This is a genomic window from Mucilaginibacter sp. CSA2-8R (assembly GCF_038806765.1).
Classification (GTDB): domain Bacteria; phylum Bacteroidota; class Bacteroidia; order Sphingobacteriales; family Sphingobacteriaceae; genus Mucilaginibacter.
The window spans coordinates 1,323,293-1,380,963 of record NZ_CP152389.1; the positions used below are offsets into that span (position 1 = coordinate 1,323,293).

43 protein-coding genes and 1 pseudogene (2 of these 44 running past the window's edge) are annotated in these 57,671 nt (G+C 43.8%); 29 read left to right on the top strand and 15 right to left on the bottom strand.

The features are described from left to right. The 15 genes from AAGR14_RS05770 to fucP all read left to right on the top strand — a co-directional run. Positions 1 to 1,228, top strand: partial view of a RagB/SusD family nutrient uptake outer membrane protein gene (locus AAGR14_RS05770; protein ID WP_342647643.1) — the 3' portion only. It extends 392 nt beyond the left edge of the window; 1,228 of the gene's 1,620 nt are visible here — the last part of the coding sequence; its start codon lies beyond the left edge, outside the window; its stop codon occupies positions 1,226 to 1,228. A 56-nt stretch (positions 1,229 to 1,284) separates the two neighbouring features. Then, positions 1,285 to 2,631 carry a BNR repeat-containing protein gene (locus tag AAGR14_RS05775; protein ID WP_342647644.1) on the top strand — a complete coding sequence of 449 codons (1,347 nt, stop codon included), beginning with the start codon at positions 1,285 to 1,287 and terminating at the stop codon, positions 2,629 to 2,631. After that, positions 2,632 to 3,846, top strand: a complete 1,215-nt coding sequence (locus AAGR14_RS05780; RefSeq protein WP_342647645.1) for a glycoside hydrolase family 88 protein — start codon at positions 2,632 to 2,634, stop codon at positions 3,844 to 3,846. It abuts the gene before it with no gap. A gap of 25 nt (positions 3,847 to 3,871) precedes the next feature. Next, entirely contained in the window at positions 3,872 to 4,822 is a 951-nt protein-coding gene (locus AAGR14_RS05785) for a family 43 glycosylhydrolase (protein ID WP_342647646.1), read from the top strand. Between the two features lie 11 nt (positions 4,823 to 4,833). Beyond that, the gene (locus AAGR14_RS05790) at positions 4,834 to 6,066 is read left to right on the top strand and encodes a DUF2264 domain-containing protein (protein WP_342647647.1); all 1,233 of its coding nucleotides are present in this window, start codon (positions 4,834 to 4,836) and stop codon (positions 6,064 to 6,066) included. Between the two features lie 17 nt (positions 6,067 to 6,083). Next, entirely contained in the window at positions 6,084 to 7,226 is a 1,143-nt protein-coding gene (locus AAGR14_RS05795) for a glycoside hydrolase family 43 protein (RefSeq protein ID WP_342647648.1), read from the top strand. 2 nt (positions 7,227 to 7,228) lie between these two features. Continuing rightward, positions 7,229 to 9,085 (top strand): glycoside hydrolase family 2 TIM barrel-domain containing protein, encoded by a 1,857-nt coding sequence (locus tag AAGR14_RS05800; protein WP_342647649.1) that lies wholly within the window; start codon positions 7,229 to 7,231, stop codon positions 9,083 to 9,085. Positions 9,086 to 9,090: 5 nt separating this feature from the next. Next, complete coding sequence (locus AAGR14_RS05805) at positions 9,091 to 10,965, top strand: beta-galactosidase family protein (protein ID WP_342647650.1); 1,875 nt, start codon at positions 9,091 to 9,093, stop codon at positions 10,963 to 10,965. A gap of 392 nt (positions 10,966 to 11,357) precedes the next feature. Further along, positions 11,358 to 12,521 (top strand): extracellular solute-binding protein, encoded by a 1,164-nt coding sequence (locus AAGR14_RS05810; protein ID WP_342647651.1) that lies wholly within the window; start codon positions 11,358 to 11,360, stop codon positions 12,519 to 12,521. After that, a complete protein-coding gene (locus tag AAGR14_RS05815) occupies positions 12,514 to 13,668 on the top strand; it encodes a CaiB/BaiF CoA-transferase family protein (protein WP_342647652.1) in 1,155 nt (384 codons plus the stop codon). Before AAGR14_RS05810 ends, AAGR14_RS05815 begins: the two co-directional genes overlap by 8 nt. Further along, entirely contained in the window at positions 13,665 to 14,804 is a 1,140-nt protein-coding gene (locus AAGR14_RS05820) for a CaiB/BaiF CoA-transferase family protein (RefSeq protein ID WP_342647653.1), read from the top strand. Before AAGR14_RS05815 ends, AAGR14_RS05820 begins: the two co-directional genes overlap by 4 nt. A gap of 1 nt (position 14,805) precedes the next feature. Next, entirely contained in the window at positions 14,806 to 16,044 is a 1,239-nt protein-coding gene (locus tag AAGR14_RS05825) for an extracellular solute-binding protein (protein WP_342647654.1), read from the top strand. Between the two features lie 32 nt (positions 16,045 to 16,076). After that, the gene (locus tag AAGR14_RS05830; protein WP_342647655.1) at positions 16,077 to 17,135 is read left to right on the top strand and encodes a Gfo/Idh/MocA family oxidoreductase; all 1,059 of its coding nucleotides are present in this window, start codon (positions 16,077 to 16,079) and stop codon (positions 17,133 to 17,135) included. 85 nt (positions 17,136 to 17,220) lie between these two features. Then, positions 17,221 to 17,667 (top strand): MaoC/PaaZ C-terminal domain-containing protein, encoded by a 447-nt coding sequence (locus AAGR14_RS05835; RefSeq protein ID WP_342647656.1) that lies wholly within the window; start codon positions 17,221 to 17,223, stop codon positions 17,665 to 17,667. Positions 17,668 to 17,670: 3 nt separating this feature from the next. Further along, positions 17,671 to 18,975, top strand: a complete 1,305-nt coding sequence (gene fucP, locus AAGR14_RS05840; protein ID WP_342647657.1) for an L-fucose:H+ symporter permease — start codon at positions 17,671 to 17,673, stop codon at positions 18,973 to 18,975. 428 nt (positions 18,976 to 19,403) lie between these two features. Here fucP and sucC read toward each other — a convergent pair. Then, a pseudogene (sucC, locus tag AAGR14_RS05845) lies at positions 19,404 to 20,597 on the bottom strand (ADP-forming succinate--CoA ligase subunit beta); the annotation flags it as partial. A gap of 204 nt (positions 20,598 to 20,801) precedes the next feature. On the opposite strand from sucC, the gene AAGR14_RS05850 reads away from it, so the two are divergent. From AAGR14_RS05850 to AAGR14_RS05865, 4 genes are all read left to right on the top strand, one after another. Next, positions 20,802 to 21,455, top strand: a complete 654-nt coding sequence (locus tag AAGR14_RS05850; RefSeq protein WP_342647658.1) for an ABC transporter ATP-binding protein — start codon at positions 20,802 to 20,804, stop codon at positions 21,453 to 21,455. Positions 21,456 to 21,459: 4 nt separating this feature from the next. Further along, positions 21,460 to 21,771 (top strand): hypothetical protein, encoded by a 312-nt coding sequence (locus tag AAGR14_RS05855; protein WP_342647659.1) that lies wholly within the window; start codon positions 21,460 to 21,462, stop codon positions 21,769 to 21,771. Next, the gene (locus AAGR14_RS05860; protein ID WP_342647660.1) at positions 21,758 to 22,357 is read left to right on the top strand and encodes an HAD hydrolase-like protein; all 600 of its coding nucleotides are present in this window, start codon (positions 21,758 to 21,760) and stop codon (positions 22,355 to 22,357) included. Before AAGR14_RS05855 ends, AAGR14_RS05860 begins: the two co-directional genes overlap by 14 nt. Before the next feature lie 71 nt (positions 22,358 to 22,428). Then, entirely contained in the window at positions 22,429 to 23,934 is a 1,506-nt protein-coding gene (locus AAGR14_RS05865) for a S41 family peptidase (RefSeq protein ID WP_342647661.1), read from the top strand. A 7-nt stretch (positions 23,935 to 23,941) separates the two neighbouring features. Here AAGR14_RS05865 and smc read toward each other — a convergent pair whose 3' ends face one another. The 9 genes from smc to lpdA form a co-directional block, all read right to left on the bottom strand. After that, positions 23,942 to 27,484 carry a chromosome segregation protein SMC gene (gene smc, locus AAGR14_RS05870; RefSeq protein ID WP_342647662.1) on the bottom strand — a complete coding sequence of 1,181 codons (3,543 nt, stop codon included), beginning with the start codon at positions 27,482 to 27,484 and terminating at the stop codon, positions 23,942 to 23,944. A 176-nt stretch (positions 27,485 to 27,660) separates the two neighbouring features. After that, a complete protein-coding gene (locus AAGR14_RS05875) occupies positions 27,661 to 28,446 on the bottom strand; it encodes a PhzF family phenazine biosynthesis protein (protein ID WP_342647663.1) in 786 nt (261 codons plus the stop codon). Next, positions 28,443 to 29,105, bottom strand: coding sequence for an ATP-binding cassette domain-containing protein (locus AAGR14_RS05880; protein WP_342647664.1), 663 nt, complete (start codon positions 29,103 to 29,105; stop codon positions 28,443 to 28,445). Before AAGR14_RS05880 ends, AAGR14_RS05875 begins: the two co-directional genes overlap by 4 nt. Positions 29,106 to 29,490: 385 nt before the next feature. Beyond that, complete coding sequence (locus AAGR14_RS05885; protein ID WP_342647665.1) at positions 29,491 to 30,681, bottom strand: hypothetical protein; 1,191 nt, start codon at positions 30,679 to 30,681, stop codon at positions 29,491 to 29,493. A 4-nt stretch (positions 30,682 to 30,685) separates the two neighbouring features. Continuing rightward, complete coding sequence (locus AAGR14_RS05890; RefSeq protein ID WP_342647666.1) at positions 30,686 to 31,636, bottom strand: pepsin/retropepsin-like aspartic protease family protein; 951 nt, start codon at positions 31,634 to 31,636, stop codon at positions 30,686 to 30,688. Positions 31,637 to 31,715: 79 nt separating this feature from the next. Further along, positions 31,716 to 32,417, bottom strand: a complete 702-nt coding sequence (gene nfi, locus AAGR14_RS05895; protein WP_342647667.1) for a deoxyribonuclease V — start codon at positions 32,415 to 32,417, stop codon at positions 31,716 to 31,718. A 57-nt stretch (positions 32,418 to 32,474) separates the two neighbouring features. Then, a complete protein-coding gene (locus AAGR14_RS05900; RefSeq protein WP_090466905.1) occupies positions 32,475 to 33,335 on the bottom strand; it encodes an RNA polymerase sigma factor RpoD/SigA in 861 nt (286 codons plus the stop codon). A 164-nt stretch (positions 33,336 to 33,499) separates the two neighbouring features. After that, positions 33,500 to 34,291 (bottom strand): MBL fold metallo-hydrolase, encoded by a 792-nt coding sequence (locus AAGR14_RS05905; RefSeq protein WP_342648678.1) that lies wholly within the window; start codon positions 34,289 to 34,291, stop codon positions 33,500 to 33,502. Positions 34,292 to 34,512: 221 nt separating this feature from the next. Continuing rightward, a complete protein-coding gene (gene lpdA, locus AAGR14_RS05910) occupies positions 34,513 to 35,904 on the bottom strand; it encodes a dihydrolipoyl dehydrogenase (protein ID WP_342647668.1) in 1,392 nt (463 codons plus the stop codon). 358 nt (positions 35,905 to 36,262) lie between these two features. Here lpdA and AAGR14_RS05915 point away from each other — a divergent pair, with 358 nt between their 5' ends. Together AAGR14_RS05915 and AAGR14_RS05920 are read left to right on the top strand one after the other, a co-directional pair. Then, positions 36,263 to 39,604, top strand: a complete 3,342-nt coding sequence (locus AAGR14_RS05915; RefSeq protein ID WP_342647669.1) for a carboxypeptidase regulatory-like domain-containing protein — start codon at positions 36,263 to 36,265, stop codon at positions 39,602 to 39,604. Positions 39,605 to 39,636: 32 nt separating this feature from the next. Further along, on the top strand, positions 39,637 to 40,158 hold the full coding sequence (locus tag AAGR14_RS05920) for a hypothetical protein (protein WP_342647670.1): 522 nt from the start codon (positions 39,637 to 39,639) through the stop codon (positions 40,156 to 40,158). A gap of 118 nt (positions 40,159 to 40,276) precedes the next feature. Here AAGR14_RS05920 and AAGR14_RS05925 read toward each other — a convergent pair whose 3' ends face one another. Then, positions 40,277 to 41,458, bottom strand: coding sequence for an AIR synthase related protein (locus AAGR14_RS05925; RefSeq protein ID WP_342647671.1), 1,182 nt, complete (start codon positions 41,456 to 41,458; stop codon positions 40,277 to 40,279). A 60-nt stretch (positions 41,459 to 41,518) separates the two neighbouring features. On the opposite strand from AAGR14_RS05925, the gene AAGR14_RS05930 reads away from it, so the two are divergent. After that, complete coding sequence (locus tag AAGR14_RS05930; protein ID WP_342647672.1) at positions 41,519 to 43,309, top strand: chloride channel protein; 1,791 nt, start codon at positions 41,519 to 41,521, stop codon at positions 43,307 to 43,309. An 80-nt stretch (positions 43,310 to 43,389) separates the two neighbouring features. Here AAGR14_RS05930 and AAGR14_RS05935 read toward each other — a convergent pair whose 3' ends face one another. Next, entirely contained in the window at positions 43,390 to 45,561 is a 2,172-nt protein-coding gene (locus tag AAGR14_RS05935) for a glutamine synthetase III (RefSeq protein WP_342647673.1), read from the bottom strand. A gap of 478 nt (positions 45,562 to 46,039) precedes the next feature. Between AAGR14_RS05935 and AAGR14_RS05940 the strand changes: the two genes are divergently transcribed. The 3 genes from AAGR14_RS05940 (at position 46,040) to AAGR14_RS05950 (ending at position 51,589) form a co-directional block, all read left to right on the top strand. Beyond that, complete coding sequence (locus AAGR14_RS05940) at positions 46,040 to 46,885, top strand: TonB family protein (RefSeq protein ID WP_342647674.1); 846 nt, start codon at positions 46,040 to 46,042, stop codon at positions 46,883 to 46,885. Positions 46,886 to 47,044: 159 nt separating this feature from the next. Further along, the gene (locus tag AAGR14_RS05945) at positions 47,045 to 49,663 is read left to right on the top strand and encodes a valine--tRNA ligase (protein WP_342647675.1); all 2,619 of its coding nucleotides are present in this window, start codon (positions 47,045 to 47,047) and stop codon (positions 49,661 to 49,663) included. A 102-nt stretch (positions 49,664 to 49,765) separates the two neighbouring features. Then, the gene (locus AAGR14_RS05950) at positions 49,766 to 51,589 is read left to right on the top strand and encodes an ATP-binding protein (RefSeq protein WP_342647676.1); all 1,824 of its coding nucleotides are present in this window, start codon (positions 49,766 to 49,768) and stop codon (positions 51,587 to 51,589) included. Here AAGR14_RS05950 and AAGR14_RS05955 read toward each other — a convergent pair. Beyond that, a complete protein-coding gene (locus tag AAGR14_RS05955) occupies positions 51,586 to 52,050 on the bottom strand; it encodes a type I restriction enzyme HsdR N-terminal domain-containing protein (protein WP_342647677.1) in 465 nt (154 codons plus the stop codon). The genes AAGR14_RS05950 and AAGR14_RS05955 overlap by 4 nt on opposite strands. 66 nt (positions 52,051 to 52,116) lie before the next feature. Between AAGR14_RS05955 and holA the strand changes: the two genes are divergently transcribed. After that, a complete protein-coding gene (gene holA / locus AAGR14_RS05960) occupies positions 52,117 to 53,139 on the top strand; it encodes a DNA polymerase III subunit delta (RefSeq protein WP_342647678.1) in 1,023 nt (340 codons plus the stop codon). A 54-nt stretch (positions 53,140 to 53,193) separates the two neighbouring features. On the opposite strand, the gene AAGR14_RS05965 is transcribed toward holA, so the two are convergent. Next, a complete protein-coding gene (locus tag AAGR14_RS05965; protein ID WP_342647679.1) occupies positions 53,194 to 53,385 on the bottom strand; it encodes a hypothetical protein in 192 nt (63 codons plus the stop codon). Positions 53,386 to 53,753: 368 nt separating this feature from the next. On the opposite strand from AAGR14_RS05965, the gene AAGR14_RS05970 reads away from it, so the two are divergent. The 3 genes from AAGR14_RS05970 to AAGR14_RS05980 all read left to right on the top strand — a co-directional run bounded on the left by AAGR14_RS05970 (position 53,754) and on the right by AAGR14_RS05980 (position 56,696). Beyond that, positions 53,754 to 55,022, top strand: coding sequence for a hypothetical protein (locus AAGR14_RS05970; protein ID WP_342647680.1), 1,269 nt, complete (start codon positions 53,754 to 53,756; stop codon positions 55,020 to 55,022). A gap of 186 nt (positions 55,023 to 55,208) precedes the next feature. Next, a complete protein-coding gene (locus AAGR14_RS05975; protein ID WP_342647681.1) occupies positions 55,209 to 55,613 on the top strand; it encodes an EVE domain-containing protein in 405 nt (134 codons plus the stop codon). A 99-nt stretch (positions 55,614 to 55,712) separates the two neighbouring features. Further along, positions 55,713 to 56,696 carry an aldo/keto reductase gene (locus AAGR14_RS05980; RefSeq protein WP_342647682.1) on the top strand — a complete coding sequence of 328 codons (984 nt, stop codon included), beginning with the start codon at positions 55,713 to 55,715 and terminating at the stop codon, positions 56,694 to 56,696. Between the two features lie 51 nt (positions 56,697 to 56,747). Here AAGR14_RS05980 and AAGR14_RS05985 read toward each other — a convergent pair whose 3' ends face one another. Then, positions 56,748 to 57,671 carry the 3' portion of a quinone-dependent dihydroorotate dehydrogenase gene (locus tag AAGR14_RS05985; RefSeq protein ID WP_342647683.1) on the bottom strand. The gene runs 120 nt beyond the window's last position, so the window shows 924 of its 1,044 coding nt (coding positions 121-1,044); its start codon lies off the right edge, out of view; it ends in the stop codon at positions 56,748 to 56,750.

Here is a 57,671-nt window from a genome sequence, read left to right on the forward strand (position 1 = left end):
AGTTGGCGCGGTGGGTAAGCGACTGGTTGAAGCAGAGGCCAAATTTTTCCGTGCTTATGCATATAACACATTGGCAACGCTTTACGGTCGTGTACCATTAATTACTAAGTCAATCACCGGGCCTAAAACCGATTTTACTCGTAATTCACTCGACGAAGTGAATACACAAATCGTTAACGACTTAACATTTGCTGCTTCAGGCCTACCTGATTTAAATGCGGTTGGCAATCGTGTAAATGCCGCTGGTAAACCAGTAAGCCGCGCTAACAAGTATATGGCTATGCAATTGTTGGCCGAAGTATATTTGCGTATGGGTAAAAACGATCTGGCAGAGCAAACGGCACAAAGCATCATCAGCAGCGGTAAATTTAACCTGATCCGCTCTCGTTACGGTGTACGTGCAGGTGGTGCCGGCGATTATTATTCTGATATGTTTGTTTATGGCAACCAACGCCGTTCGCAAGGTAACAGCGAAGCGATCTGGGTGTTGGAGCAAGAAAATCCGAACTCGGTGATTGGTGGCAACGTAGATGCTGCACAGCAGCGCCGTGTATTTGGTGCGGCCTATTATCAAATACCTGGTATGGCTTTGGCCGATTCTTTAGGCGGTCGTGGTATTGCCCGCTTAAGGCTGAGCAACTGGGTCCTGTATGGCTTGTATAAAGGTAATGATATTCGTAATTCACAATACAGTATCAAGCGTCGCTACTACTATAACGATCCGGCATACCCTGCTTTAATTGGTAAGCAGGTACCTTTTACCGGTGCAGATACTTTATTCCGTATTTGCCCAAGCACAACCAAATGGGGCGCTTTTGACCCTAATGATACCTTTGGTTATGCTATGATAAAAGATTTCATCATGATGCGTTTAGGCGAAACCTACTTATTACTTGCCGAGGCTCAGGTTAAACAAGGTAAATTAGCTGATGCCGCTAACTCCATCAACGTTTTACGTACCCGCGCCAATGCTGCCCAGGTAAGTGCTTCTGATATGAATTTAAACTTCATTTTAGACGAGCGTGCCCGCGAATTGGTAGCTGAAGAAAATCGCCGGATGACTTTAATGCGGACCGGAACTTTGGTTGAACGTTCTTTGAGATTAAACTCAAACGATGCGCAAAAACCAATTACCGGTCTAACCGCAACTAACTTATTACTGCCCATTCCCCTAACAGATATCCAAATAAACAAAGACGCTAAACTGGAGCAAAACCCAGGTTATTAGTGTAACGTTCAAGTGACAGGCCGAAATAGCCTGTCACTTTTTTATTATTTTACTCAATGAACTGCAATACTCCTTCATATCTGAAATATATTGTAAGCTTAGGTCTGCTCATCAATATATTTGAGCCTGTTTCAGCACAGCAAAAAGATATCAAGGTAAGTACTATCGCCCATAATGCCTGGGCTAATAATTCTGCCAATACCGTAATCTTTCGTAAAAACGCGCTGGTTACTTTTAAAGGAGTACAGTATGCTTCTTTTTATGACTCTGCACAGTATGTAGTGTTGGCCAAACGATTGGTTGGCTCATCAACCTGGCAAACACAACGCACCCCATACACCGGCGATGCTACGGATGCACATAAATCCATTAGTTTAATGATAGATGGTGGAGGCGTTGTGCATGTAGCCTGGGGGCAACACAACAATGCGTTAAATTACGCTAAAGGACTTAAACCCGGCTCGCTTGAGTTAGGACCGAAGCTGGGCATGACCGGTAACAAAGAAAATAAATTAAGTTATCCCGAATTTTATCGCCTGGCTAACGGCAATCTGATTTTTCTATATCGCGATGGCGGTTCGGGCAACGGTAACTTAATCATTAACCATTACAACATTCAAACCGGCAAGTGGAATCGCCTGCAGGATAACCTGATTGATGGCGAAGGGCAACGCAATGCTTACTGGCAACTGGCTACCGATAAAGCCGGTACCATACACCTGTCGTGGGTGTGGCGCGAAACGCCTGATGTAGCCAGCAATCATGATTTAGCCTATGCCTGCTCAAAAGACGGGGGCATCACTTGGCAAAAATCAACCGGCGAACTATATAAACTGCCTATTACAGCAGCAACCGCAGAATATGCCTGCAAAATTCCGCAAAAAAGCGAGCTAATTAACCAAACTTCGATGTTTGCCGATGACAAGGGCAATCCGTTTATTGCTACCTATTGGCGCGAGGAAAACAGCCAGATACCGCAATATCATTTGGTTTATAAAAGCGGAAACAAGTGGAAGGTAAGTAACCTGGCCTTCCGTAAGTCGGCCTTCTCATTGTCTGGTCAGGGTTCTAAAAGTATACCTATAGCCAGGCCGCAAATTATCGCCTGGCAAAATAAAGGCACTCTGGCGGCTGGCCTTATTTTCAGGGATGCCGAACGGGGCAGTAAAGTATCCATAGCCGTGTGCAACAACCTGCAACAAGCAGCATGGAAGGTAATTGATTTAACAGATTACAGTGTTGGTGCATGGGAACCAACTTTGGATACAGAGCTTTGGAAAGATAAGTACCTGCTTAACCTTTTTGTACAAAAAGTAACCCAGGTTGATGGCGAAGGCCTGGCGCACGAAAAGCCCGAGGCTGTACAAGTTTTGCAGTGGCAGCCTCAATCAAACAAAAAATAAATGACAACATACTTAAAAAAGACACTTTGGGCAGCAGCTCTTTTAACCGGTACTTTTGGTAAGCTAAGTGCTCAAAGCGTAAAAGGCTTGTTAGCCGATAAAAGTTTAGTTAAGCACGCGAATAACATTTTTAAAAGTGCCGGCCAGCAGTACCGTTACCTTGCAGGCCGCCTTCCGGCAAATCGTTTCCCCAAAACCTTTTACGCTAAAGCCGACAGCTTGGAAACCAGCGGCTCGGGCTGGTGGTGCAGTGGTTTTTATCCGGGTACGCTGTTGTATCTCTATAAACAAACACACGATGCTGCCACGCTCACTGAGGCCCAGCGTATGCTGAAACTGCTGGAAGTTGAGCAGCACAACAAAACCACGCACGATTTAGGTTTTATGATGTACTGTAGTTTTGGCAATGCATTGCAGATTGCGCCTAAGCCCGGGTACAAGCAAATTTTGCTTAACAGCGCCAAGTCGCTCTCAAGCCGGTTCGACGCTAAGGTAGGTGCCATCAAATCATGGGACTCAAAAAAGCAAGAATACCTGGTGATTATAGATAACATGATGAACCTGGAGTTACTCTTTTGGGCAACACGTGCTACAGGCGATTCCAGCTATTACAAAATAGCCGTTACTCATGCCAACACCACCATGAAAAATCATTTCCGGCCGGATTTTAGTTCATACCACGTCATTAACTACAATCCCGCAACCGGTGCTGTGCAGCAAAAACGTACCGCTCAGGGTTACGCCGATGAATCGGCCTGGGCACGTGGGCAAGCCTGGGGATTGTATGGTTACACCGTAATGTACCGCGAAACCAAAAACAAAAAATATCTTAATCAGGCTAATCGCATCGCGCAGTTCATCCTTAATCATCCTAACCTGCCAAAAGACAAAATTCCTTACTGGGATTTTAATGCGCCTAATATTCCTAATGCTTTAAGAGATGCATCAGCAGGGGCCGTCATGGCTTCGGCATTATTAGAGTTGTGCCGTTACGCTGACCCAAGCCAGGCTAAAATTTATTTTAATGCGGCGCAAACCATGCTTAAAACATTGTCGGCTCCGCCTTATCTGGCAGCGGCCAAAACCAACGGAGGTTTTATCTTGCAACATAGCGTAGGTCATATTCCGCAGGGTACCGAAGTGGATGTACCACTTACTTATGCCGATTATTATTACATTGAAGGTCTTGAACGTTATAAAAACTTTAGCCGTTAGCGGCAACAAAACACAAGCTTAAATTATGATCAAATCATTCTTGTTCTCCATCTGTTTAGTAGCAGGCCTTAGTGTTAAGGCTCAAAGCATTGATACGCTTAATGCTCCTGCTGCTGCGCTGCCCGGAGTGTATGCAGACCCCAACATTACTGCGTTTAATAAAAAGTTTTATATCTATCCTACTACCGATGGAACTGTAGGTTGGATGTCTACTTACTTTACCTGCTGGTCATCAGATAACATGGTCGACTGGAAAAACGAAGGTGTTATTTTAGATCTGCCCAAAGATTTAACTTGGGCTAAAGAACGGGCCTGGGCGCCGGCCATTGCCAAAAAGAACAATAAATATTATTTCTACTACTCAGCCGATGTAAACATTGGTGTAGCTGTAAGCGACAAGCCTACCGGCCCATTTAAAGACTCTATCGGTAAACCACTAATTAAACGCGGCAGTCTGCGTGGGCAGATGATTGACCCGATGGTGCTTGTAGATGATGATGGTAGCGCCTATATGTACTGGGGACAGGGCCAGTGCCACGCAGTAAAGTTAAATGATGATATGGTAAGCTGCGATACTGCTAAAATTATCAACTTTAAACCCGAAGGGTACAATGAAGGGCCTTTCGTTATTAAACGTAAAGGCATTTATTACCTGATGTGGTCTGAGTATGATACCCGCGATCCGCGCTATTCTATCGCGTATGCTACATCCAAATCGCCGTTAGGCCCATTCACCAAAGTGGTAAACCAGCCGGTACTTAAGGGCAAAGGTGTAGTAAAGGGTGCAGGTCATCACTCAGTTGTTAATGTACCAGGTACTGATAAATGGTTTATTGCCTATCACCGTTTCAAAATTCCGGGCGGGGATGGTTACAACCGCGAAACCTGTATTTCACCAATGTACTTTGATAAAGAAGGCCGGATTTTACCGGTGAACGTTTTTGAAAAGGTAAAACCAATTAAAATCAAAAAGTAAAGCCGTTGTAAATGACTAAGCCTAACGCTTTACTACTTTTATTGTTACTAAGTTTTTCGGTATCGGCCAAGGCTGCCGATAAGGCGCCAACTTTGAGCCGTAAGCAGTGGTTGGCGTATCTGGATAGGGTAGCCCGTCCTGTAATGCAAAACATTTCGCAAAACCAGCTCAAAGCTAACATGCCGGTGGTAACGTCAGGAGCTATTGATAACAAGGAGCAGCGCAGTAAGGTAGCTTATCTCGAAGCTTTTGGCCGTACGCTTTGCGGCATTGCACCTTGGTTGCAGTTAGAGGGCGGTAATCCATCCGAAGTTAAAATGCGCGACCAGTACCGCCAATGGGCATTGCAGGGTATTGCCAATGCCGTAAACCCCGGCGCTAAAGATTATTTGCAGTGGAACGGTGGGCAGCCATTGGTAGATGCTTCGTTTGTTGCGTTGGCTCTTGTGCGGGCGCCCTGGTTATGGGAGCATTTAAATAAGCCGGTACAGCAACAGATAGTAACTGCCTTGATGATAACACGAAATACTGTTCCGGTTTATTCGAACTGGATCTTGTTTTCGGGCGCAATTGAGGCTTTTTTTGATAAATACGATTTAGGCTACGACCCGGTACGTATCGAATTTGCTGTACGCGAATTTACGCAGCACTGGTACGTTGGCGACGGCTTATATGCCGACGGTATGAGCTTCCATCTGGATTATTATAATAGCATCGTTATTCATCCAAATTTGAATGCCATACTGGATGAGGTAAGCAGTAAACACAAGATTTACCAGCACGAGCGTGACAACGCTAAATTAATCAGTCAGCGGTATGCGCAGATTCTGGAAGGTATGATTAATGCCGATGGCAGTTATCCGGCTATAGGTCGCTCTATTGTTTATCGTGGCGGGGTTTTTCATCACTTGGCCGATATGGCTTATAGAAAACAACTTCCATCGTCTATCAGTCCGGCGCAAGTACGTGAAGCACTTGGTGCAGTAATTAAGAAAACGCTAAATGCACCTAATACTTTTAACAAAGACGGTTGGCTTAACATAGGGCTGTATGGTAACCAGCCTTCGCTGGCCGAGTTTTATATTACTACCGGTAGCCTGTACATCTGCACCGACATTTTTATGCCTTTAGGATTGCCGGAAACGGATGAGTTTTGGAGCGCACCGCCTGCACCCTGGACGTCAGTAAAAATATGGAGTGGGCAAGATGTACCGGCCGACCACGCTTTCGAATTAAAAAAATAACAACATGCTCCGTACTCATGAATGTAAGAAAAACTTTTTTAGTGATTATGCTCCTGACTGCCGGGTTAATTACTGGAGCCGTCTCCGTAAAGGCACAGGAGCCTAAACCGGGCACTGGTAAGTTAGTGCAGTTTACACCGGGTACCATTTGGCCAGATGATAAAGGAGTTCACATCAACGCCCATGGCGGCGGCTTACTATATAATAAAGGAACTTATTACTGGTACGGCGAACATAAGATTGAGGGTGGCGCCGGCAACCGGGCTATGGTTGGGGTGCACTGTTATTCGTCAAAAGATTTATATAACTGGAAAGATGAAGGCATTGCGCTGAATGTATCACCAGATACCACCAGCGATATTGCCAAAGGCTGTGTACTGGAACGCCCGAAAGTTATTTACAATAAGAAGACTAAAAAGTATGTCATGTGGTTTCACCTGGAGCTTTTAGGTCAGGGTTATAAAGCTGCCCGGGCCGGTGTGGCCACCAGTAATAAAGCCACAGGTCCGTACACTTTTATTAAAAGCTACAGGCCCAACGCCGGCAAAATGCCTTACTATCCAACCGGAACTTCGAATGAAGACAAGGTTGATTGCACAAAGCCTAAAAATAAAAGCGAGGGTTTCTTTTGCCGCGATGTGCCCGGTGGCCAAATGGCACGCGACATGAATGTGTTTGTAGACGATGATGGTAAGGCTTACCACATTTTTTCGGCAGAAGAGAATGCTACCCTAGATGTAGCCGAGTTAACCGACGATTACACTGGGCATACCGGCAAATTTTCGAGAGTTTATGCCGGTCACTCTACCGAAGCACCTGCGCTTTTTAAACGTAACGGTATCTATTATATGATAGGATCGGGTACTACAGGTTGGGCGCCTAACCCGGCACGTTGGTTTACAGCAAAAAATATTTATGGCCCGTGGACTTATCATGGTAACCCATGCGTAGGCGAGGGTGCGGAGATTACGTTTGGCGGTCAGAGTACTTACGTATTGCCGGTAGCTGGTAAAAAGGACGCATTCATTTTTATGGCCGATAAATGGACGCCCAAAAATGCAATTGACGGCAGGTATTTATGGCTACCCATAACCTTTAAAGGTGACGATATTGAATTGAAATGGATGAACGAGTGGACTTTAGACGTATTTAATAAGTAGTAATGAAGAAAATTTATTGGTTAGTATTATTGTTGGTGAGCCATCTGGCAGTTAATGCACAAGATAGCCTGATTACCGATATTGGTGCACGCAAAACAACCAGTTTAAATGGTAAATGGCAATACATTGTAGACCCCTACGAAACGGGATTTTATGATTACCGTTACAAAGAACTGAATCAGAAAAATGGGGATGCTTACTGGAATACCGACATCCAGAAAGACCGTACCGAGAAAAAAGAACATGGTTACATTGATAAGTACAGCATCGAAGTTCCGGGCGACTGGAACCACCAAAAACCCGAGTTTACTTTTTACGAAGGTACGATATGGTATAAAAAATCTTTTGATTACAAGCCGGTGCAGGGCAACCGCTATTTTGTTTACTTCGGTGCTGTAAACTATCGTGCCGATGTTTACCTCAACGGTAAAAAGTTAGGGATGCACAAAGGCGGTTTTACACCTTTTAACTTCGAAATACCTGCCGGGATACTAAAAGAGAAAGATAACTTTTTGGTAGTTAAGGTAGATAACAAGCGTTACGCCGACGAAGTACCTACCCTAAACACCGACTGGTGGAACTATGGCGGTATTACCCGTAATGTTTGCGTGGTAGAGTTGCCGCAGAGCTTTATCCAGGATTTTGTATTACAACTAAAAAGGCCTGTTGATGGGAAGGCCCCGGCCGCATCACCGGATGCCTCGGGTTGGGTTAAAATTAATAATCCTCGGGCTGGCGAAACTATTACAGTAGAAATTCCTGAACTGAAATTCAGGAAACAAATTCCTGCGTCGGGCGAAACTACCGCTTTAAACTTAAAGCTGCCTAAGCTGCAGTTATGGAGCAATGCGACGCCTAAACTGTACAAAGTAGTGGTATCTACCAAAACCAACCGGGTCGAAGACAAAATTGGTTTCCGTACTATTGAGGCCTTTGGCAAACAGGTATTGCTGAATGGTAAGCCGGTATTTATGCGCGGCATCAGTGTTCATGGCGAAATTCCGCAGGATGTACGCAGGGCTTATTCACAAGCAGATGCAATGCAGCTGCTTACCCAAGCCCGTAATTTGGGCTGCAACATGGTGCGCCTGGCGCATTATCCGCACGATGAAACGATGACACGTCTGGCCGATTCATTAGGCGTGTTGGTTTGGTCGGAAATACCGGTTTACTGGACCATTAACTTTGGCAGTACCGAAGTTTTAAATAAAGCTAAAGCACAGTTGGCCGAAATGATTTACCGCGACCATAACCGTGCAAGCATCATCATCTGGTCGGTAGGTAACGAAACACCTATCAGTCCAACGCGAACTGATTTTATGCACAGCCTGATTACCGAAGCTAAGCGCTTAGATAACACCCGTATGGTTTCGGCTGCACTGGAGGTAAATTATGCTTCGGGTAAAAATTTGAATTTAATTGACGATCCGCTGGGAGAATTTGTAGATTTGGTGGCATTCAACGAATATTTAGGTTGGTATGGCGGCCTGCCCGAACAGTGCCGCAAAACTAATTGGGGCACGCCTTACAATAAACCGTTGTTCATCAGCGAAACTGGTGCAGGCGCCAAAGGTGGTTTCCATGCCGACTCGCTTACCCGCTTTAGCGAAGAGTACCAGGAATGGTATTACAAAGAGCAGGTAGCTATGTTAAAACGTATGCCCGATAATTACGTAGGTATATCACCATGGGTACTAAATGATTTCCGTTCGCCTAAACGCAACAACCCGGTATACCAGGAAGGCTGGAACCGTAAAGGGTTGTACGATGATAAAGGCAACAAGAAAAAAGCCTTTTACATATTGCAGGCCTATTACGAGCAAATGAAAAAGTTACATGATCATCCAAAAAGCAAATAATTTACATGAAGAAGAAGTATATATATATAGCGCTTAGCTTGTTTTTATGTGCCAAAGCACCTGCTCAAACCCAACCTATTAATGGTTCGCACACCTTTGCTTTAGGCGATGAAGCATTTATGCTGGACGGAAAACCGTTTCAGATGATTTCGGGAGAGATGCATTACCCCCGCGTACCTCGTGCGGCCTGGCGCTCCCGCATGAAAATGGCCAAGGCCATGGGATTGAATACCATTGGTACCTATGTTTTTTGGAACGTTCATGAGCCTCAGAAAGGTAAGTTTAGCTTTAGCGGCGAAGATGATATTACCGAATTTGTGAACATTGCCAAACAAGAAGGCCTTTGGGTAGTATTGCGCCCAAGCCCTTATGTATGCGCCGAGTGGGAATTTGGCGGCTACCCTTACTGGTTACAAAACGAAAAAGGTTTGGTAGTGCGCAGCAAAGAAACGCAGTACCTTAAAGAGTACGAAGCTTACATCAAAGAAGTAGGCAAGCGTTTAGCGCCTTTGCAAATTAACCATGGTGGCAACATCCTGATGGTGCAGATTGAAAACGAGTATGGCTCGTACGGCAGTGATAAAGAGTACCTGGCCATTAACCAGCGCATGTTTAAAGAAGCTGGTTTTGACGGTTTGTTGTATACCTGTGATCCTGCAGCCGACCTGGTTGCCGGCCACCTGCCCGGCCTGATGCCCGCAGTAAACGGATTAGACGACCCAGCCAAAGTAAAAACACTGATTCGCGAAAATCATAATGGCAAAGGGCCGTTTTATATTGCAGAGTGGTACCCGGCCTGGTTTGACTGGTGGGGAACAACACACCATACTGTACCGGCTAAAGATTATGCCTCAAAATTAGACGGCGTTTTAGGTGCAGGTATCTCTATCAATATGTATATGTTTCATGGAGGTACTACTCGTGGTTTCATGAACGGTGCCAATTATAAAGAAACTACGGCGTTTGAGCCACAAATTAGCAGCTACGATTATGACGCACCATTGGATGAGGCAGGCAACGCTACGCCTAAATTCATGGCTTTCCGCGAGGTAATTGAAAAGCACCTGCCTGCTGGCAAAAAGCTGCCTGCGGTGCCTGCTGCCAAACCTACAGTAAGCGTCCCTGCATTTAAATTAACACAGCAAGCGGTATTGTTAAGCAATCTTCCGGCTGCGGTAAAAAATGCTACTCCGCTAACTTTCGAAGATTTGAACCAGGATTACGGTTATGTATTATACCGGACCAAATTGACTGGCGGAAAATCGGGACTATTAAAATTAACCGATTTGCGTGACTATGCCGTGGTGATGGTAAACGGTAAAATGATAGGTACGCTTGATCGCAGGTTAAAGCAAGACGGCATGGAAGTGAACCTGCCAAAAGGCGAAGTAACTCTGGATTTACTGGTAGAAAACATGGGCCGCATCAATTTCGGCAAGTTTTTGCTGCAAAATAAAAAAGGTATTACCGAAAACGTAAGTTTTGCTGGCAACGAACTGAAAGGCTGGCAGATGTATAGTTTGCCTTTTGCCGACACCAAAGCGCTTAAATTTACAGCCGCCACTGGCAAAAATAGTAACGAAAGCCCGGTGGTACGTAAAGGCAGCTTTACGCTAAGTAATGTGGCCGACACTTACTTCGACATGGAAAGCTGGGGTAAAGGTGTGGTTTGGGTAAACGGTCATAACCTTGGCAAGTACTGGGGTATTGGTCCGCAGCAAACCGTTTATGTACCTGCCGAATGGCTTAAAAAAGGTGCTAACGAAGTTGTAGTACTGGAATTATTAAAGCCTGAACAAACCGAGTTGCAAGGCATTCAAAAGCCGGTTTTAGATAAGTTAGGTAAACCAACTATCTTAAAAATATCGGCAGTAAAATAAGCATCATTGGTGCCGCCGGGCAAATTAAGCTAAGCTGAGTTTGCTTACGGTTGGAGATGACGATAAATTATATGTTATAAAAGAGTGGCCGTCCGGCAAGGATGAGCCACTCTTTTTTGTTTAAGCACAATATTATGCCTGCGTTTAAAGCAAACGGGTACAACAAAAACTTGGTTTCAATCACTAAATGCAATCAATTACCAGTTGCTTTACGCCTTACGCTGTTAAAGTGCTATGCTAAAATGGTACACTTCAATGCACAGATGATATAATAAAATTGTGTTCGGGTAAAATAGCTTTGCTAACGTACCATTGTAACCCATTGCCATTATAGCATACTATCCTGATTATACTTTTCGCCCGGATGATGTTTATAAGTCGCCATTACCTATATGTCTGAACAAATTATACTTAAGGGAATAACCTGGAACCATAGCCGGGGCTTTGTACCTATGACGGCCACTGCCCAGCGCTTTTCAGAATTAAATCCGAACGTTGAAATCGTGTGGGAAAAGCGTTCCCTGCAACAGTTTGCCGATCTTTCTATCGAACAGCTTGCGCAGCGTTATGACTTGCTGGTAATAGATCATCCCTGGGCTGGCTTTGCCGCCAACACCCGTACCATACTGCCGTTCGATGAATTTTTGCTTGCCGAATTTTTGAAAGATCAGGAAGTGAACACGGTGGGCGAATCATACACCAGCTACAACTTTCATGGTCAGCAATGGGCGTTACCTATTGACGCCGCCACGCCGGTAGCCTCCAGTCGTCCTGATTTATTAACCGCACACGGCACAGACAAACCATCAACCTATGATGAATTGATAGAACTCGCTCAACGCGGATTAGTGGCCTGCCCGCTGATTTCTATCGATTCATTGATGACCTTTTACACCTTTTGCTGCTCCTTGGGCGAAGACCCTTTTCAGAATGACAGCGAAGTTGTGAGCCGCGAAACAGGCGTACAAGCACTACAAATGTACCGCAACCTGGCCAAACTGGTTGATCAGGCTTGCTTTGGCTACAACCCCATAAAGGTATACGAGCGCATGACGCTTACTGATGATATTGCCTATTGTCCGTTTGCCTATGGATATTCTAACTATTCGCGTCAGGGCTACGCCCGTAGAGTGCTTCATTTTCATGATATGATAACGCTGGATGGTAAAACCAACCTTCGTTCAACTTTGGGCGGCACAGGTTTGGCTGTTTCATCAAAAGGCCAGCATATTGATGTGGCGATGAAGTACGCTGAATACGTAGCTTCACCAGCCTGCCAGCAAGGCTTATATACTGACAATGGCGGCCAGCCGGGGCATTTAAGTGCCTGGACCAATAAGCACACGAACAGTTACACAGCAAATTATTTCAGTAATACCCTGCCCGCTTTGCAACGCGCCTTCTTACGTCCGCGCTACAACGGTTCTATGTATTTTCAGGACCATGGCGGCGACATTGTACGTAATTACCTCATGAATGGTGGCAGCGAGGCCAAGGTGTTGAATCAACTGGATAGATTATACCAGCAATCGAAAGGACAAGCGCAACATGGTTAAGCCTTTAGATGGATTGGTGGTGCTGGAGTTCAGCCAGTTTATGGCCGGGCCGACAGCAGGTTTACGCCTGGCCGATTTGGGTGCGCGTGTCATCAAAATTGAACGCCCCGTTAAGGGTGAGGCTGGCCGGCAGATTGCCATACGCAATATCTTTGTAGATGGCTCGAGCCTGGTCTTTCATACCATCAATCGGAATAAAGAATCGTACGCGGCCGATTTAAAAGACCCGGAAGATTTAGAGCGTGTAAAAAAGCTGATAGCGCAGGCCGATGTGATGACACATAACTTTCGGCCCGGCGTAATGGAAAAAATTGGTCTGGATTACCAGACTGTACAAACAATAAATCCGCGTATTATATACGGTGTAGTTACCGGTTACGGTAGCGAAGGCCCGTGGGCCATACGCCCTGGTCAGGATTTGTTAATCCAGTCGCTATCGGGTTTAACTTATTTGACCGATACGCATGATGCCGGTCCGGTGCCGTTTGGCCTGGCGGTGGCCGATATTATGTGTGGAGCCCACTTTGTGCAAGGTGTTTTGGCGGCGCTCATCAAAAGAAATAAAACTAAAAAAAGTGTGCTGGTTGAAGTAAGCCTTCTCGAATCAGTGCTTGACCTGCAATTTGAAGTAATAACCACGCACCTTAACGATGGCCGCAAACTGCCGCAACGCAGTAAAAACAAAGGTGCAGGCCATGCTTACCTGAGTGCCCCATACGGTATTTATCGTACTGCCGATGCCTATCTGGCCTTAGCCATGGGCAATCTGCACAAAATTGGCGAGGCGCTGGATGTTGACTTGAGCGATTACTCCAGTCGCGAATCGTGGTTTGAGCAACGCGATGAAATTATGGATAAACTGGCTTTAAGGCTCGAAACGAAAACCACCGCCGAGTGGCTGGCTATCCTCGAACCTTTGGACATCTGGTGTTCTGAAATATTGACGTATGCTCAAAGCTTACATCATGAAGCTTTTGAAGCGATGGGAGTGAAGCAAAACGTGGTATTGCCCGATGGGCAGGAACTGAGTACCACCCGCTGCCCGATACGCATTGACCACAACCGGTTATATTCGCCTGTAGCCGCACCGCAGCCCGGTCAGCAAACCGAAATTATTAATCAGCAATTTAACTTAACCGGTGCATGAAGCCTTTAGAAGATTATTTGGTGGTTGATTTCAGCCAGTTTTTATCAGGGCCGTCTGCCGGTTTGCGCTTGGCTGATTTGGGTGCGCGTGTCATCAAAATTGAGCGGCCTGAAACAGGTGATATCTGCCGGCATTTGTACACTTCAAACGTCATCATGAATGGCGAGTCGTCGGTGTTTCATGCCATAAACCGGAATAAAGAAAGCTTTACGGTTGATTTAAAAAATGAGACCGACAAACAGCACGTTTGGGAGCTGATAAAAAAGGCCGATGTGGTGATGCATAATTACCGCCCAGGAGTGATGGAGCGGTTGGGCTTTGATTATGAGACAATCAAAAACGTAAACCCCGAGGTAATTTACGGAGAAATATCCGGTTACGGTGATGTTGGTCCCTGGAAGGATAAACCCGGCCAGGACCTGCTATTGCAGTCGCTTACAGGCCTAACCTGGTTAAGCGGTAACAACGGCGGCCCGGTGCCGATGGGCTTATCCATTATTGACATGCTGGCCGGTACACATCTGGCGCAGGGTATACTGGCCTGCCTGGTGCGGCGCAGTATTAAAAATGAAGGGGCACTGGTACAGGTAAGTATGATCGAGTCGGCTTATGATTTGCAGTTCGAGGCCGTAACCACCTACTACTACGATGGCTTGCTGCCGCAGCGTACCGAAAAAAATAATGCACATGCATACTTGGGGGCACCTTACGGTATTTACAAAACGGCCAACGGCTACATGGCCTTGGCTATGGGGTCTATTCCGCAGCTGGCACAACTGTTAAAATGCAACGCACTGTTGCCGTACACCGAAGTAGCGCAGGCTTTCCATCAGCGCGACGAAATTAAGGCTATCCTGGCCGACCATCTGCAATTGGATACTACCGAAAGCTGGCTATCAGTGTTGCAGCCTGCCGACATTTGGTGTGCCGAAGTAATGAACTGGGATATCCTGATGCAGCAGGAAGGCTTTAAAGCCCTGAACATGATACAGGAGGTGCAAATGCAAGACGGCTACCAGTATCAAACCACCCGTTGCCCGATACGTATTGATGGTGAGTTGCTTACCTCGAGTAAAGGGTCGCCGGCGCTGGGGCAGGATACTGATAAAATATTGCTGGAAATTAAAACTGAGTAGTATGAGCAGTGCCGACACCATCAGGATAGCCGTGAGGAAGTTTGGTCCGTTTGAGAGCACCCTGCAAAAGCTTTGGGATGCCTTTTGTGCAGAAACAGGCTGCACGCTCAAGGCCGAAATGGTGCCGATGGACCTGGAGTTGCTCTACGATACCATCATCAAAAATAAAGGTCTGCAAAACGGCGACTGGGATATTGCCCATGTAGTTACCGACTGGCTTTACGAAGCCTGGAACAGCGGCTTGCTCGAAAATTTGCAGCCGTATATTCAAAAAGATGCGCCTGAAGAATATCCTACCGCTTGGAGTAATTCATTATTGTCGGCCCAGCACTACCCTAACGGCGTGGCCGGGCTACCGTTTCACGACGGCCCCGAATGTTTAATTTACCGGAAAGATTTGTTTGATGATGTTGCCGAGCAAAAGGCCTATCAACAGCAATATGCCAAACCTTTGCAGGTACCGCAAACCTGGGAAGATTTTAAGACCATAGCCCGTTTTTTTAACCGGCCGGAGCAAGGTCTATACGGTACAGTGCTCGCCGGCTATCCGGATGGGCACAATACGGTTTTTGATTTTGTGTTGCAACTTTGGACTCGTGGCGGAGAACTGACTGATGCAGACGGAGAAGTTGATATAAATACCCGGCAAGCGGCTGAAGGGCTGCAATACTATCGCCAGCTATTTTCAGACACCAGTGCTGTGCATCCCGAATCGGCAGATTACGAATCGGTAGCCATGGGGATGGCCTTTGCCCGAGGCGAGGCGGCCATGATGGTCAACTGGTTTGGCTTTGCTTCCATGTGCGAGGTGATTGCCGAATCGACGGTAAAAGGTAAAGTGGATATTGCCAGGTTGCCTTGTCAGCCAGGTTCAGCTTCGGCATCGCTTAACGTGTACTGGTTGTACACCATAGGAGCAGGCAGTTGCCACAAACAGGTAGCTTTTGATTTTTTGCGCTTTGCTACTAACCGCAGCAGCGATAAATTGCTGACGTTGGAAGGTGGTATTGGCTGCCGTAAATCTACCTGGACAGATAGCGAAGTAAATACCATTATTCCTTATTACCATAAACTACAGGATTTACACGAGGTTGCTAAATCGCTGCCGCAAAAAAGTAACTGGGCGCAAATTGCCCATATTATAGACGAAGTAGTGCTGGCCGCCATCAATACTGATATCCCTGCAGAGCAATTGTTAACACAAGGCCAGCAAAAAATTAATGAACTGATAGTTCGCTAATACAACATATGCAAATTTCTTATCAACCCATAATGCCTCAAAATCCGCAACCTATCGTTATTATAGGTGCCGGCGGTATTGTGAGCGACGCCCATTTGCCGGCCTATAAAAAGGCTGGGTTTAACGTAGTTGGCATTACCAACCGTACCCGCGCCCGTGCAGAAAAACTGGCTGCCGAATGGGGCATACCAAATGCATACGATACCGTTGCCGACGCCGTAGCCAACGCACCCGCTAATGCGGTATACGATATCACCATTATGCCCGAAAAGTTTGTAGAAACTTTAGAGCAACTGCCCGACGGCTGTGGAGTACTCATCCAGAAACCGATGGGCGATTACTTTTGGCAAAGCAAAGAGATACTGGAGGTTTGCCGCCGTAAAAAATTAGCGGCAGCTATTAATTGCCAGCTGCGCTTTGCACCCTACGTAAGTGCCGCACGCGACATGATTGCGCAGGGCCTGATAGGGCAGTTGTACGATATGGAAGTACGTGTGACTTTAACCACGCCTTGGGAGCTGTTTCCGTTTGTGATGGTGCACCCACGGCTGGAAATTCAATACCACAGTATTCATTATATAGACTTAATGCGCTCGTTTTTAGGCGACCCGAAATCCGTAATGGCCAAAACGCTTAAACATCCGGCTAAGGAGCTGTCGTCTTCGAGGTCGACCATATTGTTTGATTATGGTGATACTATGCATGCCGTTATTAACACCAATCACGACCATGCCTTTGGTCCGCATAACCAGGAAAGCTTTATTAAGTGGGAGGGGACTAAGGGAGCGATTAAAGCGCGGATGGGCTTGCTGATGGATTACCCGCACGGTGTGCCCGATAAGTTTGAGTATTGCCTGCTGGAAGAAGGTAAAGCGCCTGAGTGGAAAGAAATAACACTGCAAGGTTCATGGTTTCCGGATGCTTTTATTGGTACCATGTCGAGCCTGATGCGCTACAAGGGCGGCGAAACGGATGTATTGCCTACCCACGTAGAAGATGTTATTAAAACTATGGCCGTGGTAGAAAGTGCCTATCAAAGCAGCGATAACGGTGGCGTGCTGATTGCTGATAAACTGAACGATTTACAGTAGAATAAGGCATAAAGCAGACTTTTATAAATCAGAAAACGATATATTCGAAGCTCGAAGCAGATATGAAGCTCGAAGCAGATATTATATGTATTTCAAATCCACTTTTTTTGAAGATTACAACATTGGCGACAAACGAGTAACTTTAGGGCGAACTATTACCGAAACCGACTTTGTAGTACATGCCGGCCACACCGGCGATTTTTTTCCGCACCATATGGATGCTGAATGGTGCGCCACGCAGCCGTTTAAACAACGCATTGCGCATGGTACCATGATTTTTAGTATTGGCATTGGGTTAACTGCTTCAGAAATTAACCCCGAAGCCATGTCTAAAGGATATGATAAACTGCGTTTTGTAAAGCCGGTTTTTATCAACGATACTATTCGCTCCGAAGTAACCATCTCCGAAAAAGCGGATAGCAAAAAGCCAGCGTATGGCACCGTGACCGAACACGTAGAAGTCATCAATCAAAAAGGAGAAGTAGTACTGGTATGCGACCACTTGCTGGTTGTTAAAAAAACAACTGTTTAACATATGGCTAACATTAGCACTGGCGCCGAAAGCGCTGTAATTAACGAATCAGACTTAAAAGGGAAAAACCTGATGGTGCCCTTCGCGCTTATCTGCTCCCTGTTTTTTTTGTGGGGAATGGTGCATAACACCGATGGTATCCTCATTCCGCATCTTAAAAAAGCTTGTCAGTTAAGTAACGCACAGTCCACCCTGGTAGACACCGCCGTATATGCAGCATACTTTTTAATGGCTATACCTGCAGGTATACTGCTCAGAAAGCTGGGTTATAAAAAAAGCATCTTGGTGGGGCTTTGTTTAGCTGCTATTGGTGCAGCGTTATTTATACCGGCTGCAAATGCACTTGCTTATACCGGATTTTTAGGCGCTTTGTTTATTATAGGCTGTGGCATTGCTATATTAGAAACAGCTGCCAATCCTTACGCAGCTGTACTTGGCGACCCGGCCAAAGCTACTACCCGTTTAAATTTGGCGGCAGCTTTTAACGGTGTAGCAGCCATGGTAGGCCCGTTAGTAGGTACGCTATTTATTCTTTCGGGTAAAAGCCTTACGCAAGCCCAACTTGATGCAATGCCATCTGCCGAACGCACTGCTTATCTGTTGCATGAAGCATCATCAGTAAAAGTGCCTTACGGCATACTTGCTGGTGTACTGGTTTTGGTAGCTATATTGTTTGGGTTAACCAAGCTGCCCGAAATTAAAAATGTAACCAAAGAAGAAACCGCGGGCGGTAGCTTTTTGGGTACTTTAAGGCATAAGCATTTAGCCTGGGGCGTTATTACTCAATTTTTTTACGTAGGAGCACAAACATGTGTAATTAGCTTTTTTATCAGGATGGCCATTCAGGGTGGAGGCTTTGATGAAAAAACCGCAGGTTTTTGGCTGGCGGTATACGGCGCATTTTTTGTAGGCGGCCGCTTTATTGGTACGTTCATCTTACAGTATATAAAAGCTCCCAAACTGCTTGCTATTTATGCTATTTCGGCTGCTGCGCTATGCGGTCTTGCTATTTTAATTCAGGGTGTATTTGTAGTCTATTGTCTGTGTGGTATAGGCTTCTTCATGTCTATTATGTTCCCAACCATATTTAGTTTAGGTATTGATGGCTTAGGTGAAGATACTGCACCCGCCTCGTCATTCATGATTATGTCGATAGTAGGCGGTGCCATACTGCCTTATATTATGGGTATGGTGATTGATTTTAGTCATGACAAGATACAGCCTGGCTATATCATACCGCTGCTTTGTTTTCTTGTAATTGTGTATTTCGGCTTAAGTGGTCACAAAATCAAAAAACATTTAGTGTAACAGAGCGCATTGCCGGCAAATTTTATAAGAAACGCCTCAAAACTTGAAAAGGCGACGACGATTTAGCCGGCAAATACTCGAGCGGAACTTTTGTGGCTGTACCTGCGGATAAATGTTTCTGGCGCTTATTAGCAACCTGCCTGAGAAAGCAACCTGTTGAGCTGGAGGCTTGGATTGATTTAGATGTGGCCAAATGGCTTACGTAACAAAATACGCTTGTAATTGACAGAGTCGTTAACACAATCTATAATTTATTGCATATAAGCAGAGGTAAGCTGATATTTGAAGCTGCGTTAGCAACATTATAGACATTGTTGAATGCTCAATGAAAAAGTCACCTTAAAAAATATTGAAATAACAAAAGCGCCTTGTAATTTGATTACAAGGCGCTTTTGTTATTTCAATAAACGTACTAAAACGTTTGTGTGTTATGCTAACACTTCTTTAACGCGTTCTGCAGCTTCTTTTAATAAGATAGCCGAGAATACTTTCAGACCTGAATTATCAATCAGTTCTTTTGCTTCTTTAGCATTAGTACCTTGTAAACGTACAATGATAGGCACAGGGATGTTACCAATTTCCTGGTAAGCATCAATTACACCCTGGGCAACACGGTCGCAACGTACTATACCACCAAAGATGTTAATTAAGATAGCTTTAACGTTAGGATCTTTTAAGATAATGTTAAAGGCAGCTTTAACCGTTTGTGCGTTGGCAGTACCGCCTACATCTAAAAAGTTAGCAGGCTCGCCACCGGCAATCTTGATAATATCCATGGTAGCCATAGCTAAACCGGCACCATTAACCATACAACCTACATTACCATCTAATTTAACATAGTTTAAGTTAGAGTGGCTGGCTTCAACCTCCATCGGGTCTTCCTCGTTAGTGTCGCGCAGGGCGGCATAATCCGGGTGGCGATAAAGCGCGTTATCATCCAGGTTCACCTTAGCATCAACAGCTAAAATTTTATTGTCTGATGTTTTTAGTACCGGGTTAATTTCAAACTGCGAAGAGTCGGTAGCATCGTAAGCTTTGTATAAAGCAGCGATAAACTTAACCATGTCTTTGAATGCATCGCCTGATAGGCCTAAATTAAAGGCTATTTTACGGGCCTGAAAGCCTTGCAAACCAACTTTAGGGTCAATCTCTTCTTTATGTATCAAGTGAGGAGTAGAGTGAGCTACTTCTTCAATGTCCATACCACCTTCGGTAGAGTACATGATGATATTACGGCCTTTAGCACGGTCAAGCAATACACTCATGTAAAACTCTTTAGTTTCGCTATCGCCTGGGTAATAAACGTCTTGTGCAACTAATACTTTGTGTACTTTTTTGCCTTCCGGACCGGTTTGAGGAGTAACCAGTTGCATGCCTAAAATAGCATCGGCTTTTTCTTTAACCTCATCAAGATTTTTAGCTAATTTAACGCCACCACCTTTACCACGGCCGCCGGCATGGATTTGGGCTTTAATAACTACCCAGCTCGAGCCGAAATCTTCTTTCATTTTTTGGGCAGCCTCAACAGCCTGTTCAACAGTGTCGGCTACAATGCCTTCCTGTACCCTTACGCCAAAACTTTTTAGTATGGCCTTACCCTGATATTCGTGAATATTCATGTCTTGTGAAGAATTTGCGGTAAATCTACAATTTCAGTTGTATTTAAAAAACCTGATTAGACTTTTTATATAAATACCGCAATCATGTACGTCCATTCGTGCCAAAGTATACCGGGATAATTAGCTGATAAAAAATTATCCGTCAATAAACGCCTATTGGTAAACGGCCCATTAGGCAAGGCTATGTTTTTTGTCTATTTTTGCTACATGCTGAAAGCACTCGGTATTCAGAAATACTATAATAAGCTCCATATTTTAAAAGGGGTTGACCTGGAAGTAAAACAGGGTGAAATTGTAACTATTGTTGGAGCATCCGGTGCGGGCAAAAGCTCGCTGCTTAACATCATTGGTACTTTAGATAAACCTGATGGCGGGCAGCTGTTTATGGATGAAGTTGAAATAAGCAAGCTGAGCAGCAAACAACTTAGCCATTTCCGCAATACGCAGATAGGTTTTATTTTCCAGTTTCATCACTTGCTGGCCGAGTTTGATGCTATTGAGAATGTATGTATCCCTGCTTTTATTGCCGGTACTGCTAAAGCCGACGCGCAAAAGCGTGCAGCCGAATTGCTGGATATGCTTGGTTTAAGTAGCCGCATGCATCACAAACCCAACCAGCTATCGGGCGGCGAGCAACAGCGTGTGGCCGTAGCAAGGGCTTTAATTAACAAACCGGCCTTGGTGTTAGCTGATGAACCATCAGGTAACCTGGACTCGGCAAATGCCCGTGATTTGCATGAATTGTTTATCAACCTGCGCAATAACTTTAATCAAACGTTTGTAATTGTTACGCACAACGAAGACCTGGCCGATTTATCAGACCGTAAGGTGGTGATGAAAGACGGGCTGATTGTGAATTAAATTTATGGCTTCCATTCTGATTACAGGGGCCAGCCTGGCCAAAGCCTACCGGCTCAAAAATACGTTACCTGCCGCTAATGTAATTTTAGGCGATTATTTAGATTTGCCCGAAGTAATGATTAAATCAGGGCAAATGATAAGGTTGCCAAATCCACATGCAGAATCTTATCCGCACCAAATGCTGGCACTTTGCCTGGATTGCGGTTTTGAAACAATTTACGTGCTGCACGCTGACGAAATGCGGGCACTTGCGCCCTCCACGCAATTGTTTAACGAGTATGGCATCACATTCCAAACCATTCATGATCAATTATAGCGATATCGATCCGCGCATTAATGCTTTTGTTTTTGAGCTGGATAACGTGTTGTTTCCGGAAAAAGATTATCTATACCAAGTGTATTACCTTTTTGCAGGATACCTGGAATACACCGAGTTGCTGGATGCAAAAGTGCTGGTTAGTTTAATGGTGAGCACTTACGAACAAAGCGGAGCCTCTGCCGTATTTGATACTTTGCAGGAGCGTTTTAAACTGGACGAAAAATACCGCTTTAACTTTGAGCACCTGCACACTGCTGCACAGGTGCCTTTAATGCTATTTATCTATCCCGAAATGCTAAAGTTGCTGCAGGATATTGTGGTTGACCGTAAGCAGATTTTTATTTTAACCAACGGTAACCCTCAACAACAACTCAATAAAATTAAACATACCGACTGGCAAGGGTTGGAAAAATATTTGACCTGTTATTTTGCCGAAGAAATTGCATCCAAACCTGAACCCGACGCCCTACACTTTATTATCGAAAAGCATCACCTGCAACGCCGGGAAATAATGATGATAGGCGCTTCTCAAAACGATGAGTTGTGCGCCGAGGCTGCCGGCGTTGACTATATTTCTGTATAGCAGAAACTATCTTCCACTATCGATAATTTATTGGTATATTGTCCGTTAAAGAAAAAATTATAGAAGATAGGATGAAGAGGATTGTTTACTTGTTTTTGCTGTTCGTTGTTGTTTTTGCATCATGTAAAAAAAATAACAGTACCGATACAGGGTCGGGCCCAACAGCATCGAATGATGATTTATTAAAAGATTCTGTTTATATGTATGCGCAGGAAGAGTATCTGTGGAATGATGCTTTACCTGCGGCAAGCGTTTTTAACCCAAGGCAGTATACTGGCAGCACTACCGTATCTGCGTTACAGGCCGAAGTTGACGCTTTATCTCAAATCAAAATTAACCCGTCAACCGGGAAACCGTACGAGTACGATATGCAGTATCCCGGCACGTCGAAGTATTCTTACGTTGACCAGGGGCAGGCAGCTACCTCTATTGGTGGTACCGGCGGCGACTTTGGCTTTTATGTGTTTTACCAAACCAGTTCTGACTTACGGATAAGATACGTTATTCCTAACTCGCCTGCAGCAACAGCGGGGTTAGTGCGTGGGTACAAAGTTACCGCCATTAACGGTACTACCAATTTGGCTTACTCGTCAAGCAGCGACCCGGTTATTACTTTTGTAGGTAATGCGCTGGCAGGAAACAGTATTACATTAACACTGCAAAAGCCAGACAACTCAACTTTCAATGTTACCATAAACAAAGGTACCTATACCATTAACCCAGTGATGAAGTATACCACTATTACTACAGCAAGTGGTAAAAAAATGGGTTACCTGGCTTTAAAGTCTTTTACTACATTAACTAACGCGCAAGCCAAAATTGATGAGGCCTTTAACAGCTTTATTGCCAATGGCATTACCGAAATGGTGGTTGACTTACGTTACAACGGTGGTGGTGCGGTTGAAACCTCACAATACATTGCCAACTACTTGGTGCCATCAGCCAAAAATGGTACGCTGATGTATACCGAAAACTTTAACAGCAAACTGCAAAACGATGTTTACCCCTTGCTGGCTCAAAAGTACAGGATTGATAAAGGCGATTTTAGCATAGCCAAAAACTCGTTCAATTTTGTTAAAAAGGGTTCGCTTAATTTAAACCGCGTTTTCTTTATTGTTACCGGTGGTACGGCGTCGGCCAGCGAGTTGTTGATCAACAACCTGAACCCGGTAATGAATGTGCAGATCATCGGGCAAACTTCATACGGCAAACCGGTAGGCTTCTTCGGTATACCTGTAGGCAGCCGTTCTGAGTATGATTTATATCTGGCCGAGTTTGAAAGCCGTAACTCAGCAGGTAAGGCCGATTTTTACCAGGGTATGGTACCAGGTGGTAATTTTGCCGGTGTGGTAGCTGCTGATGATTACACCAAAGACTTTGGCGATCCTACCGAAGGCCTTTTATCTCGTGCTGTAAACTTTATAGAAAAAGGAACCTTTGCCGTGCCCACCTATCAAACCAATAGTTTAAACGATACCCAGGCTAGCGACCGTGCCAAGGCTAACAGTATTTTGGACGAAAAGCTGCACGAATTTAAAGGCGCAATACATACCCGCGACTTACAAGCCATACATTAATACAAGCTTAGTCGGCCAGTTGGCGCAAGTCAACTGGCACTACGCGCGAAATACCTTGTTCAACCATAGTTACACCGTAAACAATATCGGTGCTGGCTATGGTTCTTTTATTATGCGACACGATGATAAATTGTGAGCCGGAAGAGAATTTGCGGATGATGTTATTGAACTTATCAATATTGGTATCATCGAGTGGAGCATCAACCTCATCAAATATACAGAAGGGGGCGGGTTTTAACAGGTAGAGTGAAAATAAGATAGCGGTAGCCGTAAGCGTTTTTTCGCCACCTGATAACTGGTTGATAGACAATGGTCGCTTACCTTTAGGCTTAGCTATTATATCGATGTCCGATTCCAATGGGTGATTCGGATTCGTCAGAATCAGATCGCATGAATCCTCTTCATTAAAAAGTGAGCGGAATACCTTGATGAAGTTTTCGCGTACCATGGTAAATGCCGCCATGAATTTCTCGCGGGCCGTGTCGTCAATTTCCTGGATGGTAGAAAGCAATGAGGCCTTAGCTTCCATCAAATCTTTTTTCTGCAACTGGATAAACTCGTATCGGTCATTCATTTCCTTAAACGCTTCGAGCGCCATGGGGTTAATGGCGCCAAAATCATCCAGTTGCTTTTTGAGTTTTTCGGTGCGTTCGCGTAAATCCTGTTCTTTTTCGTTGGCTGGTATTTCTGTTTCCAGCAAATCATTGATATCAATGTTAAACTCTACCGCCAGTCGCTCCTTTAAAGCATTTAATTCCAGTTTCAGGTCGTTACGCTTATCCTTTAATTCATTTTCAATTACGTCGGCTTGGTCTTTTTGCCGGCGCAATTGGCTAACCGCGTTTTCTGTTTCGGTAATCTGCCCTCGCAAGGCATAGTAGTCCTGCTCGGCAGCACGGGTGGCCTGTTCAAGTTCTTCACGCTGGCTATACATTTCCAGCAGTTCGTCGTCCGAAAAATCGGTTTGCTTTAAGGTTTCCAGTAAGGCAGCCTGCACTTTTTCCATCTCGGCAGTATTGTTATTCAGCCTAACCTCAAGGCTGTCCTGCTGCGTTTCGCGGTACTCCAGGTCTTTAATTAACCCTGAAACCTTATTTTGCTGCTGGTGAAAACGGATGTTCTCCTGGTTGAACGCATTGCTTTGTACCGTGGTGTACTCGTTAAGTTCATTAAAGGCCTGTTGCTTGTCCAGCAATAAGTCGCTCTGTATTTCTTTCTGAGTTCTTAATTCGGCTAATTGAGGTTGTAGCTGATGCTCCTGAGCCTGGATATCGCTTATTTTGCTGGCAATGTCTTCTTTGCGGTTGCGGCTGTTGGTTATAAAGGTTTCGTATTGTTCGCGCCGGGTAGTTACGGTAACCAACTCGGTATGGAGACGGTTAAGTTCCTGTTGCTTTTGCTGTATTTCGGCTGCCCGTCCTGACGACTTTAGCGCGGTAAGTTTACTTTGCAGCGTTTCAATCCCGGATTTGTAAGCAGCAATTTGTTGCTCAAACTGCCGTATATCTTTAGCCAGATTTTCGAGGTTTTTGGCCCGGCCTATCCGCTTGCCCTCAAACAAGCCTACCGACCCGCCAGCCATGCTAAATACCGACTTGCTGAACCTGCCGCTTTTGCCTAATAATACTACACCTTGTGGTACAGGCGTGCTATTCAAATCACTTTCATTGGTGTCATTTACCAGATACACATTGCGCAAAATATAATTACACAATGGCCGGTAACGTGTTTCGGTTTCTATAACCTGTAAGGCCGGTACCCAACCCTCGGGTGCTGCATTAGGCTCTATAGCAGGCAACGCCGCATAATGCTTTAAGATAAAGAACTGTGCCCTGCCTCTGGATGCATTACGCAACAGGTTAATGGCTTTAATGGCATTATCGTAATCTTCCACTACGAAATAGTTCATCAACGGCTCCAGATAGTTCTCAATGGCTACCCGGTATTCCTCGCGACAGAACAAAATATCGCTGAATAAAGTGATACTCTTAGCCCAATCGCCGTGTTTTTTTAAGAACCGAATTGATTCAGGAAAGCCTTCCAGGTTATCAACCAAACTTTTGGTCAGGTTGTACTCGTTTTGCTTGGCATCCAACTGGCGGCTATGTTGCGATAGCTGTTCGCGGGTATCGGCAATAAAGCCCTCTGTTTCTTTAATCTGGAGTTGCAACTGATTTTCAAACTCTACCGCCAGTTGGTGCTCGTCTTTGGCTGTTTCGGTACGGTATTCGAGCTCGGTTACCAACTGGTTAAAGTGCGATAACTCTACCTCGCGGCTGGCTGTATCTTCCATATTACGCTGGCTTTCCTGTTCCAGGGCCTGCTGTTGGATACGTAAAATGTCTAATTCTTTTTCGGTTTGATAAATCTGGTTCTGGAGCCGGTTGTTGATGCTGGTCAGCTCGTTGAGTTCGGTGCGCGCGTCCGTTTGTTCCGAGCGTAATTCGTCAACGGCCTGTTTTAGGTCGTCTACCTTATCACGAATAATTTCCAGGTTTTCTTCTTCCTGCATTTTCTCTTCGCTCAGCCGTTTAATGTAGTACAGCACATGGTTAAGCTGGTTACGGTCGCGTTCCAGCTCCTCGGTAAGGCGAGCTTCTTTATCGCGCTGAAACTTAAGCTGCTCGTTTTTGATTTTCTTTTCGCTCTCGTAAGCCCGTATTTTGGCCACAAACTCGTTAGTAGCTTTTTGCTGAACTGATAGGTTTTTCTCGCGTGTCAGGTTGTCCAGCTTTTGTTGCTGCAGGGCTGCCTCCAGGGTGTCAATCTTGGCAACTATGCCAAAACGTTCTTCGCGATGCTTTTGCTCCTGCTCCTCAATACGCAGCAGTGAGTCGCTGAATGATGCAATGCGGAATGAGGCCAGCATGATGCTGAGCGATTTGTATTGCTCTTTGAGCCGGTAATAGCGCTCCGTTTTTTTAGCCTGATTCTCGAGCGTTTTCAGGTTTTTTTCAATTTCAAAGAGTAAATCATGTACGCGCTCCAGGTCAGCTTCGGTATCTTTAAGCTTATTAAAGGTTTGCTTTTTGCGGACTTTGTATTTTGATATGCCGGATGCTTCTTCGAACAAATTACGGCGCGAACCCTCTTTGTTGGTAATAATCTCATCGATCATTTTAAGCTCGATGATCGAGTAGGAGTCTGAACCTATGCCGGTATCTAAAAAAAGGTCGGTAATGTCTTTAAGGCGGCACTGCACATCATTGAGGCGGTACTCGCTTTCGCCGGTACGGTAGAGTTTGCGGGTTAGGGTAACCTGCGAAAAATCGGTAGGCAAAATGTTTTTGGTATTATCAAAAGTAAGTGATACCTCGGCGAGGTTAGCAGGTTTGCGGCTTTTAGTACCGTTAAAGATGATGTTCTCCATCTTCTCCGACCGCAGTGCACGGGTGCTCTGCTCGCCCAATACCCAGCGGATAGAATCAACTACGTTGGATTTGCCGCAGCCATTAGGGCCTACAATGGCCGTAACCCCTTCGTTAAAGTTAATCGTAATTTTATCGCCAAAGCTCTTAAAGCCTTTAACCTCTAACTTTGTTAACTGCATTGATGCGCAATCGTATCCTAACTAATAGTTTAATCATCAAAGTAACGAAAAAACTAAGATTTTTGGTATAGATTAGGGCATCGATTTCAAAAAGTTGGTTGTACAACAACGGTTGACAGTTGCGTGTAAGTAAGCAGCTTACTAGTTTCATAACAACTCAGATGTTGCTATTTTTTCTAAATATAAATCTCCCCCTTTAAATAAGTCACTGCCTCGCCGCTCATCAAAACGCGGTCGCCTTTGTGCTCGCACCATAATTCGCCTTTGCGGGCAGAAAGCTGGTAGGCATGCAAGTGGGTTTTACCTAATTTTTCGGCCCAGTAAGGGATGAGGTTACAATGTGCCGAGCCGGTAACCGGATCTTCGGGAACACCTGCGGCTGGGGCAAAAAACCGGGACACAAAATCAACATCTTTACCTGGAGCAGTGATAATGATACCAACGGCGTCTACCTTGCTCAATAAAAAATGATTGGGCTGCATATCAATAATATCCTGCTCATTTTCATATACCAAAAAGTAGTCGCGCGAGCGTAATACGTGCACCGGCATTTTATTTTCCAATCCTTCTAACAATCCCTCAGGCATTTCGGCCGGGTAGGGAGGGCGTGATGGGAAGTCGAGCGTGTATAGATTGCCGTTTTTAGTCACTTTCAATGTCCCGGCCTTTTGGGTTTCAAAATGAATAGCTTCCTCGGTGTAACCTAATTCTGTAAAAATAATATGCGCGGTTGCCAAGGTAGCATGTCCGCATAAGTCTATTTCATACTCGGGTGTAAACCAGCGTAGGTGATAGCCACTGGTTGTTTTTACAAAAAATGCAGTTTCGGCCAGGTTATTTTCGATGGCGATTTTTTGCATAGTTTCGTCGGGCAGCCATTCGGCTAAAGGGCATACCGCTGCCGGGTTGCCGCCAAACAATTGGTTGGTAAAGGCATCAGCCTGATAGATAGGTATAGTCATTTGCGGGATTGATTATAGCTAAGATAGCCGTAAGTTATCAACTCTTCCGGGTGTTTTATCAATTTTGTAACGCCGTTTTGTAACAAATACACTTTGTCGCTTACATCCAGTATATTTTCATATTGGTGATCGGTTACAATAAATCCTTTATAAACAGAACGTTTACGTATAATGGCTTTTATCTCTTCGGCCTGTACCGGCGAGATATGTGTAAACGGCTCATCGAGTAAAATATAACTGGCTTTACTGTATAAAAGCATCAGCGTTTCGAGCTTGCGAAGTTCGCCGCCCGAAAGCTGGCTGGGTTTCTGATTTTTAAACTGCTGATAAACATCAAGCGCAGTAAACTCATCCCAGGCTTGATGGTCAACCAGCATGGGCGCCAGCTGGCAAATGGGTATTTGTTTGGGCAAATAATTTTGCTGCGGTAGGTAGGCAATGGTGTTATTGGTATATCCTGTTTCAATTACTTTATCGTCAGCATTGATATGCTTATAGCTGGGCATTACGGTACCAAATATGATTTTTAATAAACTGGATTTGCCGCTGCCATTACGGCCGAGCAATCCGGTAATACAGCCGGGCCGGCAATCCAGATAAACATCATGCAGTATTTTCCGGCCCTGATATTCTAACTGGACACTGTCTATTTTGAGCATGGTATGCAAGGTGAGAAATGAAGGCAAAGAGACGTTACGAGCGAGAAAGCTATAAGGTCGGCTGTAAACGTGATAGTGTACAATTTAATTACCCCGTGCCCGGCATTACGATAGTAGTCATAAACATAGCTGCTAAAATGATACCTGAAAAACACTGCACTTGCATATCCAAAAAGCTTGGTAAACAAGCTGAATAGTATGGCAGACAGGCCAAATATCATTAAAAACACTAGGGCAATAACGCTAAACAACAAATGGTACCACCAAAATGGCCGGTAAAATTGCAGCAGCAAATGGTATAAGTGAGACATAGCGTGACGGGTGAAAGCTGAGTATATACAACTTAAACCGGGGCGGCTTTATTGTACTTAATGCAACGCTTTATTTAATTAGGTATCCAAAGTACCGAGTTGCCAGTACCGTATTCGTTTTGTTCGCGTTGCTTGTTGCCGGGGTCTAATATCCATCTACCGCCTGCCACAAATTTATAACGGTATTTACCCGGTTTTAAACGCATGCTGATGTGCCATTCATTGCCTTCGTGGGCCATGGTATAACCTGTAGGGTTCCAGTTGTTAAAGTCGCCTGCCAGGCGCACTTCGGGGCTATTGTTATAGCCTTTAAGCACAAAGGTGTGGTTGGGCGCAACAGATACAAAAGAATTATGGTTGTCGTCGGTGACGGACGAGTGCGGATTAGCCGGATCTGTTAGCCATTGTCCATCAACCCAAAACTTATAGTCATAGTTGCCTTTAGGTAAAATAAGCGACGCTGCCCAGCCATTAGCTGTTTTTTTAAGCCGGGTACTGGTGGGGTTCCAATTGTTGAAGCTACCGGCCACAAAAACGTTTTGGGCGTTAGTATAGCCGTTAATTTTAAAGGTAACATTTTCGCCAAGACTTACTACTGATACGGGTTCGTTTTTGTATTTTGATTGGGTTGCGTTAGCTGGGTCTGTCATCCACCGGCCATCCTTCATAAAGCGGTATAGGTGGGTGCCCTCATGCAGATAAAGTTGCTTTTCCCAATGGTCGTTTTTAAAAGTCATCACCAGCTCGTTAGCGTTCCAGCCATTAAAGCTGCCGGCTACCGATATACGGCGTGCTGATGGATTGCCTGCCAGCTTAAAAGTATAGTTATAGCGAAAATAGATTGAGTTGTATTCGCCCCAGCCGTCTGCCTCTGTAAGATTGTTTTCCAAATCGCGTGTCCACCGGCCGTTGATGATGTATTTGTAAGCATAAACACCCGGTTCCAGTTTTACATCGCTTACCCAGCCGCTGTCGGTACGCGTCATCAAACCTTGTTGGGTAGTCCATTCGTTAAAACTGCCGGATAATTGTACGCGCCTTACATTGGTATTGCCCGGTAAAAAGAAACGTGTTAAACCCGATGGTAGCTCGCGCACGGTAACTTTAGAAAACTTGTTCACTCCATAAGCTACATCACCTGGGTAGCCCGGATCTGATTTGGCAACAGCGGACGATGCATAGCGCATAGCCTTACCGAACTGCAATTGCGGAACAATGCAAAACGTCAACAAGACTATAATGTATGGAGTAAGCCGCCTTAACATGAGGTTAGTGATTGTAAATGTACATTTCCAGTTCTTTTTTGACGAAGTTAATAGTGAAAATACCCCGGGTAAAAAAGTCATATCCTAAAACCGCATCTACCGAAAGCCCATAAGCCCTGCCTAAATGATTCAAGTCGGTTATGATAATCCTGTTGTTTCTGAACAGGTAGTTGCCAATCACCATCTGGTCAAAGTTGGCATATACCAGGGCTTTGCCGGTGCCACCCACACCCACAATGGCCGATTTGTTAATGGGCTGCATCACGCTCATCACTGCCTTCGGGCAATCTTTTGAAAGCAGATTACTTTCGGCACCGGTATCAAAAACAAACCAGGTAGTTTTGTCGGCAATGGACCCCTTTATAAACATTACATCGTTCATGTACTTGAAGTCTGTGCGCATATCCGGTGATTGAAAAGCCCGTTGGCCTGCAGGTATCTCACTTTTACTGTCCAGTTTGTGTAAGTACAGCACGTTATGGAAAAGATCAATGGTGATGGCCATTTTGCAAAATAGCTGCGTGCCTATAATACCCAATACTTTAATCTTCTTGGTGTTTTCAATGGCTGATAAATCACAAACATCGGCAGGAAGCCTTTTGTACTTTATATCTAAGCCTAATAAAAAGTTACTGACCTGGGTGCGAAAGGTGCCTGTCGATGCTCCGTTCACACCGGTGGCTTCCTGGTCGCCTACGTGTGGCATGTCTCTAAAGTAAGTGGCGTTGAGCACCAGGTAAGGCGCACCGGTATCAAGCACAAAGTTACCGGCAACCGAATCAACCTGAGCTTCTACCACAATCAGATTCCCTGCCCTTTTTATCGGAATGATCACCGTTTTTAAATCGTCAGCAAAAATGGGTTCGATAACGGGCGAAGCTGAATTTGCACGATGTTCTATAATAATGGCTGGCTTTGCACTTGCCTTGCTACCTAGCAAGAGTGAAAGCAGCATTAATATAAAGCATAGGTTGTGCATCCGGTTGAAATATACCTATAAGACCGGCCTATTGCGTAATTAGTTACACCGGCTCTTAAAAAAATGATAACTGAGCAGGGGAGGTGCCGGCAGCGTCAACGCGGATTTGGTTTACAAAAAGGTGAGCCTGCCGTGTAGGCTCGGGTATGCGGTAGCCTTTCAGGCACTTTTTAATAACCTCTACGCTTTGTTCTAATGTTATTTGATGCCCCGGCGATATATAGATGGGATTGCAGTTTTTTTTGCTGCGCAGCGCCATGCCAATCACTTCCTGCTTATCATACATGGGGCTTTGAGCGTTAACTGCGTTGGCGGGTTCTTCGTATTTGCCAAATAAGCGGCTTTTAGCGCTGCCAATAGTAGGCGTATTAGTAATTACTCCAAAATGTGAAGCTATACCCATACGCCTGCGGTGAGCAATGCCCTGTCCGTCGAGCACCAACAGGTCAGGTTTAGTTTCCAATTTTTCCCAAGTCTCTAACAAAGCCGGTACTTCGCGAAAAGCCAGGAGGCCTGATATGTATGGAAAGGTGGTTCGGCTTATAGCGGATGCATGGCCAATTATTTCCATTTCCGGATATTTGAACAATACAATACCGGCGTATACCACTTCCGAATATTTATTGAAAGATATATCTGAACCGGCAATAATGCGGATAGGTTTATCTAACGGCTTAATCTGTATTTGATGCCGTAGTTCTTGCTGGTAGGCAATGGCTTGCTCAGCATTCAGGCTTTCATATTCGGATGGCTGCATACCTTATAAAAGCAAAAAAGCCCCTGGTTGTTTACCAGGGGCTTCGTATCATTAAGGTTAACCTAAATAAGATTTTAAAATTTTGCTTCGCGATGTGTGGCGTAAGCGTTGTAAGGCTTTATCTTTAATCTGACGTACACGTTCGCGGGTCAGGTTAAATTTCTCGCCAATTTCCTCAAGCGAAAGCGGATGATTGGTGCCTAAGCCAAAGAACAAAACGATGATTTCGCGTTCGCGTTCTGTTAAGGTAGACAGCGAGCGTTTAATTTCTTCAGATAATGACTCGTTGATCAGTATCGAGTCGGTGTTAGGCTCCTGGTTTTCGAGTACGTCTAAAAGTGTATTTTCTTCGCCCTGTACAAACGGTGCATCCATAGAAACATGGCGGCCGGAGTTGCTTAAGGTATCGGATATTTTGTCAACAGTAGTTTCCAGAATATCAGCTAACTCTTCTGGTGAAGGCTCGCGCTCATACTCTTGCTCCAATTTAGAAAATGCCTTGCTGATTTTGCTTAATGAGCCTACCTGATTTAAAGGTAAACGCACAATACGTGATTGCTCGGCAATAGCCTGTAAGATAGACTGACGAATCCACCAAACGGCATATGAAATAAATTTGAAGCCTTTGGTTTCGTCAAAACGTTTGGCTGCTTTAATTAAACCCAGGTTACCTTCGTTAATTAAATCGCCAAGGGTTAGGCCTTGGTTTTGGTATTGTTTAGCTACGGATACCACAAAACGCAAGTTGGTTTTGGTTAAGCGTTCAAGTGCAGCTTGGTCGCCTTCGCGGATCTTTTGGGCTAATATTACTTCTTCTTCGGCAGTTATCAGGTCAACCTTGCCAATCTCGTGTAAATACTTGTCGAGCGACTGGGATTCACGGTTGGTAATGGACTGGGTTATTTTGAGTTGTCTCATCTAATTGTTACCTCGATTCTTGTGTTAGAATTGAACGTGCAAAGGTATTAAATTCTCATGAAAAATTGTCATTTAATTTGACATTCACAATTATATTATATATAAAAACCTATGCATATCTATCAATATTGTATCATAAGTCGTACCAACTTGTTGATATCGAATTAAATATCTGTCAACTTAAATACATCTTTTACACGTATACCTTTCTCTGTTTGTTGCAAGGTGCAACACTCGTTAACGGCATCATGCTCAAAAAATAGGATGTATTCCTGATCTAAGGCTTGCTGTAAAAAGGTTCGCTTTTCGTCCATAGCCTGTAGTGGAAATATATCATAAGCCGCTACATACGGTATGGGCAAATGCCCGGTGGTGGGTATCAGGTCGGCTATATAAAACACCAGCCGGTTTTTATAATGCAATAACGGCAGCATCATGGATTGGGTATGGCCAGATACGAAAAACACCTGCATATTGGCAGAGAAGTGTATGCCATTTTGTACCTCAACAAACTTTAAACGGCCACTTTCTTTGAGCGGCAGTAGGTTTTCAATTAAAAAGGATGCCTTTTCGCGATCGTTAGGGTTTTCGGTAGCCCAGTGCCAGTGCTTTTCATTAGTCCAGTAAGTAGCATTTGGAAAGGCGGGTTCTAATGTTTCGCCGTTTTTGATTACAGCTCCGCCAACATGATCAAGATGCAGGTGCGTTAAAAATACATCAGTTATATCGTCGGGAGTAAAGCCATGCAGAGCCAGCGAGCTTTGCAGTGTATCATTGCCATGCAAGTAGTAATAGCTTAAAAACTTTTCGCTTTGCTTATTGCCGATGCCAGTGTCAATCAGTATCAACCTGTCATCGTCTTTAACCAGCAGGCAGCGCATAGCCAGGCTGCAAAGGTTTTGCTCGTCGGCCGGGTTGGTTTTGCTCCAGATATTTTTAGGCACCACGCCAAACATGGCGCCACCATCCAGTTTAAACAGGCCGGTGTTGATTACAAAAAGCTCAGCCCCCCGGTCGTCGGAAGCCCCCCAACCCCCTGAAGGGGGAGCAGAAGATGAGGTGTTAGTTGTCATATTTAACAAATATAGAAGCCCTCTTGCTTGTCAACAAGAAGGCTTCTGCTAAATTTAAGATATCAATTTTGTTATCCAACTCGCCCTTTAGGGGGCAGGGGGGCTTACAGGTGAATCACTTCGTCGTAAGCAGCTGCTGCAGCTTCCATTACGGCTTCACTCATGGTAGGGTGAGGGTGTACCGATTTAATGATTTCATGACCCGTAGTTTCCAGTTTGCGTGCAGTTACAACCTCGGCAATCATTTCGGTAACGTTGTAGCCAATCATGTGTGCACCCAAGAACTCACCATATTTGGCATCAAAAATTACTTTTACAAAACCATCTTTAGCGCCGGCTGCACTTGCTTTACCTGATGCTGAAAATGGAAAGCGACCAATTTTTAATTCGTAACCAGCTTCGCGGGCTGCTTTTTCGGTGTAACCTACCGAAGCAATTTCTGGAGAGCAGTAGGTACAGCCCGGGATATTGTTATAATTCAACGGTTCAACGTGCTGACCGGCAATTTTTTCTACACATATAATGCCTTCGGCAGAAGCCACGTGAGCTAAAGCCTGACCTTTTACAATGTCGCCAATTGCATAAATACCTTCCACATTGGTGCGGTAATAGTCATCAACTAATACTTTGCCTTTGTCAAATTTAACACCGGCTTCTTCCAGGCCAATGCCTTCCAGGTTGGTCGCAATGCCTACTGCCGAAAGAACGATCTCAGCCTCCAGGGTTTCAACGCCTTTGGCCGTTTTAACGCTTACTTTACAAAGTTCGCCACTGGTATCAACAGACTCAACTGTAGAACCGGTCATGATATTGATACCTTGTTTTTTTAGCGTGCGGGCCAGTTGTTTTGAAACTTCTTCGTCTTCAACCGGAACAATGTTATCTAAATATTCTACTACGGTTACCTGGGTGCCCATAGCATTGTAGAAATAAGCAAACTCAATACCGATAGCGCCCGAGCCAACTACTACCATTGATTTGGGTTGGTTAGGCAACACCATAGCCTGGCGGTAGCCAATAATCTTTTTGCCGTCTTGCGGCAGGTTAGGTAACTCGCGTGAGCGGCCTCCAGTGGCCAGTATAATATGTTTTGCGGTATGCTCGGTTACGGTACCATCGGCAGCCTTAACTTCAACGGCTCCTTTGCCTTTAAGTTTACCGAAGCCCATAACCACATCAATTTTGTTTTTCTTCATCAAAAACTGCACACCTTTGCTCATGCCATCGGCAACGCCACGGCTGCGTTTAACTACTGAGGCAAAATCAGGCTCACCTTTAACATCTACGTTGATACCATAATCGGCAGCATGATTAATGTATTCAAACACCTGGGCGCTTTTTAATAAAGCTTTGGTGGGTATACAACCCCAGTTAAGGCAAATACCACCCAATGATTCTTTTTCAATGATGGCTGTTTTTAAACCCAGCTGAGACGCGCGTATAGCCGCTACATAACCACCAGGACCAGATCCGATAACAATTACATCGTAGTTCATTATGTTTTTCTTTTACAGTTCGGCGTCAAATCTAAATAAAAAGGCTGATACAATAAAGCATTGTAAAGTCATCAAAAATTGTAAGAATTAATTAAACGGATTGCTGATTTTGTAATGTTTTTTTGACACTTACTTAATACCCAATGGTTATTTAGTTCAATTTGCCGGTTATTGTTCAAAATTCAATAAAACAGGTAAGTATTTAGTTCTTATTTGAACATATCCACATAAAAATTGATAAATGTGAAAAAGTTCCAACATTTATTAACATTAACTTAACGTTGAAACAGAAGCTGTTGCCTATATTTGCCAGGAATTTACAACTATTAAAAGTTAATTAAACAAACAAAACAAAAGCATGAGAAAAAGTTTACTTCTCGCGATTCTTTTCTTGTTTGCTACCGTCGCTACCTTTGCACAGGTAACGTCCAGTAGTATGACAGGTACAGTTAAGGATGCTAAGGGGGCAGCGCTTCCAGGTGCTACCGTTAAGGCTACGCACTTGCCATCCGGTACTGTTTATTCAACATCTACCAACAAAGATGGTTTGTACAACCTTCCGGGTATGCGTGTTGGTGGTCCTTACCAGGTAGTGATCAGTTTTATTGGTCAAAACACGGCTACTTTCAATGAGATTACCTTACAGTTAGGTCAGCCGTTTATTTTAAATGCTAACCTTGCTGATTCTGGTTTACAACTGGCTGCAGTAAGTGTTTCTGGAGCTAAAACAAAAAAGATTACCACCGCACGTTTAGGTGCCAGTACCAACGTTAACCGTACGCAGTTAGCTACTTTGCCAACATTTTCGCGTAGCATCACTGATTTTACCCGTTTAACACCGCAGTCAACTGGTACAAGTTTTGCAGGCCGCGAAAGCCGGTTAAACAGTATTACAGTGGATGGTGCTAACCTGAACAACACTTTTGGTACTTCGTCAGACTTGTTACCTGGTGGTGGTGCTCAGCCAATTTCGATTGAGGCCTATGATGAGCTTTCCATCAACATTGCTCCGTTTGACGTTCGTCAGTCGGGTTTTACCGGTGCAGGTATTTATGCCACTACTAAAAGCGGTAACAATACTTTCCACGGTTCTGCTTACACATTTTACCGTAACCAATCTTATAACGGTACTCATGTTGGGGACGTTGACTTCAGCGCTCAGAACGCAAAATCTACCCAAAAAACTTATGGTTTTACTTTGGGTGGCCCAATCATCAAAAACAAATTATTCTTCTTTGGTAACTTTGAACACGAAGTATTTACCAATCCAGGTATTAACTATTCTCCAACAGGTGGTTCGGGCTTAGGTATTGTGTCGGCAACTCCAGTTGCTGATTTACAAGCGGTATCTGATTACCTTCGTAACAAATTTGGTTACGAAACAGGTGGTTATGACAACTTTGCGGCATTTCAGCCTAAAAATACAAAAGCGTTGTTAAGGTTAGATTATAACATTAACGATAAAAACAAATTAACTGTTAAATACAGCTATTTGAATGCTACCAGTGATAACCAGGTAAATGGCACAAGTACGCCAAACAACGCGTCTTACGGATACACCAACTCATCTGGTAACATTACTACCCGTGGTACAGGTGGTTTGCCTAACAGCAGATATAGCAACCGTTCTATAGCTTTTGAAAACTCGAACTACGGTTTCTTAAATAAAGTACATACTGGTACTGCCGAATTGAACAGCACAATCAATTCAAAAATGTCGAACCAGTTATTGTTAACCTTTAAAAAGTATAGCAATCCGCGTACTACCAAAGGTGCTACTTTCCCAACTATCGATATATTTAACGGTACAGGTGATAATTACATTACTGCAGGTTCTGATCCTTACACCAAGTACAATGATGTAATTGATAACACTACAACCTTGTACGATAACTTTACTTACTATGCCGGTAAGCACACATTAACCGGTGGTGTAAGCTATGAGTATCAGCGTGTAGGTAATGCCTTTATGCCAGGTGCTGCAGGTTCTTACATCTACAACTCGTTAAACGACTTTTTAAATGACCGTGCTCCAATCCAGTTTACTTATAACTATTCATTAGTACCTGGTCAGGATAAAGTTTTCTCTGCAAACTTAAAAGTAGGTACACTTAGCTTATACGCTCAGGATGAGTACAACGTAACCAGTAACTTCAAATTAACTTATGGTATACGGGCAGATAAACCAATGTACCTGGAAAACCCAATAGAAAACCCTCAGTTAACTGCACTGCAGTTTCCTGATCCTAACTCTAATACCGGTGGTTTAAAAACTTACAACTCTGGTCAGTGGCCTAAGTCTACGTGGTTATTCTCGCCAAGAGTAGGTTTCCGTGCCAGCTTGCTTGAAAACAATTCATTAGTATTGCGTGGTGGTATGGGTATTTTCACTGGTCGCGTACCTTATGTGTTCTTAACCAACAACCCAAGCAATAGCGGTATGTATAACTTTGGTGGTGTAGCAACTGCTGCCCAGTTGGCTAACATCAAGTTAAATGCCGACCCAAGTGTGTACGCTAATTTGTTCCCGCAATCAGCAGGTACTACTTACCAGTCATCAAGCGTTGTTATTGACCGTAACTACAAGTTTCCGCAAGTTTTCAGAGCTGACTTAGCCTTAGAGAAAAATTTAGGCAACGGCTTTAACGCTACTTTTGAGGCTTTATACACCAAAGATATCAACGCTACCCGTATGCGTAACCTTAACTTGAAAACACCAAATGGTGTACTTGTTGAAGGCGATAATACTCGTGTACGTTACGTAGGTACAGGTACTAACGGTGCTGTAACCGTTCAGGACCGTAACATTTATCCAAACAGCCCGGCTTTATCAGTTATTGCTTTAGAGAATACTAATAAAGGTTATTCGGCAGCATTAACTGCTCAGCTTTCTAAAACCTTTACTAATGGTTTCTTTGCATCAGCAGCGTATACTTACACTGTATCGAAAGAAGCTTTCGCAACTGCAGGTACTACTGCAGCCAGCGTTTGGGCTACTACTGCTAACGTGGGTACTACTAATGATGTGGAGTTGTCTAATTCGGCCAACTTTGTTCCTCACCGCGTAGTAGCATCTGCTTCTTACAAAATTAATTACCTTAATCATGGTGCAACCTCATTCGGCTTATTCTTCCAGGGACAAGCTCAGGGTACTCCGTCAAGCTATGTAGTTAACGGCGACTTAAATGGCGACGGTAACGCATCATCAGATTTAATTTATGTACCTAAAAGTGCAAGCGAGTTAAACTTTACGCAATACACAGCAACTGTTAACGGTGTGTCTTACATTTACACTCCACAACAGCAGGCTGCCGCTTTCGACCAGTTTATTAACAACTCACCATACCTTAAAAACCGCAGAGGTAAGTATGCCGAACGTAATGCTGCATTCTTACCATGGTACACTCGTGTAGATGCCGACGTTAAACAAGAGTTTTACATCAATTCTGGCGGTCAGCGTCATACTTTACAAATCAGCGCTACTTTAATTAACTTACCAAACTTGTTAAACAGCACCTGGGGCGTTCAGAAAGCGTTTACCACAACCAGCCCAATCAGTTACCTGAGTACTGATGCTAATGGTGTGCCTGCTTATAACATGCGTCAGTTGAATGGTCAGTTGGTAACTACGCCATTCCAAAACGTTTATACAACCGGTACCACCTGGAGCTTATTATTAGGTGCCAGATATACATTCTAATAGTTGTTGTAAGATTTGTTAAAACGATTGAAATGAAAAAACTAAATAAAATTATAACGCTTGCTTTAACTGCAATCCTGACCTTAACTATGTTTTCATGTAAAAAGGATACAGATGTTGCAGGTACAGAAGCAAAATTGCCTGCATTGCAATTAAGCAGCTTAGGTACACAACAAACAGGTCCTTTTGCAAGCACACAAACAATACAATTAATGTTTGGTGCAACTACCACTAATACAGCTACAGGTGCCTTTCGTATCGAAATTTTGAACGGTACGTCAGCATCTTCTGCGGTGTTAAGAACCATCAATTTTGCCAGCTGGAGAGGTAATGATACGCCTGCTGCCGGTACAACGGCTACAAACCATTCTATCACTTATAACTTGTTACCTACCACATATCAAAACACTAATGTATATGGTGGTAGTATCTTACTTAAATTAAGTGCTTTGAATTTAACTTCCGGAAGTACCTATTCTATCAGAGCAACTGCTTTTGCAGCAAATGGTACTTCTTCAAGTCTTACTCAAACCTCATTTTTAAAAATGCAGTAATTAAGTAATACTGATTAATACTAAAAGGTTCGGCCATTTGGCCGGACCTTTTTTGTTGACAAAAAACAAAGCCCGGCTATCAGATTAGTCGGGCTTTACCTATAAATTTTAATTGGTATTAATAATATACAAACTCCCCAAATCCCGATTTTACAGTGACCTGCTTTGCCGAAGCCGGCTCAACGCGACCGATGATTTGGGCATCGATACCGAAGCTTTGCGAAATTTTAATCAGGTCGGCTGCAATGGTTTCGGGCACGTACAATTCCATGCGGTGGCCCATATTAAATACCTTATACATTTCTTGCCAGCTGGTGCCCGACTCCTGGTGTATCAACTTAAACAGCGGCGGAACCGGGAAGAGATTGTCTTTAATCACATGCACGTCTTCCACAAAGTGTAGTACTTTGGTTTGGGCGCCGCCACTGCAATGCACCATGCCGTGTATCTGGCTACGGTAGTTGTCTAAAATGGTTTTAATTACCGGCGCGTAGGTGCGGGTAGGAGAGAGCACCAGTTGGCCGGCAGTGATGGTTTGGCCGTTGCCAATGTCAACTAAATCGGTCAGGTTTTTACTGCCCGAAAATACCAGGCTTTCGGGTACAGCCGGGTCAAAGCTTTCCGGAAAGTTTTGCGCGATCGTTTTGTTAAATACATCATGACGGGCCGAGGTTAAGCCGTTAGAGCCCATACCCCCGTTGTATTCATGCTCATAACTGGCCTGTCCGTACGAGGTTAAACCTACAATTACGTTACCGGCCTGTATGCGGTGATTGGAAATTACATCGTCGCGTTTTAATCGGCAAGTAACGGTAGAGTCTACAATAATGGTACGAACGAGGTCGCCTACGTCGGCTGTTTCGCCACCGGTAGAATAGATGCCGATGCCATGGCTGCGTAGTTCTTCCAGTATTTCTTCGGTGCCGTTAATAATCGCGGCAATCACCTCGCCAGGAATCAGGTTTTTATTACGGCCAATGGTTGATGACAGTAAAATATTATCAGTAGCGCCCACGCAAAGCAGGTCGTCCAGGTTCATGATGATGGCATCCTGAGCAATACCCCGCCAAACCGACAGGTCGCCGGTTTGCTTCCAGTAAATGTAAGCCAGTGACGATTTAGTGCCTGCACCGTCGGCATGCATAATATTACAGTAAGCCGGGTCGTTACTTAATATATCAGGTATTATTTTACAAAAGGCCTTTGGATAGAGGCCCTTATCAATATTTTTAATAGCCTGGTGAACATCATCTTTGGAGGCCGATACGCCCCGCTGATCATATCTTTGCTCAGAAATCATGTTCAAATATACGGGTTAACGTAGTAAAATCGTTACTTTGCTGTACATCTGCCTTCCGTTATGCTTAAAAGTCTGTTATTAGCTATCAACAACTGGCGTGCGAATCAAAACTCGCAGCGCAATTTTTTAATTTACTGTAGCGTGCTGGTTGGCCTGGTTGGCGGATTTGCGGCTGTTGCTCTTAAGTACATGGTACATTTAATGGAAGAGCTTAGCCGACATATTGCGGCCAGCGTACCTTACCATTACAGCTTTTTGTTTTTGCCCGCATTGGGCTTGCTGTTAACCGTGGCCTATCAGCATTTAATAAACCGCGATGCAATACAGAAGGGGATAGGAAGCATTTTGGTGAATATCAAAAAAAACAAGTCAAATATACCTTATAACAATGCCTACTCACATCTCATCAGCAGCTCATTAACAGTAGGTTTTGGTGGCTCATCTGGTTTGGAGGCTCCTATTGTTTGTACCGGGGCAGCATTAGGTTCTAACGTAGGCCGGTTTTTTAAGCTAAGCAATTACGAAAAAACAGTGTTGCTGGCGGCCGGGGCGGCAGCAGGTATTGCAGCTGTATTTAACAGCCCTATTGCCGGCGTGCTGTTTGCCTTAGAAATACTGATTGGCGAAATTACAATACCCACATTTATTCCATTGCTGATTGCATCAGCAACTGGGGTGGTAGTGGGTAAGCTGTTGCACTCAGGGCAGCTATTTCATTTAGTAACAGAGGGTTGGCTGGTACAGGCCCTGCCGTTTTATATTGTATTGGGCGTATTAAGTGGATTAATTGCCGTATACATCACTAAAGTTGCCGAAAACCTGGAGAAAGGCATTTTTATGAAGTATAACCGCTATACCAGGGCCATTGCAGGAGGTTTGCTTTTAGGAATACTGATCTTGCTTTTTCCGCCGTTGTTCGGCGAAGGCTACCATTATTTGCAGGCTATATTGAATGGTAATATGGAAATGCTGAAAGAAGAGTCGTTATATGCCGACTGGCTGTCAGAGCCTTTAGTAATGCTGTTGTTTATTGCAGCGTTAGTATTAATAAAAATTGTAGCTACAGGCATTACTTTGGGAGTAGGTGGTAACGGCGGCACCTTTGCACCTACTATGTTTACCGGCGCTTTTTTAGGTTTATTGTTAGCGTATGGTGTTAATCAAACAGGGCTAATCCATTTAAACACCAGTAACTTTATTGCGGTGGGCATGGCCGGTGCTTTGAGCGGTGTGCTGCATGCTCCGCTTACGGCTATCTTCTTGATTGCCGAAATTACAGGCGGTTATTTGTTATTCATCCCGCTGATGGTGGTATCAGCCATATCTTATATTATTGCTAGGGTGTTTAGTACTCACAACATGTACTGGCAGGCGCTGATTCACGAAAAAGAAATATATCCCGATCAGGATTACAGTATGCTGAATGATATTCAACTAGATACCTTAATTAACCGCGATTATACAGCTTTACGCAAGGATATGCCCATACAAGAGTTGTATAACATCCTGGCTGGCAGTAATGCCAATATTTTCGCGGTGTTGAATGCCGATGGTTACCTGGATGGTGTGATTTGGATGGATGAGATACGCAAGCACATATTTAAAGACAATTCAACGCAAGGCGTAATTGGCGACTTTATGGTAAGTCCGCCAGCTATTATTAGCTACAACCAACCTGTAAGTAGCGTAATGAATGTTTTTGACCACCTTAATGTATGGCAGCTACCTGTAGTGAAAGACCGTAAGTTTGTGGGCTTTATATCTAAATCGGGCTTGCTTAATCAATACCGGCAGGTATTTATCCAGCAGCATAAATCAAACGACATATTTGCCCGACCCGACAGTCATTAATAAACTTAATTAACCCTTACAAACGAAGAACGCTCTTGTACTGCAGTACAAGAGCGTTCTTCGTTTGTAAATATACGCTGCTATTTCAAAAACAATAATTCTCTGAACTTAGGCAGCGGCCAAACGGCATCATCAACCAGTTGTTCCAGTTTGTCAACGTGGTAACGGATAGGGTCAAAATAAGCTTTTACCTTTTCGTCGTAAGCGATAGCGCGTTCGCGAGCATCCTCAACTTTATTGGCGGTTCTGCGCTCATCTACCATTAGCTCGGTATTGGTTTTGATGAAATTGATATGCTCAGCCAGTTTTTTAATAATATCTAACTGTGCGGCGTACACGGTTTCGTCTAATCCAATCTCTTTTAAACCTCTTACGTTTTCAACCAGCTTGCTTTGGTAGTTGATGGCAGCCGGTATAATTAAACTGTTTACCAGTTCGCCAATTACGCGGGCTTCAATCTGTAATTTCTTGTAAAAATCTTCCAATAATACCTCATGGCGGGCATGTGCCTCGCGGCGACTAAATACGCCGGTACTTTCAAAAACGCTTTCGGCTTTTTCAGTTACCAGGGCATCCAGCGCTTTAGGGGTAGTTTTGATATTAGCCAAATTGCGCGACTCGGCCATCTGCTCCCATTCTTCGCTATAGCCATTACCCTCAAAGCGTATGGCTTTTGATTCTTTAATGTAGCGTTTAATTACGGTAAGCAAGGCAACGTCTTTCTTTTCGCCTTTTTTTATCAGCTTATCAACATCTACCTTAAACTTCTTCAGCTGGTCGGCCACAATCAGGTTAAGGATCGTCATCGGGCTGGCAGAGTTGGCCGAAGAGCCTACCGCACGCAGTTCAAACTTGTTACCTGTAAAGGCAAAAGGCGAGGTGCGGTTACGGTCTGTATTGTCTTGTAAAATTTGCGGTATCTTAGGGATGCCCTGCCATAATAAGGCTTCTTCTTTAGCTTTTTTGCTGATGCGTGATGTTTCAATTTCGTCTAACACGTCGCTCAACTGGCTTCCTAAAAATATAGAAATAATAGCTGGTGGCGCTTCGTTAGCACCTAAACGGTGGTCATTGTTTACTGAGGCGATAGAAGCGCGCAGCAGGTCGGCGTGTTCATATACGGCTTTAATGGTGTTCACAAAAAACGTAAGGAACATCAAATTGCTCTTCGGCGTTTTACCTGGCGACAACAAGTTTTTACCTGTGTTGGTAATCATCGACCAGTTATTGTGCTTACCCGAGCCGTTAACACCGGCGTAAGGTTTTTCGTGCAGCAGCACCTTAAAGTTATGACGCTTGCCAACCCTGTCCATAATGTCCATTAGTAGTTGGTTATGGTCTATAGCCAGGTTAATTTCTTCGTAAATAGGCGCACATTCAAACTGCGACGGGGCTACTTCGTTATGGCGGGTTTTTAACGGGATGCCCAGTTGTAGTGCTTCCAGTTCAAAATCCTGCATAAAGGCATATACCCGGGTAGGGATAGAGCCGAAGTAGTGATCTTCTAATTGCTGGTTTTTGGCAGATAAATGGCCGAACAATGTACGGCCGGTTAAATACATATCCGGACGGGCATTAAATAAGGCCAGATCAACCAAAAAGTATTCTTGCTCAATGCCTAATGAGGCATTTACTTTTTCAACGCTTTTATCAAAGTATTGGCAAACATCTACAGCCGCTTTGTCAAGCGCGTTTAATGCCTTTAATAAAGGTACTTTATAATCTAAGGCTTCGCCGGTGTAAGATACAAATACGGTGGGTATACATAAGGTGCGGCCCATAATAAAGGCCGGAGAAGATGGATCCCAGGCGGTATAACCGCGAGCCTCGAAGGTATTGCGTATGCCGCCGTTAGGGAAGCTCGATGCATCGGGCTCTTGTTGTGCCAAAGCATCGCCGCTAAATTTTTCGATGGCGCCATCTAATGTGGGCTCAAAAAAAGCGTCATGCTTTTCGGCAGTAGTGCCGGTAAGCGGCTGAAACCAATGGGTATAATGAGTAGCGCCTTTGCCTATGGCCCAGGCTTTCATGGCCGAGGCTACCTGATCGGCCATATCGCGCTGAACCGGTTCGCCATGGTCTATAGAGCTGATGATGCTTTGATAGGCTTCTTTAGAAAGAAACTCGCGCATTTTCTTTTTATCGAAAACATTAACGCCGTAATACTCAGATACCTTGGCTGTTGGTGCCTTAAACTCTGGTATTGTACGTGTAAGGACAGTTTGAAGGGCTTGAAAACGGATATTTGACATTTGTTTATAGGTGTATATGGTTTTCGGTGTGCAAATATAGAGCAATGTGGCTTAAAAGTTGACCATTTACATGTAATTTATACATATAGGTTGGCAAAAACAGATACAATGTATGATCCCTCTCATGAATTTCGCCTCAAAAGGAGTCTTGGTACTTCAATATAGTTTCAATTTCACGACCATCTTCTTAAACTTTGATCTAATGATTAATTAGTTATTGCAGAATAAAATTCTGTATTTTGATTTATTTAAACACAATATTCTGTTTTTAGTCTATTTTTAAGCGTTTTATTTATAAGTAGCCACTTTTTAAGCCTCAATAAAATAAGCATATTGTAGATATTTCGGCAAAAAATCAAATAATCTGTTAAAGTATTTAAAATGCACATTGATCTGAATTGATATTTTGCTAAAAATGAAATTTATCAGAATTTTATATAGTTTAAGTGTTTATATTTAAAATATAATTTTGATAAATATGATTAATACAAAATTTAATTTGTACGATATTGAGTGGCTTGATATTGTATTTGCAGACCGTAACAAGAACTATGGTGCATATGATTTGCGTGCTCATTATGGTACTAACATGATGCGTGCCTTAGCTATCACGGTATTAGGTTTTTCCGTTGCTGTGGTATCAGTTAACATTGCATTGAAACACAAGCCGCCCGTTGACCCAACCGTTGTTATAGACTATAATTCTACGAAATATATAGAGCCTCCTAAAACCGAGCAACCTAAAGAAGCCGTGTTGCGGAAACACCCAGCAGGCAATCCGAATAAACAGATTGTAGCAGCGCCAAAGGTTAACGTGGTATCGCAACGGTTTATACCCCCCGTGGTTACTAATGAGCCAGTGTTAACCGATGTTAAGCCCATTGACATGGATAAGGCAATTTCTAACATTGATAATAATACAGGTACCAAAGGTGTAATTAATAGCACGGCACCTGTAGGACCTGTAACTACAGGCGACCCAAAAGGCACGCCTGATGGCATACCGACGAACGACCCTGTTGATATTGGCGGCCTGGACGTCATGCCCGAACCTTACGGGGGGGCAGCTGCATGGAGCAAATTTTTGCAAAAGAACCTCCGTTATCCTGAAACTGACCTGCAGGGCCGCGTGATTATCAGCTTTATTATTGAAAGAGACGGTAAGCTTACCGATTTGAATATAGTAAAAGGGGTAGACAATCTGTTGGACCGCGAAGCCTTGCGCGTTTTAAAACTGGCACCAGCCTGGAAACCCGGACAGCAAAACGGTAAACCGGTAAGGGTAAAATATACTATTCCCATTGTGTTCCAGATGAATGATTAATACTTAACGGGTTTGTTTTTTGTTTTTTTGTTATTTGTTTAGCGCACCTTACGGGGTTGCGCTATTTTTTTGGTGGTGTAGTAAGCCTGTAATCTCTTCCACCAAATCCATAAACAGATTTAGCTGACTTATTAACGCAAAACATTATTTTTGTGAGCTATGAGTATTTCAAAAACCTATCAGTTTAATGAAGTTGAAGATAAATGGTACAGCTACTGGTTACAGCACCAATTTTTTAAATCGGTGCCAGACGAGCGCGAACCATACACTATAGTTATACCGCCCCCCAACGTGACCGGTGTTTTACACATGGGCCACATGTTAAATAATACCATTCAGGATGTACTGATACGCCGTGCCCGCATGAAAGGCAAAAATGCCTGCTGGGTACCGGGTACAGATCACGCCAGTATTGCTACCGAGGCAAAAGTGGTAGCTATGTTAAAAGAGCGTGGTATCAGCAAGCATGACCTTACCCGCGATGAATTTTTGAAATACGCCTGGGAATGGAAGGATAAATATGGCGGCATAATCTTAGAGCAGCTTAAAAAGTTAGGTGCGTCGTGCGATTGGGACCGTACCCGGTTTACTATGGAACCCGAACTTTCAGAAGCTGTTATTGATACCTTTGTTCATCTGTATAAAAAAGGTCTGATTTACCGCGGTATCCGTATGGTTAACTGGGACCCTAAAGGCCTCACTGCCGTATCTGACGAGGAAGTTATCCGTAAAGAGGTACAACAGAAACTTTATTACATCAAGTACCAATTTGCCGAAGGCGATGGTTACCTTACCATTGCTACCACCCGTCCGGAAACTATTATGGCCGACTGTGCCGTGTGCATTAACCCTAACGATGAGCGTTACACACACCTGCATGGCAAAAAAGTATTAGTGCCGCTTATTAACCGCGAAATACCGGTGATACTGGACGAATACGTAACCATGGATTTTGGTACCGGTTGTTTAAAGGTTACCCCGGCGCACGATCTAAATGATTATGAACTTGGGCAAAAACACAACCTGCCGGTAATTGACATTTTGAACGATGACGGCTCACTGAATGATAAAGCCGAAATACTGATAGGAGAAGATCGTTTTGCTGCACGTAAAAAAATTGCGGTTTTACTGCAGGAGGCGGATGCTTTAGAAAAGGTAGAAGAATACAAATCGCAAATAGGGTTTTCGGAACGTACCGATGCGGCAATTGAGCCTAAGCTGTCTATGCAATGGTTTTGCAAAATGCAGGAGATGGCTAAACCAGCGCTTGATTACGTGCTCGAAGGTGATATCAAGCTCATTCCTGATAAGTTTATTAATACCTACCGCCACTGGATGGAAAACGTAAAAGACTGGAATATTAGTCGGCAGCTTTGGTGGGGGCAGCGTATACCGGCCTGGTATAATGATAAGGGGCAGTGGGTTGTTGCTAAAACCGAGTCAGAAGCTCAAGCGGCATTCGAAGCTCAAGGTCAGTCGGCTAGTGGCCTGCGCCAGGACGAAGATGTGCTTGATACCTGGTTTTCTTCATGGTTATGGCCAATTTCAGTTTTTGACGGCTTTAAAGACCCTGAAAACGCCGATATCAATTATTATTATCCTACCAATGATTTGGTAACTGCTCCCGAAATACTCTTCTTTTGGGTAGCCCGTATGATTATGGCCGGTCACGAATTTAGAGGCCAGGTGCCTTTTAAAAATGTGTACTTGACCGGTATAGTGCGTGATAAGTTAGGCCGCAAAATGTCTAAATCATTAGGCAACTCGCCTGACCCGATTGACCTGATCGGAAAGTACGGTGCAGATGGCGTACGTGTAGGGATGTTGCTTTGCTCGCCTGCCGGTAACGACCTGATGTTTGACGAGAGCTACTGCGAACAAGGCCGTAATTTTGCTAACAAAGTTTGGAATGCCTTTAGGCTGGTAAAAGGTTGGGAGGTTAGTGTTAGTTTAGAAAATGCGAATGCGACAGCCATAAGTTGGTTTAAAGGCCGTTTTAATCAGGCTTTAGCCGAAATTGAAGATTTGTTTGCGCAATATCGTTTATCAGAAGCGGTAATGGCCGTTTATAAGCTGGTGTGGGACGATTTTTGCGCCTGGTATCTCGAAATGGTAAAGCCACCTTATCAGCAGCCTATTGATAAAGCAACTTACGAGGTAACCATCAGTTACTTTGAAGATATTTTAAAATTATTGCATCCCTTTATGCCGTTTATCACCGAAGAATTATGGCATGACGAACTGTTTGGTGAGCGCGATGCGCTGGATTGTTGTATAGTAGCTCAACTGCCGGTTGTTGCCGAAGTTAACACTGTGCTTCTTAACCAATGCGAAAATATTAAGCAGGTGATTACCGAGGTGCGTAACACAAGAAACAGCAAGCAAATATCGCCTAAAGAAAGTTTAGAATTACTTATTAAACAAAATTCATCAGATCAATATGAGGCATTTTTGCCTATATTGAGCAAGTTGGGTAATTTAAGCCACATTAAGTTCGTTGATGATAAAGTACTGGGTGCTGCAAACTTTATGGTATCTACGGATGAGTTTTTTATACCGTTGAGTAGTAATATCGATGTTGACGCAGAGCGTTTGCGCTTACAGAAAGACAAGGAATATCTTCTTGGATTTCTGCAAGCGGTTGATAAGAAGCTATCCAACGAAAAATTTGTAAATAATGCCAAGCCTGAAGTGATAGCGAATGAGCGGAAGAAGAAAGCAGATGCTGAGGCAAAACTTAAAATAACAGAAGATAATTTAGAACTTTTGGCAAACTAATTGAACATAAGGGGTGCAATCATTTAATAAAATTATAGCACCCTTTTAAATGTTTCAGTTTTTATGGGCTATGAGTTTAAACATTTCTTATAGTACCAGTTAATGAGTAAGCCGGGGTTTAACAACCTTTCTTTAAAAGAGATATTGTCTGGTGAGCAGTCGTTGCTCACACAGGCACGCATACGCCTTTTATATTATGGCATGTGCCTTATCTTTATTTCGCTGGTAGCGCTTATTGTAAGCGTAATTTTTACCAAGCAGTATACCCTTTTAGGTATTGCTATAAGCGGCACCATTACGCTAGGTATTATATTTAAGTTCTTGACCTGGAAGGCAAATTGGGAGTTTGTTACCCACACCTTGCTGTCTTTAGGAACGCTGATGAATTGGTTCGACCTTTTGATTATCTTTCAAAAGGTCGATGTTATTACCATACAGGTGGTACTCATCATTATTGTGTTCAGCTTTTATATGCTTGGACAAAAATGGGGGATGATTTACTCTGCAGTCAATCTTCTTCCGGTTTTGTTCTTTATGTTTTATGCTTATACCAATGTCTACAATATTGGTATCACAGCCGAGCATCTTGATCAGTCTACCATTATCGTTTCGGTAATATCCAATTTTATCGTAATGGTGTTTATTCATAACCACTTTTACACGGCGTTTCAAAATAATCTGCTCGAGCTTAAACGCAACAGCGAAGAGCAAACCAAGCTCAATATTAACCTTGAAAAGGCCATCGAGAAAGCCGAAAAATCAACGCAGGCCAAATCGGAGTTTTTATCTACCATGTCGCACGAGATCCGTACGCCGCTCAACGCAGTAATTGGTATGAGTAACCTGCTCATGATGAGCAACCCGCGTACAGACCAAAAAGAGAATCTTGAAATTCTGCGGTTTTCGGCTAGTAATTTATTGGCTATTGTTAACGATGTACTCGATTTTAACAAGATAGAATCGGGTAAGGTAGTGTTTGAAAATATAAGGTTTGATTTAACCGAGCTGATGAACAACATCTGCGGGGGGCAAATTATTAAAGCCAACGAGAAAGGGCTCGACTTTAAATTGATGATTGATGAAAAACTCACTCACAAAACTGTAATTGGGGACCCTACCCGCATTGCTCAAATTATTTTTAACCTGGTGAGCAACGCCATTAAGTTTACCACTGATGGTTATGTAAAAGTAAATGTGACCTGCGAAGAGGATCACAACAATTACATGAACGTGCGCTTTTCGGTAAAAGACTCGGGTATTGGTATACAGGGCGACAGCCTCAAAGCCATATTTGAGCCTTTCACCCAGGAATCGGTTACTACCACACGCCAATACGGCGGCACGGGTTTAGGATTGGCTATTGTAAAGCGGTTGTTAGAGTTAAAAGGGGTGCAAATGCAGGTAAACAGTAAGCCTGGGCTTGGGTCCGAGTTTTGGTTTTACCTCAATATGCCTGTGGTAAAACTAGAGTCAGCAGTAGCCGAGCCTGCGTTAATACCAAAAGTTGAAGCCGATAACGAAAGTCAGTTAAAAAGCCTTCATATTTTAGTGGCCGAAGACAACATGATTAACACCATGTTGATGAAAAAATTCTTTTCTAAATGGGCTATTGAAGCTTCATTTGCCGAGAACGGTAAAATAGCCGTCGAGATGGTGCAGCAAGGGAATTATGACATCGTATTAATGGATTTACAGATGCCTGTGCTTAATGGTTTCGATGCTGCAGTGCAGATTCGCAAACTGGAAGATAAGCAAAAAGCAAATATACCTATTGTAGCGCTTACCGCGTCTGCCCTTACCGACATCCGCGAACGGGTTTTTGATGCCGGCATGAACGATTATTTATCTAAGCCCTTTAAGCCTGAGGAGCTTAAAGAAAAAGTGTTAACGTTGGTTAACCAAAAAAAAGTTGTAACTAATGCCTAATGCTGCACTGCGGTGTATTCTGGCAGTCCTTCAATAAACTGATAGCTGGATTTTTCAAAATCAATAACACAGTAGTAATGCTGCAACCCGTTGCTTACGGCTAATAGTGGTATGCGATGGGTGATATTATATAGTGCAATCTGATCAAACGCCTTTTGCGTAATAGCCACGCCCGGTGCCTTGCATTCAACCATCAGCGATTTTTCCCCATGTTGATTAAAGATAACAATGTCACTCCGTTTAGCCATGCCGTTAACCTTTAAACCGCCCTCCAGTTTGATGAGTGTTTTGGGGTAACCCTTCATCTGCATCAGGTACTGTACAAAATGCTGACGAACCCATTCTTCGGGGGTTAATAATAATTGCTTTTTTCGGAGCACATCAAAAATGTATAGCTGCCCGTTTTGTTCTGTTAATTTAAAAGGATAGGGAGGAAGATTTAAAGGCTGCAGCAAATCCATAAAGCAATTTAACGGTTGCAGGCAAATTCTAACCGGGTAAATTTTGTAAATTGCGCCTGTTTAAAGATGACTGCCAACGATATTATCAAAGATATAAAAAACCGCAAGTATAAGCCTATCTATTTACTGCATGGCGAAGAGCCATACTTTATTGACCTCATCAGCAGCCAAATTGAAGATAGCGTACTGTCTGATGCAGAAAAAGGCTTTAATCAAACGGTATGGTACGGCAAAGACACAGACATCATGACAGTGTTAAACGCAGCTAAGCGTTACCCTATGATGGCCGATTACCAAGTGGTGATTGTGAAAGAAGCGCAGGACATGAAATGGGGTAAGGAGGATGCTGATAAAAAGGGGATTAACCCGGTGCTAAGCTATTTCGAAAATCCGTTAAATACCACTATACTGGTTTTTTGCTATAAGTATGGCAAGTTTGATAAGCGCAAAAAAGCTTACAAAGCCATCGACAAAAAAGGGCTGGTGTTTGAGTCGGCCACTTTATACGATAATAAGGTGCCGGCCTGGATTGAATCTTACGGTGCAGGTAAAAATTACAAAATAAATGCTCAGGCTGCTGCTATGCTGTGCGAATATTTAGGTAATGATTTATCAAAAATTGCCAATGAGCTTGATAAATTGATGCTTAACATTCCGGTGGGGCAGGAAATCACTTTAAAAGAAATTCAGGATAATATTGGCATTAGTAAAGAATATAATGTTTTTGAACTGCAATCGGCCCTAATCAGGCGCGAAGTGTTGAAGGCTAACCAAATCATCAATTACTTTGAAGCTAATCCTAAAGCAAATCCTATTGTACTGATTTTAGGCAACCTGAATAATTTTTTTAGTAAGGTGTTGCTTTATCATTATGTAAAGGGTAGGACACCTCAGGACGCCGCCCGTGAATTAGGTGTGAATCCTTATTTTATTAAAGATTACGAAACGGCCAGCCGCACATTCGATTTTTATAAATGTATGCAGATTATAGGTTGGCTGCGCGAATACGATTTAAAAAGTAAAGGCATGAATTCAACTGCCTCACATGGTGAGTTGTTAAAAGAACTTGTTTTTAAAATATTGCATTAACGCAGGTATCTGAGTCTGCAATCATCATAGTGCAGACTCAAATACCCAAGCACTTTATTCGCCGGTATCAGGCTGAAAATCCTCGTCAAATTCAAGCTCGTCTTCATTAAACTGCTTTACTTCTCCCGATTTCAATTCTACTTCAACCTGTGCGCCATCGTTAACCTGGTTAATGTTGACAGTGCCTTTCTCATCAGTAGCACTAATTACTACCTGATCGCCGTATTCAAAAAGTCCGTTTTTCATGCGTATTTCTCTATGCCTGTATTTGCTTAGATAACCAGATATTTTATTAAAGGTTTAGCAAGATTGAATGGTTGCACAATACTTAATAAGAAAATTAATTAATGTGCAATAAAAGTTTTTATAGTCTCATGAAAACTGGCACGCGTAATAAGTGAACTTTTTATCGAAAAGTTTGAACTTTTCAACGAAAGCCACGTACAAGTGTATAGTAAAGCACACAAGGGTGCCTACTTTTGTAAAAAACATAATTAACTTTTGATAGAAATTTATATCTAACTGGAGAAAATATCCTCAACAGAAATTTTTTTTGACTTTTTGCAACACGATTGTTACATTTAAGCCCCTAACGAATTTAAACTATTAATTTAATGCAGAGAATAACGTTTTTTCTATTGCTGGTTTTTTTAGTAAGTTGTAAAAAAGCGGAGATCAGTAGTCCATCTGACAGCGACAGCAGTTTACCGGCGCATATAGAAAGTACAGTAAATGTTTCACAGAGTATGCCTGCCATGTTACCCAAGCACTTAGCCATGGGGGTCGAAAATTCGGCCGGACAAAGCTCGCAGATGATTAACGAAGCCGAATATCGTTATACGTACTTGGCCGGAGACATTATGTCGGGTGGATGGGCTTCTTGGAATTTTCCTTCCGGACAATTTGCCCGCAATTTTTTACAACAAACCCAGCAAATGGGTAAAACCCCGGTTTTTACTTACTATAACATCGTTCCGGCCCGCGGCCTTAACCAGGATCCGGCTTTCGCCAACATGAATGATAGCGAGGTAATGCGTAAGTATTTTGAAGACTGGAAGTTCATTTTACAGATTTGTAAAGAATTTGGAAACACAGTAATTATCCATTACGAGCCGGATTTGTTGGGCTACATGGAAATGTATAAGGACGACGCTAGTAAAAGCAGCATTAAGGTAAGCCAAAGCGGTTATGCTGATGCTCAGGGTTACAGCAACGATGCAAGAGGATTAGCACAAGTAATCGTAAGCATGCGCGACAAATATGCACCTAACGTACTTTTAGGCTGGCATGCGTCACAGTGGGCAACCGGTGCCGATTTGGTAAAAGGTAAAAATAACCCGGAGCTGCTGGCTTATAAAACTGCGGCTTATTATAAATCTTTAGGTGCTTCATTCGATTTGATTTTTGCTGAGTTTGCCGACCGCGATGCCGGTTATGATCAATTGGTTAACAATAAAACTAACACTATGTGGTCAACCGATGGTGCCGGTACTAACGATAACATGAGCGATTTTGAACGTTTCAGAAGGTTTTTAAAGAGACTAAACCAGGAAACCGGCCAGAAAATAATGCTTTGGCAAATACCAATGGGTAACACCAAAACATTAACCTGTAACAACACCAATGGGCATTATAAAGATAACAGACCTGAGTATTTTATGCAGCCAGTGCTGGATAGCCGTAATACCAGCCGGTTAAATGATTACGCTCAGGCAGGGGTTATTGCATTTTTGTTTGGCAAGGGCGCTGCAGCTTGTACCAGTTACCTCGACAATGCCAACGATGGCGTAACCGGTTCTAACGAAAGCAGCGATGATGACGGCGGTTACCTGCGCAAAACCGTAAAAGCTTATTATGCAGCAGGTGCCGTAACAGTACCATAGGTTATTGCAATAGTAATTCTAATTACATTAAACCCGCTCTGCTATGGTTAGAGCGGGTTTTTTTTGTAAAATTAACTCGTAGCCACATAAGCAGTTGTTGATATTTTAGTTTCTCGTTCGCTTTTTTCACCTTTACAGCTTCAAAGTACCGGAGCTTATTAATCAAGATTTAAAATCAAATTCTATATGCAATATTGGCTGGTAAAATCGGAGCCGTTTAAATACAGTTGGGAAAAATTTAACCAGGATGGCCGCACCTTTTGGGATGGTGTGCGGAACTATCAGGCCCGTAACAACCTAAAGGGGATGAAAGAAGGCGACCTAGTGCTGTTTTACCATAGTAACGAAGGTAAGGCTGTTGTGGGTATAGCTAAAGTGGTTAAAGAGTTTTACCAAGACCCCACAACTGATGATGCCAATTGGGTAGTGGTAGACCTTGCGCCGGTTGAAGCCTTAAAAACGCCGGTTACCCTGGAGCAAATTAAAGCCGACGACCGGTTAAAAGATGTTAGCCTGGTGCGTCAGGGCCGTTTATCGGTTATGGGCCTTAAGCCCGAGGAGTTTGATCGTATTATTGAATTAGGCAGTTAAGCAACTTTTAATAATTTATAAAAGCAAAAGGTAACTAAACAGATATTGAGTTGTTAGATATTTCAGGGTTGATGATTACCTGTTTCTGAAATTAATGATATGAAATACAGATTATTCAAGGACGTTGAAGTAGCGGAGGTTGGCTTAGGCACCTGGCAGTTGGGCAGTGCCGACTGGGGCAATGTGAACGAAGATGCCGCTCTGCAAATATTAAAGGCGTATGCGGATGCCGGGGGCAATTTTATTGACACCGCCGATGTGTATGGTATGGGCATCAGCGAACAAGTGATCGGTAAATTTTTAAAAGCCGCCGATCGCGAGATTCATGTAGCCACTAAGTTAGGCAGGCGTGGAGATGCCGGCAACGGCTGGCCGCAAAACTTTACTTATGATGCTATGAAGCGCCAGGCCGAAGATTCGCTGCAGCACCTCGGGGTATCGCAGTTATTTTTAGAGCAGCTGCATTGCATACCAACCGAAGAGATGCGCTCGGGCAAAGTGTTTGACCATTTGCGTAAACTGCAACAGGAGGGTACGATCAAATATTTTGGCGCCAGTGTCGAAACCTCAGAGGAGGCCTTGCTTTGCCTTGAGCAGGAGGGATTGGCTTCGCTGCAAATAATATTTAATTTATTCCGACAACATGTGGCCGACGAAGTTTTTGCTAAAGCTAAAGAAAAAGGTGTGGCGCTTATAGTCAGGGTGCCTTTAGCCAGTGGTTTGCTAAGCGGTAAGTTTGATGAGAGTACACAATTTGACAATACCGATCATCGTAACTTTAACGCCAACGGCGAGGCATTTAATGCAGGCGAAACCTTTTCAGGTATTGATTTTAAGGAGGGTGTAAAGCTAAGCAATCAGATTAAGCAGATGCTGCCCGGCGACCGTATGGCCCAATGGGCTATTCGCTGGATTTTAGACCACCCAGAGGTAACTACGGTAATACCGGGCGCTTCAAAAATAAGTCAGGTAAACAGTAATATTGAATCCTCCAATTTGCCGCCGCTTTCGGCCGATGTGCATCAGCAATTGCGAAAGTTATATGACGAGCAGATTCACAAAAGAATCAGAGGGCATTATTAAGACCTGTGAAATCAGCGTTTAAGGGAGCAGCTTTAAACGCTGATTTAGTTTTTATAATGATAAGAGCTTTTTATTGATACGGCCAATTAAACCCGGTCCTTCGTAAATAAACCCGGTGTAAAGTTGGATTAATGACGCACCGGCATTCAGTTTCTCTATGGCATCTTTGGGCGAGTGTATACCGCCCACCCCAATAATTGGGAAAGATTGATTCGATTTTGCTGAAAGGTATTTGATGACTTCGGTAGAACGGCTGGTCAGCGGTTTGCCACTTAACCCGCCTGCTTCATTTATTACTACGGGTGCCGAAGTTAGGCCGTCACGGCTAATCGTAGTATTGGTGGCAATTACCCCGGCAATGCCGGTTTGCTGTACAATTTCTATAATATCGTTCAGTTGTTCATCGGTTAAATCGGGCGCTATTTTAAGCAGTATCGGGCGGCTGATATCGTTTTTGCGGTTGCGTTGCTGCAAGGTATTTAAAATGTGCATAAGCGGCCCTTTCTCTTGCAGTGCCCGCAGGCCTGGCGTGTTGGGCGAGCTCACGTTAACCACAAAATAATCTACTACGTCAAACAGCCGGTCAAAACATTTAATGTAGTCACTTACAGCATCTTCGTTAGGGGTGTTTTTATTTTTACCGATGTTGCCGCCAATAATCACCGGGTTTTTAGCGGCTTCTGTAGTTTTTCGATACGCAGCTATGCGCGATGCAAGTACATCAACGCCTAAGTTATTAAAGCCCATCCGGTTAATCAGAGCACCATCTGCCGGTAGCCTGAACATGCGTGGTTTAGGGTTGCCTGGTTGCGGCAGGGCAGTTACCGTACCCACTTCTATAAAGCCAAAGCCCAGGTTAGCCATTTCGGCAATGGTGTCGCCGTTTTTATCAAAACCGGCCGCCAGGCCAACCGGGTTTTTAAACTTCAATCCAAAAACAGTACGCTCCAGTTGCTTGTCGTTTACCAGCCAGGT

Bases quoted from the DNA above. Each gene is read 5' to 3' on its own strand.
- AAGR14_RS05775 (WP_342647644.1), top strand. From the start codon at position 1,285: ATGAACTGCAATACTCCTTCATATCTGAAATATATTGTAAGCTTAGGT.
- AAGR14_RS05780 (WP_342647645.1), top strand. From the start codon at position 2,632: ATGACAACATACTTAAAAAAGACACTTTGGGCAGCAGCTCTTTTAACC.
- AAGR14_RS05785 (WP_342647646.1), top strand. From the start codon at position 3,872: ATGATCAAATCATTCTTGTTCTCCATCTGTTTAGTAGCAGGCCTTAGT.
- AAGR14_RS05790 (WP_342647647.1), top strand. From the start codon at position 4,834: ATGACTAAGCCTAACGCTTTACTACTTTTATTGTTACTAAGTTTTTCG.
- AAGR14_RS05795 (WP_342647648.1), top strand. From the start codon at position 6,084: ATGAATGTAAGAAAAACTTTTTTAGTGATTATGCTCCTGACTGCCGGG.
- AAGR14_RS05800 (WP_342647649.1), top strand. From the start codon at position 7,229: ATGAAGAAAATTTATTGGTTAGTATTATTGTTGGTGAGCCATCTGGCA.
- AAGR14_RS05805 (WP_342647650.1), top strand. From the start codon at position 9,091: ATGAAGAAGAAGTATATATATATAGCGCTTAGCTTGTTTTTATGTGCC.
- AAGR14_RS05810 (WP_342647651.1), top strand. From the start codon at position 11,358: ATGTCTGAACAAATTATACTTAAGGGAATAACCTGGAACCATAGCCGG.
- AAGR14_RS05815 (WP_342647652.1), top strand. From the start codon at position 12,514: ATGGTTAAGCCTTTAGATGGATTGGTGGTGCTGGAGTTCAGCCAGTTT.
- AAGR14_RS05820 (WP_342647653.1), top strand. From the start codon at position 13,665: ATGAAGCCTTTAGAAGATTATTTGGTGGTTGATTTCAGCCAGTTTTTA.
- AAGR14_RS05825 (WP_342647654.1), top strand. From the start codon at position 14,806: ATGAGCAGTGCCGACACCATCAGGATAGCCGTGAGGAAGTTTGGTCCG.
- AAGR14_RS05830 (WP_342647655.1), top strand. From the start codon at position 16,077: ATGCCTCAAAATCCGCAACCTATCGTTATTATAGGTGCCGGCGGTATT.
- AAGR14_RS05835 (WP_342647656.1), top strand. From the start codon at position 17,221: ATGTATTTCAAATCCACTTTTTTTGAAGATTACAACATTGGCGACAAA.
- fucP (WP_342647657.1), top strand. From the start codon at position 17,671: ATGGCTAACATTAGCACTGGCGCCGAAAGCGCTGTAATTAACGAATCA.
- AAGR14_RS05850 (WP_342647658.1), top strand. From the start codon at position 20,802: ATGCTGAAAGCACTCGGTATTCAGAAATACTATAATAAGCTCCATATT.
- AAGR14_RS05855 (WP_342647659.1), top strand. From the start codon at position 21,460: ATGGCTTCCATTCTGATTACAGGGGCCAGCCTGGCCAAAGCCTACCGG.
- AAGR14_RS05860 (WP_342647660.1), top strand. From the start codon at position 21,758: ATGATCAATTATAGCGATATCGATCCGCGCATTAATGCTTTTGTTTTT.
- AAGR14_RS05865 (WP_342647661.1), top strand. From the start codon at position 22,429: ATGAAGAGGATTGTTTACTTGTTTTTGCTGTTCGTTGTTGTTTTTGCA.
- smc (WP_342647662.1), bottom strand. From the start codon at position 27,484: ATGCAGTTAACAAAGTTAGAGGTTAAAGGCTTTAAGAGCTTTGGCGAT.
- AAGR14_RS05875 (WP_342647663.1), bottom strand. From the start codon at position 28,446: ATGACTATACCTATCTATCAGGCTGATGCCTTTACCAACCAATTGTTT.
- AAGR14_RS05880 (WP_342647664.1), bottom strand. From the start codon at position 29,105: ATGCTCAAAATAGACAGTGTCCAGTTAGAATATCAGGGCCGGAAAATA.
- AAGR14_RS05885 (WP_342647665.1), bottom strand. From the start codon at position 30,681: ATGTTAAGGCGGCTTACTCCATACATTATAGTCTTGTTGACGTTTTGC.
- AAGR14_RS05890 (WP_342647666.1), bottom strand. From the start codon at position 31,636: ATGCTGCTTTCACTCTTGCTAGGTAGCAAGGCAAGTGCAAAGCCAGCC.
- nfi (WP_342647667.1), bottom strand. From the start codon at position 32,417: ATGCAGCCATCCGAATATGAAAGCCTGAATGCTGAGCAAGCCATTGCC.
- AAGR14_RS05900 (WP_090466905.1), bottom strand. From the start codon at position 33,335: ATGAGACAACTCAAAATAACCCAGTCCATTACCAACCGTGAATCCCAG.
- AAGR14_RS05905 (WP_342648678.1), bottom strand. From the start codon at position 34,291: ATGTTTGGCGTGGTGCCTAAAAATATCTGGAGCAAAACCAACCCGGCC.
- lpdA (WP_342647668.1), bottom strand. From the start codon at position 35,904: ATGAACTACGATGTAATTGTTATCGGATCTGGTCCTGGTGGTTATGTA.
- AAGR14_RS05915 (WP_342647669.1), top strand. From the start codon at position 36,263: ATGAGAAAAAGTTTACTTCTCGCGATTCTTTTCTTGTTTGCTACCGTC.
- AAGR14_RS05920 (WP_342647670.1), top strand. From the start codon at position 39,637: ATGAAAAAACTAAATAAAATTATAACGCTTGCTTTAACTGCAATCCTG.
- AAGR14_RS05925 (WP_342647671.1), bottom strand. From the start codon at position 41,458: ATGATTTCTGAGCAAAGATATGATCAGCGGGGCGTATCGGCCTCCAAA.
- AAGR14_RS05930 (WP_342647672.1), top strand. From the start codon at position 41,519: ATGCTTAAAAGTCTGTTATTAGCTATCAACAACTGGCGTGCGAATCAA.
- AAGR14_RS05935 (WP_342647673.1), bottom strand. From the start codon at position 45,561: ATGTCAAATATCCGTTTTCAAGCCCTTCAAACTGTCCTTACACGTACA.
- AAGR14_RS05940 (WP_342647674.1), top strand. From the start codon at position 46,040: ATGATTAATACAAAATTTAATTTGTACGATATTGAGTGGCTTGATATT.
- AAGR14_RS05945 (WP_342647675.1), top strand. From the start codon at position 47,045: ATGAGTATTTCAAAAACCTATCAGTTTAATGAAGTTGAAGATAAATGG.
- AAGR14_RS05950 (WP_342647676.1), top strand. From the start codon at position 49,766: ATGAGTAAGCCGGGGTTTAACAACCTTTCTTTAAAAGAGATATTGTCT.
- AAGR14_RS05955 (WP_342647677.1), bottom strand. From the start codon at position 52,050: ATGGATTTGCTGCAGCCTTTAAATCTTCCTCCCTATCCTTTTAAATTA.
- holA (WP_342647678.1), top strand. From the start codon at position 52,117: ATGACTGCCAACGATATTATCAAAGATATAAAAAACCGCAAGTATAAG.
- AAGR14_RS05965 (WP_342647679.1), bottom strand. From the start codon at position 53,385: ATGAAAAACGGACTTTTTGAATACGGCGATCAGGTAGTAATTAGTGCT.
- AAGR14_RS05970 (WP_342647680.1), top strand. From the start codon at position 53,754: ATGCAGAGAATAACGTTTTTTCTATTGCTGGTTTTTTTAGTAAGTTGT.
- AAGR14_RS05975 (WP_342647681.1), top strand. From the start codon at position 55,209: ATGCAATATTGGCTGGTAAAATCGGAGCCGTTTAAATACAGTTGGGAA.
- AAGR14_RS05980 (WP_342647682.1), top strand. From the start codon at position 55,713: ATGAAATACAGATTATTCAAGGACGTTGAAGTAGCGGAGGTTGGCTTA.